Annotated in this window: 45 protein-coding genes (2 of these 45 only partly in view); 27 read left to right on the top strand and 18 right to left on the bottom strand. The window is 50.8% G+C overall.

The genetic code is table 11. The features are described from left to right. The 11 genes from uvrA to secF form a co-directional block, all read left to right on the top strand. A protein-coding gene (uvrA, locus tag BN3911_RS08620; RefSeq protein WP_066864074.1) for an excinuclease ABC subunit UvrA crosses the window boundary here: on the top strand, positions 1–1,456 show its 3' portion. It extends 1,364 nt beyond the left edge of the window; only the last 1,456 of its 2,820 coding nucleotides appear in the window; its start codon lies off the left edge, out of view; it ends in the stop codon at positions 1,454–1,456. A 61-nt stretch (positions 1,457–1,517) separates the two neighbouring features. Further along, positions 1,518–1,916 (top strand): nucleoside 2-deoxyribosyltransferase, encoded by a 399-nt coding sequence (locus tag BN3911_RS08615; RefSeq protein ID WP_066864071.1) that lies wholly within the window; start codon positions 1,518–1,520, stop codon positions 1,914–1,916. 404 nt (positions 1,917–2,320) lie between these two features. Then, positions 2,321–3,235, top strand: a complete 915-nt coding sequence (locus tag BN3911_RS08610; RefSeq protein ID WP_066864068.1) for a DUF5685 family protein — start codon at positions 2,321–2,323, stop codon at positions 3,233–3,235. A gap of 108 nt (positions 3,236–3,343) precedes the next feature. Continuing rightward, positions 3,344–3,979: a J domain-containing protein gene (locus BN3911_RS08605; protein WP_066864065.1), complete on the top strand. Its 636-nt coding sequence runs from the start codon at positions 3,344–3,346 to the stop codon at positions 3,977–3,979. 529 nt (positions 3,980–4,508) lie between these two features. After that, positions 4,509–5,048 (top strand): hypothetical protein, encoded by a 540-nt coding sequence (locus BN3911_RS08600; RefSeq protein ID WP_147578556.1) that lies wholly within the window; start codon positions 4,509–4,511, stop codon positions 5,046–5,048. A gap of 282 nt (positions 5,049–5,330) precedes the next feature. Beyond that, the gene (locus BN3911_RS08590; RefSeq protein ID WP_066864060.1) at positions 5,331–6,203 is read left to right on the top strand and encodes a MurR/RpiR family transcriptional regulator; all 873 of its coding nucleotides are present in this window, start codon (positions 5,331–5,333) and stop codon (positions 6,201–6,203) included. Positions 6,204–6,205: 2 nt separating this feature from the next. After that, positions 6,206–7,438: a BaiN/RdsA family NAD(P)/FAD-dependent oxidoreductase gene (locus tag BN3911_RS08585; RefSeq protein ID WP_256191999.1), complete on the top strand. Its 1,233-nt coding sequence runs from the start codon at positions 6,206–6,208 to the stop codon at positions 7,436–7,438. 134 nt (positions 7,439–7,572) lie between these two features. Then, the gene (gene cmk / locus BN3911_RS17750) at positions 7,573–8,691 is read left to right on the top strand and encodes a (d)CMP kinase (RefSeq protein WP_308211549.1); all 1,119 of its coding nucleotides are present in this window, start codon (positions 7,573–7,575) and stop codon (positions 8,689–8,691) included. 42 nt (positions 8,692–8,733) lie between these two features. Further along, the gene (locus tag BN3911_RS08575; RefSeq protein ID WP_066864057.1) at positions 8,734–9,417 is read left to right on the top strand and encodes a lysophospholipid acyltransferase family protein; all 684 of its coding nucleotides are present in this window, start codon (positions 8,734–8,736) and stop codon (positions 9,415–9,417) included. 43 nt (positions 9,418–9,460) lie between these two features. Further along, positions 9,461–11,482, top strand: a complete 2,022-nt coding sequence (locus BN3911_RS08570) for a bifunctional 4-hydroxy-3-methylbut-2-enyl diphosphate reductase/30S ribosomal protein S1 (RefSeq protein WP_066864054.1) — start codon at positions 9,461–9,463, stop codon at positions 11,480–11,482. A 122-nt stretch (positions 11,483–11,604) separates the two neighbouring features. Further along, positions 11,605–13,956 (top strand): protein translocase subunit SecF, encoded by a 2,352-nt coding sequence (secF, locus tag BN3911_RS08565; protein WP_066864051.1) that lies wholly within the window; start codon positions 11,605–11,607, stop codon positions 13,954–13,956. 106 nt (positions 13,957–14,062) lie between these two features. Here secF and BN3911_RS08560 read toward each other — a convergent pair whose 3' ends face one another. The 4 genes from BN3911_RS08560 to BN3911_RS08545 all read right to left on the bottom strand — a co-directional run bounded on the left by BN3911_RS08560 (position 14,063) and on the right by BN3911_RS08545 (position 20,665). Further along, on the bottom strand, positions 14,063–15,361 hold the full coding sequence (locus BN3911_RS08560; protein WP_066864048.1) for a sensor histidine kinase: 1,299 nt from the start codon (positions 15,359–15,361) through the stop codon (positions 14,063–14,065). Positions 15,362–15,967: 606 nt separating this feature from the next. Beyond that, positions 15,968–17,347 carry a TrpB-like pyridoxal phosphate-dependent enzyme gene (locus BN3911_RS08555; RefSeq protein ID WP_066864045.1) on the bottom strand — a complete coding sequence of 460 codons (1,380 nt, stop codon included), beginning with the start codon at positions 17,345–17,347 and terminating at the stop codon, positions 15,968–15,970. Positions 17,348–18,059: 712 nt separating this feature from the next. Further along, a complete protein-coding gene (locus BN3911_RS08550) occupies positions 18,060–18,830 on the bottom strand; it encodes a Fic family protein (RefSeq protein WP_066864042.1) in 771 nt (256 codons plus the stop codon). 362 nt (positions 18,831–19,192) lie between these two features. Then, on the bottom strand, positions 19,193–20,665 hold the full coding sequence (locus tag BN3911_RS08545) for a GntR family transcriptional regulator (RefSeq protein WP_082942183.1): 1,473 nt from the start codon (positions 20,663–20,665) through the stop codon (positions 19,193–19,195). Positions 20,666–21,148: 483 nt separating this feature from the next. Between BN3911_RS08545 and BN3911_RS08535 the strand changes: the two genes are divergently transcribed. Then, on the top strand, positions 21,149–23,584 hold the full coding sequence (locus BN3911_RS08535; RefSeq protein WP_066864036.1) for a response regulator: 2,436 nt from the start codon (positions 21,149–21,151) through the stop codon (positions 23,582–23,584). 102 nt (positions 23,585–23,686) lie between these two features. On the opposite strand, the gene BN3911_RS08530 is transcribed toward BN3911_RS08535, so the two are convergent. The 6 genes from BN3911_RS08530 to BN3911_RS08500 all read right to left on the bottom strand — a co-directional run bounded on the left by BN3911_RS08530 (position 23,687) and on the right by BN3911_RS08500 (position 30,730). Next, positions 23,687–24,211, bottom strand: a complete 525-nt coding sequence (locus BN3911_RS08530; protein ID WP_066864033.1) for a nitroreductase family protein — start codon at positions 24,209–24,211, stop codon at positions 23,687–23,689. A 30-nt stretch (positions 24,212–24,241) separates the two neighbouring features. Next, positions 24,242–24,610 (bottom strand): VOC family protein, encoded by a 369-nt coding sequence (locus tag BN3911_RS08525; protein ID WP_082942182.1) that lies wholly within the window; start codon positions 24,608–24,610, stop codon positions 24,242–24,244. A gap of 130 nt (positions 24,611–24,740) precedes the next feature. Beyond that, positions 24,741–26,000 (bottom strand): uroporphyrinogen decarboxylase/cobalamine-independent methonine synthase family protein, encoded by a 1,260-nt coding sequence (locus tag BN3911_RS08520; RefSeq protein ID WP_066864371.1) that lies wholly within the window; start codon positions 25,998–26,000, stop codon positions 24,741–24,743. A gap of 92 nt (positions 26,001–26,092) precedes the next feature. Next, positions 26,093–27,067 (bottom strand): uroporphyrinogen decarboxylase family protein, encoded by a 975-nt coding sequence (locus tag BN3911_RS08515; RefSeq protein WP_066864030.1) that lies wholly within the window; start codon positions 27,065–27,067, stop codon positions 26,093–26,095. A 319-nt stretch (positions 27,068–27,386) separates the two neighbouring features. Next, positions 27,387–29,780, bottom strand: coding sequence for a ribonucleoside triphosphate reductase (locus BN3911_RS08505; RefSeq protein ID WP_066864368.1), 2,394 nt, complete (start codon positions 29,778–29,780; stop codon positions 27,387–27,389). A gap of 251 nt (positions 29,781–30,031) precedes the next feature. Beyond that, positions 30,032–30,730, bottom strand: a complete 699-nt coding sequence (locus BN3911_RS08500; RefSeq protein WP_066864025.1) for an anaerobic ribonucleoside-triphosphate reductase activating protein — start codon at positions 30,728–30,730, stop codon at positions 30,032–30,034. Between the two features lie 333 nt (positions 30,731–31,063). Here BN3911_RS08500 and BN3911_RS08490 point away from each other — a divergent pair, with 333 nt between their 5' ends. Beyond that, complete coding sequence (locus BN3911_RS08490) at positions 31,064–31,756, top strand: cupin domain-containing protein (RefSeq protein WP_066864019.1); 693 nt, start codon at positions 31,064–31,066, stop codon at positions 31,754–31,756. A 121-nt stretch (positions 31,757–31,877) separates the two neighbouring features. On the opposite strand, the gene BN3911_RS08485 is transcribed toward BN3911_RS08490, so the two are convergent. After that, positions 31,878–32,819, bottom strand: a complete 942-nt coding sequence (locus BN3911_RS08485) for an ATP-grasp domain-containing protein (RefSeq protein ID WP_066864017.1) — start codon at positions 32,817–32,819, stop codon at positions 31,878–31,880. 421 nt (positions 32,820–33,240) lie between these two features. On the opposite strand from BN3911_RS08485, the gene BN3911_RS08480 reads away from it, so the two are divergent. Continuing rightward, positions 33,241–34,389 (top strand): GGDEF domain-containing protein, encoded by a 1,149-nt coding sequence (locus tag BN3911_RS08480; RefSeq protein ID WP_082942181.1) that lies wholly within the window; start codon positions 33,241–33,243, stop codon positions 34,387–34,389. Between the two features lie 302 nt (positions 34,390–34,691). Continuing rightward, a complete protein-coding gene (locus BN3911_RS08475) occupies positions 34,692–35,408 on the top strand; it encodes a hypothetical protein (RefSeq protein ID WP_066864013.1) in 717 nt (238 codons plus the stop codon). 371 nt (positions 35,409–35,779) lie between these two features. Here the strand turns inward: BN3911_RS08475 and BN3911_RS17840 are convergent, their stop codons facing one another. From BN3911_RS17840 to BN3911_RS08465, 3 genes are all read right to left on the bottom strand, one after another. Beyond that, positions 35,780–35,923, bottom strand: a complete 144-nt coding sequence (locus BN3911_RS17840; RefSeq protein ID WP_147578566.1) for a helix-turn-helix transcriptional regulator — start codon at positions 35,921–35,923, stop codon at positions 35,780–35,782. A gap of 435 nt (positions 35,924–36,358) precedes the next feature. Next, entirely contained in the window at positions 36,359–37,300 is a 942-nt protein-coding gene (locus tag BN3911_RS08470; RefSeq protein WP_066864010.1) for an MBL fold metallo-hydrolase, read from the bottom strand. Positions 37,301–37,359: 59 nt separating this feature from the next. Then, positions 37,360–38,778: an MATE family efflux transporter gene (locus BN3911_RS08465; protein WP_066864007.1), complete on the bottom strand. Its 1,419-nt coding sequence runs from the start codon at positions 38,776–38,778 to the stop codon at positions 37,360–37,362. Between the two features lie 207 nt (positions 38,779–38,985). On the opposite strand from BN3911_RS08465, the gene BN3911_RS08460 reads away from it, so the two are divergent. Continuing rightward, positions 38,986–39,942 (top strand): MBL fold metallo-hydrolase, encoded by a 957-nt coding sequence (locus BN3911_RS08460; protein WP_066864004.1) that lies wholly within the window; start codon positions 38,986–38,988, stop codon positions 39,940–39,942. A gap of 63 nt (positions 39,943–40,005) precedes the next feature. Here BN3911_RS08460 and BN3911_RS08455 read toward each other — a convergent pair whose 3' ends face one another. Together BN3911_RS08455 and BN3911_RS08450 are read right to left on the bottom strand one after the other, a co-directional pair. Beyond that, positions 40,006–40,899, bottom strand: a complete 894-nt coding sequence (locus BN3911_RS08455) for a LysR family transcriptional regulator (RefSeq protein WP_066864001.1) — start codon at positions 40,897–40,899, stop codon at positions 40,006–40,008. A gap of 8 nt (positions 40,900–40,907) precedes the next feature. Further along, positions 40,908–41,792, bottom strand: a complete 885-nt coding sequence (locus BN3911_RS08450; RefSeq protein WP_082942180.1) for a LysR family transcriptional regulator — start codon at positions 41,790–41,792, stop codon at positions 40,908–40,910. Positions 41,793–41,916: 124 nt separating this feature from the next. On the opposite strand from BN3911_RS08450, the gene BN3911_RS08445 reads away from it, so the two are divergent. The 11 genes from BN3911_RS08445 to BN3911_RS08395 all read left to right on the top strand — a co-directional run bounded on the left by BN3911_RS08445 (position 41,917) and on the right by BN3911_RS08395 (position 54,332). Then, entirely contained in the window at positions 41,917–43,524 is a 1,608-nt protein-coding gene (locus BN3911_RS08445; RefSeq protein WP_066863996.1) for an ABC transporter substrate-binding protein, read from the top strand. 96 nt (positions 43,525–43,620) lie between these two features. Further along, complete coding sequence (locus BN3911_RS08440; protein WP_066863993.1) at positions 43,621–44,589, top strand: ABC transporter permease; 969 nt, start codon at positions 43,621–43,623, stop codon at positions 44,587–44,589. Next, complete coding sequence (locus BN3911_RS08435) at positions 44,579–45,466, top strand: ABC transporter permease (protein WP_242871096.1); 888 nt, start codon at positions 44,579–44,581, stop codon at positions 45,464–45,466. The genes BN3911_RS08440 and BN3911_RS08435 overlap by 11 nt, the downstream gene beginning before the upstream one ends. Positions 45,467–45,479: 13 nt before the next feature. Then, positions 45,480–46,469 (top strand): ABC transporter ATP-binding protein, encoded by a 990-nt coding sequence (locus BN3911_RS08430; protein WP_066864363.1) that lies wholly within the window; start codon positions 45,480–45,482, stop codon positions 46,467–46,469. After that, complete coding sequence (locus BN3911_RS08425) at positions 46,466–47,446, top strand: ABC transporter ATP-binding protein (RefSeq protein WP_066863990.1); 981 nt, start codon at positions 46,466–46,468, stop codon at positions 47,444–47,446. Before BN3911_RS08430 ends, BN3911_RS08425 begins: the two co-directional genes overlap by 4 nt. Further along, the gene (locus tag BN3911_RS08420) at positions 47,443–48,666 is read left to right on the top strand and encodes an AGE family epimerase/isomerase (protein ID WP_066863987.1); all 1,224 of its coding nucleotides are present in this window, start codon (positions 47,443–47,445) and stop codon (positions 48,664–48,666) included. The genes BN3911_RS08425 and BN3911_RS08420 overlap by 4 nt, the downstream gene beginning before the upstream one ends. Then, a complete protein-coding gene (locus BN3911_RS08415; RefSeq protein ID WP_066863984.1) occupies positions 48,659–50,086 on the top strand; it encodes a hypothetical protein in 1,428 nt (475 codons plus the stop codon). Before BN3911_RS08420 ends, BN3911_RS08415 begins: the two co-directional genes overlap by 8 nt. A gap of 17 nt (positions 50,087–50,103) precedes the next feature. Next, positions 50,104–51,051, top strand: a complete 948-nt coding sequence (locus BN3911_RS08410) for an aldo/keto reductase (protein WP_066863981.1) — start codon at positions 50,104–50,106, stop codon at positions 51,049–51,051. Between the two features lie 25 nt (positions 51,052–51,076). Further along, positions 51,077–52,177 (top strand): zinc-dependent alcohol dehydrogenase, encoded by a 1,101-nt coding sequence (locus BN3911_RS08405; RefSeq protein WP_082942208.1) that lies wholly within the window; start codon positions 51,077–51,079, stop codon positions 52,175–52,177. A 139-nt stretch (positions 52,178–52,316) separates the two neighbouring features. Further along, positions 52,317–52,511 (top strand): hypothetical protein, encoded by a 195-nt coding sequence (locus BN3911_RS08400; RefSeq protein ID WP_066863978.1) that lies wholly within the window; start codon positions 52,317–52,319, stop codon positions 52,509–52,511. Between the two features lie 546 nt (positions 52,512–53,057). After that, entirely contained in the window at positions 53,058–54,332 is a 1,275-nt protein-coding gene (locus BN3911_RS08395; RefSeq protein ID WP_066863975.1) for an ATP-binding protein, read from the top strand. Between the two features lie 54 nt (positions 54,333–54,386). Here BN3911_RS08395 and BN3911_RS17375 read toward each other — a convergent pair whose 3' ends face one another. Both BN3911_RS17375 and BN3911_RS08385 read right to left on the bottom strand, forming a co-directional pair. Continuing rightward, entirely contained in the window at positions 54,387–55,400 is a 1,014-nt protein-coding gene (locus BN3911_RS17375; protein ID WP_066863973.1) for a recombinase zinc ribbon domain-containing protein, read from the bottom strand. Positions 55,401–55,900: 500 nt separating this feature from the next. Beyond that, on the bottom strand, positions 55,901–57,671 hold the 3' portion of the coding sequence (locus tag BN3911_RS08385) for a pyruvate formate lyase family protein (RefSeq protein WP_066863970.1). 431 nt of this gene lie beyond the right edge of the window; the window shows 1,771 of its 2,202 coding nt (coding positions 432–2,202); its start codon lies off the right edge, out of view; its stop codon occupies positions 55,901–55,903.

The following is a 57,671-nucleotide window of genomic DNA, read 5'->3' as shown; positions in this document are numbered from 1 at the left end:
GATTGCCGCTCCCATTTTGAAGGAGATCAAAGCACGTTTGGGCTTTCTGCAGAGCGTAGGGCTGGAATACCTGACGCTGAGCCGGTCCGCCGGAACGCTTTCCGGCGGCGAGAGCCAGCGGATCCGCCTGGCCACCCAGATTGGCTCCTCCCTGATGGGAGTGCTGTATATTCTGGATGAGCCCAGTATCGGCCTGCACCAGAGGGATAACCACAAGCTGCTGGAAACGCTGAAACATCTGCGGGACCTGGGCAATACGGTGATTGTGGTGGAGCACGATGAGGACACCATGCGCGCTGCGGACTATCTGGTGGACGTGGGGCCTGGCGCGGGAATTCATGGCGGCAATGTGGTGTACGCCGGGCCTACGGCGGGGATAGAGGCCTGTGAGGGCTCCATTACCGGCCAGTATCTCAGTGGGAAGAAAAAAGTAGAGGTTCCCGAAAAGCGCAGAAAGGGAAACGGGAAATTTCTGGAAATCCGGGGCGCCTCCCAGAATAACTTGCAGAATATCAATGTGAAAATTCCCCTGGGGGAATTTGTGTGCGTTACCGGCGTGTCCGGCTCTGGAAAATCCTCTCTGATCAATGAAATTCTCTATAAAAAGCTGGCGGCAGAGCTGAACCGGGCTCATACCCATGCCGGTAAGCATAAGGAAATCCGCGGACTGGAACATCTTGATAAGGTGATTCAGATCGATCAGTCGCCGATCGGGCGCACGCCCCGCTCCAATCCCGCAACCTATACGGGCCTGTTCAACGATATCCGCGAGCTGTTTGCCAGCACCCAGGAGGCCAAAATGCGGGGCTTTAACGCATCCCGCTTCTCTTTCAACGTGAAGGGCGGCCGGTGCGAGGCCTGCCAGGGAGACGGTATCATCTGTATCGAAATGCATTTTCTCCCCGACGTGTACGTGCCCTGTGAGGTGTGTAAGGGCCACCGTTATAACCGGGAGACATTGGAAGTAAAATATAAGGGCAAGAGCATTTACGACGTGCTGGAAATGACGGTGGAAGAGGGCCTGGAATTTTTCCGGGACATCCCGAAGCTTGCAAGGAAGCTGCAGACCATTAACGATGTGGGGCTGGGGTATGTGAAAATTGGCCAGCCTGCCACCACGCTTTCCGGCGGCGAGGCCCAGCGCGTCAAGCTGGCCACCGAGCTGTCCCGCCGTCCTACAGGGAAGACTATCTATATTTTGGACGAGCCCACTACCGGTTTGCACATTGCGGATGTGCACAAGCTGATCGAGGTGCTGCAGAAGCTGGTGGACACCGGGAATACCGTGCTGGTGATTGAACACAATCTGGATTTGATCAAAACCGCGGACCATATTATCGATCTGGGGCCGGAGGGCGGAAACCGGGGCGGCCTGGTAGTGGCCCAGGGGACCCCGGAGCAGGTGGCGAAGGCGGAGTCCTCCTATACAGGTCAATATTTGAGGCCGCTGCTGTAAAGCTGGGACAAGTTTGCGGGAAGGTCCGGAAATTACACAGTTTGGGTAGAGGAGGATACCATTGAAGTTTTATCTGTCATCAAGCCTGCGCAACAGGGCGCAAGTGAGGCGTGCGGCAAACTTCCTGAAGGAGAATGGCTGGACACATACCTGCGACTGGACAGAGTTTGAATTGTCTTCCGAGGAGGGAACGGACGGCCTGCAGAGAATCGCCGAGAGGGAATTTGAAGGAGTGAAAACTGCGGATATCGTCATCGTGCTCACGCCTCAGGGCAGGGGAACCCACATAGAACTGGGAATGGCGCTTGCCTTGGGGAAAAAGGTGTACCTATACCATGAGGATAATTCCTTTTTTCAGTGCGATGACGCCACCTGCGCGTTTTATTGGCTGCCGCAGGTGAGCAGGCTGACCGGGAAATTGGAAGAAGCCTTGACAACGGTTTTACACGAAAACCAGTAGCCTTGCGCTGCCACGGGCCTATCTGCATTTTGTACAGCAAAGGCTTGTGCCTGCTTCTTTTAGTAAGCAGGCACAAGTCTCTCTTTTTGTCTTGGGATTTGGCGTGTTGGCCCGTCGGCAGCACAAAGGTTCCCTAAGCAGGAAGATGCGATTCAAAACAGGCTGTGTATCCCATTGCTTTCCACCTTTTCGCCGGGTGGACAACCTTCGTTTCCTCCATTTGCGATAGGATTGTGATCATAGACTGTAAAAATAGTGTGACAGGCTAACATCCAGACGGAAATTTTCCGGTGGCTGGAAGCTTTTTCCTTGTGCTTTCTTAAGGTTTCGACTATAATTGTTTACAGTGTGTTCAACAACTTCCTGCCGAAATACGCTAAAATGAGCGGCGAAAGGATGAAGCTATGTTTGGTTATGTGCGCCCGTACAAGTCAGAATTGCTGGTGCGGGAGTATGAACAGTATAAATCGGTTTACTGTGAGCTGTGCCGTGAGCTGGGGAAAAGCTATGGCTGGACAGCTCGTTTTACCTTGAGCTATGACTGTACCTTTTATGCTCTTTTGAGCTTGGCCGTCACCGAGGCCAAGGTGACCCTTCATCAGGGCCGCTGTACGGTGAATCCTATGAAAAAATGCAGCTTCATCGAATCCGGCGGCGAAGATTATAAAAAAGCGGCGGCGCTCTCTGTGCTGCTGACCTACCACAAGCTCCGGGACAATGTGGCGGATGAAAACTTCTGGAAATCATTGGGCTGTAGGATGGCACTTCCCCTTCTCTCCCGGAAGGCGCGCAAGGCGGCACAGAGGTACCCCTTATTGGGGGAGGCGGCGCAGCAGGCAGTGGAAGAGCAGAAGCGGGCGGAGGATACCGGGGCAGGTGTGGACCAGTGCGCCGAGCCAACTGCAGTTATGCTTTCTACCCTGTTTCAGGAATTGGGCGGCTGCGACCGGACTTTGAGCGTGCCGCTGGAACGGTTCGGCTATTTTCTGGGCCGCTGGATTTACCTGATGGATGCGGCGGATGACCTGGAGGACGATTTACAGGAAGGCGCGTTCAACCCCTTTGTCAGCAGGTTCGGGCTTTCCGATAAAAAAGAGCTGACGGAGGAAGAGCGTACCGGAGTCTGCGAGGCGTGTAACCAGGCGCTCAATGCCACGGTGTCACAAATGCTGCCGCCGTTAAATTTGCTGACATTGCAGAATTTTGGGTCCATCATTGAGAATGTGGTGGAAAAGGGGATTCCGGAGATGCAGCGGGAGATACTATTCCTGCATGTAAACCGGAAGAAACGGGAAAAATCTTGGAAAATAAAGCAATAAGCTTTGCCAGTTCCGAAGAGCAGATTGCTTTTGCGGAGAATTCGTTCCCCTGCCGTTTTGGGCGGCAGGGCGGCGGAAAGCTTCATAAAGAAAAGAAGGAGACAGAACATGACAGATCCGTATAAGGTGCTCGGCGTATCGCCGTCCGCAACAGACGAGGAGATCAAAGAGGCATACCGGAACCTGGCCAAAAAGTATCATCCCGACCAGTATTCCGACAGCCCTCTGAAGGATTTGGCGGACGAAAAGATGAAGGAGATCAACGAGGCCTACGACACAATCACCGCGCAGCGCAAGAACGGCGGGGCAGGGCGCACGGGGCAGAGCGCTTACGCAGGCGGTTATAACCATGTCAACGGCACGGGTGGTTCCGGGTTCAACGACGTGCGCAGCTATATCGCCGCGGGCCGTATTGCTGATGCCGAACAGATCCTCAACGGAGTCCCCCCTGAGCGCCGCAACGCTGAGTGGTATTTTCTCAAGGGATCCGTATTATATCGCCGGGGCTGGCTGGAGGAGGCGAAGGACCATTTCTCCCGGGCCTGCCAGATGGATCCCGGCAATGCGGAATACAGCGCGGCCCTGAACCAGGCGATGAATCAGGGCACCGGCGTCTATGGCGGCTACAATCCCCGCGGCAACATGAATGCAGGTGGCTGCAATTCCTGTGATATGTGTTCTTCCCTGATCTGCGCGGACTGTTGCTGTGAGTGTATGGGCGGCGATTTGATTCCCTGCTGTTAAGCGGCTGCTGGCTTTGATCAGCGGCGCGGTTCAGGCATTGTGGAGCGTGGTTCCGGCCAGCGCACAGCCAAAGCCGAAATAGAAGTCTTTTGCTTCCTTTTCTTTTAGAAAGGGAAGGCCGGCGGAAAGTTTGGGCATCGTGGAGCTGGGCTCCGGCCAGTGCCCAGCCGTAGCTGGAATAGAAGTCTTTTGCTTCCTTTTCTTCAGAAAAGGAAGGCCGGCTGAAAAGTTTGGGCATCGTGGAGCGGGGTTCCGGCCTGTGCCCAGTCGAAGCCGGAATAAAAGTCTTTTGCTTCCTTTTCTTCAGAAAAGGAAGGCCGGCGGAAAGTTTGGGCATCGTGGAGCGGGGTTCCGGCCTGTGCCCAGTCGAAGCCGGAATAAAAGTCTTTTGCTTCCTTTTCTTCAGAAAAGGAAGGCCGGCGGAAAGTTTGGGCATCGTGGAGCGGGGTTCCGGCCCGTGCCCGGCCGAAGCCGGAATAAAAGTCTTTTGCTTCCTTTTCTTCAGAAAAGGAAGGAAGGAGCGATACGGTTGAAAAATTCCATGAAAGTGGCGTTCTGTGGTATTGTGGCGGCGCTTTCCGCAGTGCTGATGTTCCTGACGGGTCTGGTGCCGGTGGCGACGCTGGCGATCCCCGCCATTGCAGGTTGTCTTTTGATTCCAGTGGTGGTGGAGTCCGGTTTATCCTGGGGATTCGGCGTCTATGCTGTGTGCAGTGTGCTCTCATTCCTGCTTGCAGCTGACCGGGAAGCCGCCCTGTTTTACGTGCTGTTCTTTGGCTATTACCCCGCCCTGTATGCAGTGCTGGGACGTGTCAAAAACAAGGTACTGCGGATTCTGGCAAAGCTTCTTGTCTTCAATGCGGCAGTGGTCATAGAAACCCTTATCTCAATCTACCTCCTGGGAATTCCGTTGGAGACCATCAGTTTTCTGGGACCCTTTACCCCGGTAGTGCTGCTGGTGCTGGCCAACGCGGTATTTTTGTTGTATGATTCTGCCCTCAACGGTCTTATTTTGCTGTATGTGCACCGGATTCATGAGCAGGTCAAGCGGATGTTTCGTCTGAAATAGGTGAAGTGTGCTTTCCAAAAACTGGATGAGATGAAGCACAAAAAAAGTTTTCCTGCAAAAACCGTAAGAAATAAACAGGAAAATGTACCCTGTCACTTGATTTTTGCAGGGAGAACCCTTAAAATGAATCTGTTGATCGCCGTTGGCATGGCGCCGGCGGCGATTTTTGTTTGCCTCTGAAAAGAAGTCCGGCGCCTTTGGAAAGAGGTGCTTCCGTTCTGAGAGGTTCTATAGCCAGGGGGCTTTTGCGACAGCATTCCCGGAAAGAGAAAGGAATTTGCCATGAACAGCCAGCTTTCAGATCGAATTAAAATGAAAAGCGCTACCTTTTCCAAGGGTCAGCGCCTGATCGCCAAGTATATAGAGGAGCATTCCGATAAGGTGGCCTTTATGACTGCCTCCCGGCTGGGCGCTACGGTGGGGGTCAGTGAGTCCACCGTGGTCAGATTTGCCACAGAAATCGGGTACTCCGGATATCCCGCCTTGCAGCAAGCCATGCAGGAGATGATCCGCAGCAAGCTCACCAGCGTACAGCGGCTGGAGATGACCTCCAGCAATATTGCGCCGGAAAGGCTGCTGGACGCGGTGCTGGAGCAGGACATCGATATCCTCAGGCGGACCAAGGAGACGGTGAACCGGGAGGATTTCTACCGTGCGGCGGATGCGCTGCAGCGGGCCCAGCGGGTCTACATTTTGGGAGCCGGCAGCTCTCTGGCCCTGGCTACCTTCCTCTCCCACTATTTCCGCCTGGTCTTTGATACAGTGCATCTGGTGGAAGCTACCAGCGAGGCCACGATCCTGCAGCAGATGATCCACGCCGGGGAGGGGGACGCCATCATTGCCATCAGTTTTCCCCGGTATTCCAAAAAGGCTGCTAAGGCTCTGCAGTATGCGTCGGACCGGGGGGTCTCCACCATTGCCATCACGGACAGCCCTCTGTCCCCGTTGGCGCGGCATGCTTCCCATGTACTGCTGGCCCGCAGCGATATGGTTTCCTTTGTGGATTCCCTGGTGGGTCCCCTCAGTCTGATCAACGCACTGATTGTTACGGTTGCGATCCGGAGAAAGGGCGAGGTGGCGGATACCCTGAGGAAGATAGAGAATATCTGGGATGAATACGGAGTTTATGAAAAGGTGGATGAGGCAAACAATTGAGCGTGGGGAACAATTATGATGTCATTGTGGTAGGCGGCGGGGCTGCCGGCCTGATGGCGGCAGGCGTATGCGCCGAACGCGGCCGAAGGACCGCTGTGTTCGAGAAGAATGAGAAACTGGGCAGGAAACTGCGCATTACCGGAAAGGGAAGGTGCAACGTCACCAACAACTGTACCGTACAGGAAGTGATTGCCTGCACCCCCCGGGGCGGGAAGTTTTTATACGGCGCTTTGTCTGCCTTTCCTCCAGAGGAAACCATGCGCTTTTTTGAAAACCTGGGGATTCCGCTGAAAACAGAACGCGGCCGGCGGGTATTTCCCGTTTCCGACAGGGCGGACGATATTGCGGATGCGTTGGCCGGATTTGCGCGGGAAAACGGCGCGCAGGCGGTGCGGGAGCCGGTGCAGTCGGTTCTGGCGGAAGGTGGAAAGGTACTGGGGGTGCGCACCTCCAGAGGCGAGTATCGCGCCGGCTCGGTGCTGTTGGCCTGCGGGGGCGCCTCCTATCCAGGAACAGGCTCAAACGGGGACGGCTACCGGCTGGCAAGAGCGCTGGGACATACGGTCGGCCCTGTTGTGCCGTCCCTGGTGCCTCTGGTGGAGCAGGGCGGCGACTGCTCGCAAATGATGGGCCTATCCCTGCGCAACTGCGGCGTAAAGGTGACGAGGCAGGACAGGAAAAAGCCGGTATATGAGGATTTTGGAGAGCTGCTGTTCACCCATTTTGGGCTTTCCGGCCCGACCATCCTCAGCGCCTCCGCCCATATGCACCCCATGGAGGCGGGCTTGTACACCATACATCTTGATTTGAAGCCTGCCCTGTCGGAAATTCAGCTGGATGCCCGTCTGCTGCGGGATTTTGAGAAGAATAAAAACAGAATCTTTGCCAATTCTCTGGATGAGCTGCTGCCGCAAAAGCTGATCCCCATAGCTGTAAGACGCAGTGGAATCCCCGGGGAAACCCGCTGCCATTCCATCACCCGGGAGGAGAGGCAGGCCTTTGGCAGGCTTCTGAAGGATTTTCCCATCCGCATTTCGGGATTCCGTCCCCTGGCAGAGGCTATCGTCACCTCCGGCGGGGTCAGCCTCAAGGAGGTGGATCCCCGCACTATGGAGTCAAAGCTGGTAAAAGGCCTCTATTTTGCAGGAGAACTGCTGGACGTCGACGCCTATACCGGCGGCTACAACCTGCAGATCGCCTTTTCCACCGGACACCTGGCAGGCAGCTTTTTGTAAAATTTTTGAGGCCGCCGGGAGGTTCTGTTTGAGGTGTGGATTGTCCTGACGGATGATTACAGGATCACCGTAGACGATTATTAGGCGGAATGATGTGTCCGGCTGAACTTTACTGATCGGTTTTGGGGGCTTGTATGGAGGAAAAAAAGCTGGGGCGGGAGGATATCCTGCGCCTGATGAACGGACTGGACTTTCTCGGAAAAGAATATTGGATCACGGCGGGTGCGGGGCTGGTGCTGCATGGTGTGAAACAGGAAACTCACGATGTGGATTTCGGCTGCACCGCCGGGCTGGCCGATCTCCTCGTGGAAAAGGGATATCCCTTCCGCGTTTCGGAACAGGACGGCAAGCGTATTTTTGCCGTGGGGGAACAGGTAGAGGCGCTGGAAAATTGGTTTGCGGACGAAATTGAAGAAAAATACGGTCTGCAGGTGGCCAGCCTGGAGAGCATCCGCAGGCAGAAGGCTGACCTGGGCAGGGAAAAGGATCTGGAGGACATCCGGAGAATCGACGATTTTTTGGCGCGAAAAGAGAAAACTCAGTATATTGGAAGAGAATGCTGGAAATCAAGTGGAAAAGAGGAGACTGATATGTTTGCGGTAGCAATCGATGGCCCGGCCGGAGCGGGAAAGTCCAGCGTGGCCAAAGCGGCGGCGCAGGAACTGGGTTTCGTCTATGTGGATACAGGGGCGCTGTACCGTACAGTGGCGCTCTATTTATTGGACCATGGCGTCGATCCCGCCGACAGGGCGGCGGTGGAGGCTGAGCTGCCCAAAATTGAAGTGGGCTTGAAACACACCCCGGAGGGGCAGAAGATGTACCTGTGCGGCCGGGATGTGACTGGGGAAATCCGTACGCCGGAGGTGTCCATGGCCACTTCCACCTGTTCGGCCATTCCCGCGGTGCGTTCTTTTCTGCTGCAGTTGCAGCGGGATCTGGCGGAGAAAAACAATGTGCTTATGGACGGCAGGGACATCGGTACGGTGGTGCTGCCCCATGCTCAGCTGAAAATTTTTCTCACCGCCTCCCCGGAGGAACGGGCCCGGCGCCGGGTACGCCAGTTGGAAGAAGCCGGTCAAAAGGTAGAGTATGAAAGTATTTTAAAGGATATTCAGCAGCGTGATTATCAGGACTCCCATCGGGCTGCAGCGCCCCTTAGGCCGGCGGAGGATTCCGTTCTGTTGGACACCACCGGAGATACTTTTGAGGAATCGGTGGCGAAGTTGGAGGGGCTTGTGAGGGCCCGGCTCTGAGCAGACGTGAAATTAGTGATTTTCAGAAGGGATGGATGCGCTGTGGCGCAGAGGAAAAAAGCGAAGAAAACCGGAAAACTGTATGCATTTGGTCGGATGCTGCTGAGTTGGTTTTATCTTCCCGTATACCGGATCCACGTTCTGGGGCGGGAGAATGTTCCGGAAGAAGGGCCTGTGCTGCTGTGCAGCAACCATGTGGCCATGAAAGATCCGGTGATGCTGGGTATCGTGCAAAAGCGGCAGGTATTTTATATGGCCAAGGAGGAGCTTTTCCGCAACGGTTTTATTGGAGGCCTGCTGCGGAGGCTGGGCGCTTTTCCGGTCAGGCGGGGTACGGGCGGGACGGATGCGTTGGAGGAGGCCTATACCCTTTTGGAGGAAGACGCCGTTGTGGGCGTGTTCATCGAGGGTCACCGCTCGAAAACAGGGGAACTGCAAAAGCCGAAAACAGGCGCCGCGCTGCTGTGTTACCGCACCCAAGCGCCGGTGGTTCCGGTGTGCATCACAGCGGAGGACGGCAGGCTGCCCCGGCCTTTCCACAGAACGGTCATTCAGTTTGGAAAACCTGTCCCTGCTGAACGCCTGCAGATTCCTGACGACTCCAGCATGCAGCTCAGAAGGGCCAGCCGTACCATCATGGGTGAAATCGCCGCGCTGCGGGAAGAATCCCTGAAGTATCTGGGCAGTTCCTCTGCTCAGGCAGGGGAGACCGAGAGGAAAGCATAGGCTTGTCGCAGGCAGGCGGAAAGGAGATGAGCTTATTCAAAATTTGAAGATTGAAGTGGCCTCTTCCGCAGGCTTCTGCTTCGGCGTAAACCGGGCGGTGGATGCGGTGTATCGCTTGTTGGAAGAAGGAAAAAAAGCAGCCACCTTGGGCCCGATCATCCATAACCCGCAGATTGTTTCAGATTTAAAGGAACGGGGCGTCTGTGTGGTGGAACGGCCGGAAGATACCCCTCCCGGCGCTGTGTTGGTCATTCGCTCCCACGGTGTGCCCAAATCGGTGACGGACCGTGTCGCCGGACTGGGGCTCAGCTGTGTGGACGCCACCTGTCCCTTTGTCAAAAAACTTCACGACCTGGCCAGGTGCGCGGGGGAGGAGGGCAGGACGTTCCTGCTGTTCGGCGACTCCGGTCATCCCGAGGTGCAAGGCATTATTGGACATTGTGTTGGGGAACATTATGTGATAAAAGATGCGTTGGAGCTGCAGAATTTACTGGAAAATAATTCTTTGCTGGCAAATAAGCCGCTTACAGTGGCTGCGCAGACCACTTTTAACGCCCAGGAGTGGGAGAATACTTTAAAAACTCTGAAAAAAGTATGTACAAACGCCGTGGTTTTTGCTACAATATGTAATGCAACTGCGAAAAGGCAGAAGGAAGCGAAGGCTCTCGCTGAGCGGTCGGATGCCATGTTGGTCATCGGCGGGAGAAACAGCTCAAATACGGCGAAGCTGAGGGATATCTGCGCGCAATACTGTCCGACGTACCTCGTTGAGGGAGCGGACGAGCTGCCGGCCTTTGAGGCCGGGACCAGAATTGGCATCACTGCGGGGGCTTCCACACCCGCAAGCATTATAAAGGAGGTACTAGTTACCATGGCAGAAGTGAACAACAATGAGCTGAATTTTGAGGAGATGCTTGAGGAGTCCCTCAAAAGCTTAAATACAGACGAAAAGGTACACGGTGTGGTAGTGGGCATTTCTCCCACCGAAGTGTATGTGGACGTTGGAAGGAAGCAGGCTGGTTTTATTCCCGCAAACGAGCTTTCCAACGACCCGAGCGTCAAGCCTGAAGACGTGGTGAAAATCGGCGACGAGATGGATCTTCTCATCATGAAGACAAATGACCAGGAAGGCACCATCATGCTCTCCAAGCGCCGTGTGGACGCCATGAAGGGCTGGGACGAGATTGCCGAGGCCCAGGAGAGCGGCGAAGTGCTCGAAGGCAAAGTGATCGAGGTGGTCAAGGGCGGTGTAATCGTGCTCAAGGGTGCGATGCGCGTGTTTGTCCCCGCTTCCCAGGCGACCGCAGCCAGAGGGGAAGACCTGAACGAATTGATGGGCAAGGAAGTACGTTTCCGCATTATCGAGGTCAACCGCCAGCGCCGCAGAGCGGTAGGCTCCATCCGCAGCGTGCTTCGCGAGGAGCGCAAAGCTGCCCAGGAAAAATTCTGGGAGCAGATTGAGGAAGGCCAGCAGTACACCGGCAAGGTGAAATCCCTCACCAATTTTGGCGCCTTCGTAGACCTTGGCGGTGTGGACGGCATGATCCATATTTCCGAACTCTCCTGGAACCGGATCAAGCATCCCAGCGAAGTGCTGAGCGTGGGCGACACCGTTGACGTGTACGTCAAGGGCTTGGATCGAGAGCACGGGAAAATTTCCCTGGGCTACAAGCGTCCGGAGGACAATCCCTGGGAAAAGCTCAAGAACGAGTATCCCGCCGGGACCGTCTGCGACGCCAGGGTTGTGGGTATGACCCAGTTTGGCGCGTTTGCCAATGTTATCCCCGGAATTGACGGCCTCATTCATATTTCGCAGATTGCAGACCACAGGATTGAAAAACCTCAGGATGCGCTGAAGGTCGGGGATATCGTCAAGGTAAAGATCACGGACATCGATTTTGATAAGCACAGAGTTTCTCTCTCCATCCGTGCGCTGCTGGAAGAACAGCAGGAGGCAGATGACAAAGCGGCTGCTGAATCCACGGAGGATGCCGTAGTCTATGTGTCCCAGGAGAGCGGCGTTTCCGAAGCAGATGAAGAGGCGGCTGCCCCTTCGGAGGAATAAAAATTAAGCTCGGCCAACACACAGGGTAGTGTTCACTGCCCTGTTTTGTATGGTACCCGAATAAATAAGCCTGACCGCCTTTTGTGTGAAAGCCCAGCGGTCAAATTGGAGGAAAGACACCCATGAAGCGAGTAAAAAAACCTGTGTTTTTTGTAGTCGCTCTGTTGATTCTCGCCTTGGTGTATACGTCGCTTTTCGGCGTGTACGGCCAGCGGGGCGATTTTAAGGAGACCTACATAAAGGGCGCCGGCGATATCCGTTGGGGCATCGACATCCGCGGCGGCGTAGAGGCCACCTTCAGTCCCGCAGGGGATGTGAAGGCCACTGCTACCGAGCTGGATTCGGCCAAGGCCATCATCGAGACTCGTATGGTCTCGACAAACATCACTGACTACGAAATTTACACCGACGCGGCCAATAACCGCATTATCGTCCGTTTCCCCTGGAAAAGCGGCGAAGCGAATTTTGACCCGGAGGCGGCCATTGAAGAACTTTCCGCCACTGCTATGCTGACCTTCCGGGAGGGCATGGAATACGAGACCACGGAATATGGTTCCGACGGGAACCCGGTTTATAAAACGCCGGCGGGAACCACTGCGGAAAACATCATCCTGGAGGGCGCCGACGTAGTCAAGGCGGAACCTGTGGTGAACCAAGATACCTCCCAGTTCATGGTCTCCCTGGAGTTCTCAGAGAGCGGCAAGGAAAAGTTTGCCGAGGCCACTGAGCGGCTGAAAGGAAAGACCATCTCCATCTGGATGGATGATGTGATGATTTCCTTCCCCACGGTAAACTCCGTCATCAGCGACGGCAAGTGCGTGATTGAGGGAGACTTCACCAGCGAACAGGCCGCGGCTCTGGCTTCCAAGATTCAGGCCGGCGCGCTGCCCTTTGCCCTGGAGACCTCGAACTTCAACTCCCTGGCCCCGACGCTGGGTTCTCAGGCTCTTGACGCGATGATGCTGGCTGGAATTATTGCTTTCGCCCTGATCGCAGTGCTGATGATTCTGGTTTTCAGGCTTCCCGGCGTTGTGGCTGTGATCAGCCTTGCCGGTCAGCTGGGCATCTGCTTTGCAGCCATTTCAGGCTTCTTCACATTCTTTAATTCCTTTACCATGACGCTGCCCGGTATTGCCGGCTTGATTCTCTCCATCGGTATCGGTGTGGATGCCAACGTGATTACTGCAAGCCGCATCCGTGAGGAACTCAGAAATGGAAAGACCCTGGACGGCGCGCTGCAGCGCGGTTTCCAAAGCAGTTTCTGGGCTATTTTTGACGGCAACATTACCACTGCCATTGTGGCGATAATGCTGATGGGCGTGTTTGGCCCCAGCAATATCCTTTCTCTGATATTCGGTGAGTCCACCACCGGTTCCATCTTCTCCTTCGGCTTTACCCTGTTGGTGGGCATCATCGCCAACTTTATCATGGGTGTGCTGGCTACAAGACTGATGACCATGTCTCTTGCCGGATTCAAAGGCCTGCATAAGAAGTGGCTGTTTGGCGGAGCCAGAGAGGGTGAGGCAGCTGCGGCTCAAAAGCCCCGTTCTTTCCAGTTTTATGAAAACAAGAAAGTTTATTATGCCATTTCTGTGGCAGTGATTCTGGTGGGCATCATCGCCAGCATCATCGTGGTGCCGAAGCTGGACATCCAGTTTGCTGGCGGCGCCATGATCCGCTACTCGGTAGAGGGTGGAGAGATCACTGCGGATGAGGTGCAGAAAACCTTGAAGGACGAGTTGGGCAAGGACTGCTCCGTGGCTGTCAATGAGGGAATCAATTCCGGCTCCAAGTCGGTAACCGTTTCCTTTGCAGGCAATCAGAGTATGACGCCTGAGGAACAGAAGGAAGTGGCTTCCACGCTGACCAGCGCCTATGACGAGCTCACCTTCAACCTGCTGGAATCAAACTCGGTAGACGCCACTATGGGCGCCAGGTTCTTCCAGAAATGTTTGGTCTGCTTCGCTATTACTGCTATATTCCTGTTGGTTTATATTGCGCTCCGCTTCGGTAAGATCGGCGGTTTCTCGGCAGGTCTTACGGCAATTGTTGCACTGCTCCATGACGTGCTGATTTCCTTCTGTGTCTTTGTGGTGTTCGGCATGCCGATTAACGATATCTTCATCGCGGTAGTGCTCACCATTTTGGGTTATTCGCTGAATAGCACAATTGTCATTTATGACAGAGTGAGGGAGAACAAGCGGAAGATGGGTCCCAGGGTAAACTTTACGGATGTTATGAATTTGAGCCTTAATCAGACGCTGGGCCGCACTCTGCTCACCTCTCTTACCACATTCCTGGCTCTGCTGGTGGTGTTGATTGTGGCGGCTGCCTTTGGAATTTCGACCGTTGTCTCCTTTGCCCTGCCTATGATGGCAGGTGTTGTGGCCGGCTGTTTCTCCTCTCAGTGTATCGCCCCCAACCTTTTTGCCATGTGGCAGATTCGCAAGCGCGAAAAATTGAACGCCAAATAGGGCTGTTCCCTGTGAGGCCTGTGGTGGCAGAATAAAAAAAGAAGCTTCCTTCTCCCGGATTTCAGCCGGGGCAGGAAGCTTTTTTTGCTGTATGCGGCACAGGAAATCAGACCAGTAGCTTTAAGATGAATTCTTCTTCCTGGGTGGTACATTCCAACACGCCATGGTATTTTTGAACGAAGTTAAAGATGGAGCGGGTGCCGTAGCCATGTCCCTCCTTTTGGTTGGAGGGTAAACCTGTGGCAGGATCCAGGCGGAGGGGGCCGGAGAAAGAATTGGAGATTTCAAGCAGCAGCTGGGTCCCACAGGGCTTTCCAAAAAGGGAGACATGGGGCTCCTTTGTTTCAGTTTCCTTGTCCACAGCTGTCAGTGCGTTTTCCAAGGCGTTGGAGATGACCACGGCCAGCTCCGTAACGTCGGCCTGCAGAAATTTTGGCAGCTCCAGCACTACAATAAACCGGATTCCTGCCTGTTCCGCCCTGGCGGCGGCCTGCGTGAGCACCGTGTCGAGAATAGGGTTCCCGGTATAGCGGTGCAGGACCCCCAACCCGCCGAGAGCGGCCGTGTTTTCCTCCAACCGATCCAAAATTTCTCCGGCATGCCCCAGGTTTCCACTAGCAAGGCAGCTGCGCAGCAGCCGGATAAAGTGGCGCATGTCGTGCCGGAAGATCCTGACGCTCTGGGAGGCGGCCTCAGCCTGGGCTGCCTCCTTTTCCAGGAAACCCACTTCAGAGCGCAGGATGGCGTTGTATTTCTGGATTTCCGCCTGCTGGCGGATTGCGCGCTGGAAGCGATACAGCATCACATAGAGCAGCACCGTAGTGATACAGAGAACGAGAGTAGGAAAAACTGGGGCTCTCCTGCTTTCCGCCACCGCCGGATACACGCAGAATGCGACCAGGGAGATCCAGAGGAAAAGGGGGACCCAGACCACCTGTCCCCACTTGATCTGGTTTTCATCCAACATTTCCAGCAGAGGCTTTCTGCAGAATTTCCAAATCAGCAGGGTTTGCAGGACTGTGATCAGTACCTTCAGCAGAATCCAGAGGAAATGGTCACGCTGCACAAAAACCGTTGTCAGGGCGTCACAGATCGAGGTATCCAATCCGGCGGTAACCAGGATAAAAGCCAGACGACCGTCCCGAAGTTCGCAGCAGGCCAGAAAGGCAATGGTGCAGATGACGGGAAGAAGAGTTCCGGCAATCCAGGCAGAGATGACCGTAGGCCCCAGCAGTAAGTAGATTAACAGGCCGAGCCCAACCATGCCGCCCTCTATTTCCAGAAAAATCCGGTTCATCCGCTTAGGAGGAAACCGCCAGGTGGAGATCAGCAGGAATACAATGGGAATCACCAGCGGCAGGGTTATGGAAGTGGCGAAATAGCGCCATACAGTAATTTCAGTCACGGAAGATCCTCCTACTTTATCCGTTTTCCATCCACACCTTGGGTGCGAAATTCAAGCACCTGCGGTTGGTGGTTCGTGCAGTACAGTGACAGCTGACTTTCGGCCTTTTTCTCCGCTGAGAGAACTACGCCAGCGGTGTTAGTCTACACGGTACGGCAAAAAGTTTTAGGATTTTCCCTATGCCGGCGACTATGATACCACACCTGCGGTGGGCAAGCCGCGCATCTCAACCTCTTCGGTTCTTCGGCCCACCGCACGCGTCTCAGGTTATTTTTTATTATACCATATTTAGATCCTTTGTGCATGCAAGGATAAGCTGCCATGAAGGGAAAAGCAGTTTTCGGACGTGTGCCTCACCGCCTATTGCTCACTGTACAGAAATTTTTCTGGAAGGGAAATGGCCTCAGCCTGCGCTTATCGACGAACGTGTGGAGCTGTATCCCGTAATATGGAATGTATCTGAAAAGCCTGAACAATCTTTTATTCCTTGAGAAAGCTGCCCGTAGGGCTCTTGTTTGTATGAAAAATGCTCCCCTGAGAGACAGCGTAAAATTGCTGTCGTCTAAAGGGGAGCATTCGCCGGCGCTGGGCCTGATTTCAGTATTCTTACAGATTTACCTGAGGCAGGGTGGCAAAACTGGCCTCCAGTTCCTCGTCACTGGGGATGGTGTCGGTCATCTTGCCGTCGTTGAACCTCTCATAGGCTGTCATATCAAAGTAACCTGTGCCGGTCAGGCCGAAGACGATGGTCTTCTCCTCGCCGGTCTCCTTGCATTTTAAGGCCTCGTCGATAGCCGTGCGGATGGCATGGCTGGACTCCGGGGCGGGAAGGGTCCCTTCCACACGGGCGAACAGCTCTGCAGCCTCAAACACGGAGGTCTGTTCCACGGAGACAGCCTCCATTAGGCCGTCGGCATAGAGCTGGGAAAGGACGGAGCTCATGCCGTGGTAGCGCAGTCCGCCGGCATGGTTGGCGGAGGGAATGAAATTGGAACCCAGGGTGTACATCTTCGCCAGCGGGCACACCATGCCGGTATCGCAGAAATCGTAGGCGAACCTGCCTCTGGTTAAAGAGGGGCAGGAGGCTGGTTCTACGGCGATGAAACGGTAGTTGTCTTCCCCGCGGAGCTTTTGCCCCATGAAGGGGGCGATCAGTCCGCCCAAATTAGAGCCGCCGCCTGCGCAGCCGATAATGATATCGGGGTGGATGCCGTACTTGTCCAGAGCGGCCTTCGTCTCCAATCCGATGACGGACTGGTGCAGCAGCACCTGGTTGAGTACGGAGCCCAGCACATAGCGGTAGCCGGGAGTAGAGGTGGCCACTTCCACCGCTTCAGAAATTGCGCAGCCCAGGCTGCCGGTGGTGCCGGGATGGGCTTCCAGAATCTTCCTTCCCACCTGGGTATTTTCTGAGGGGGAGGGGGTGACGGATGCACCGTAAGTGCGCATCACCTCTCTGCGGAAGGGCTTCTGTTCATAGGAGACCTTTACCATGTAGACTTTACAATCCAGGTCGAAATAGGAGCAGGCCATGGAAAGGGCGGTTCCCCACTGGCCGGCGCCTGTCTCCGTAGTAACGCCTTTAAGGCCCTGCTTTTTTGCATAGTAGGCCTGAGCGATGGCGGAGTTGAGCTTGTGGGAACCGGAAGTGTTGTTTCCCTCGAATTTGTAATAAATCTTAGCCGGAGTATCCAGGGCCTTTTCCAAAAAGCTTGCGTGTACCAGAGGAGAGGGCCGATACATCTTATAAAACGAACGGATCTCGTCGGGGATCTCGAAGAAGGGCGTAGTGTCATCCAGCTCCTGCCGAACCAGATCGTCGCAGAATACAGGAGTGAGATCTTCGAAGGTCATGGGCTTTAGGGTGCCGGGATTCAACAGGGGGGCAGGCTTATTTTTCATATCGGCCCGCAGGTTATACCAGGCCTGGGGCATCTCGTTTTCTTCCAGATAAATTTTGTAGGGGATCTCTGCCATTGTTACCATTCCTTTCACAATTCAGTTAAATATAAAAAATGCACCTGTCCTAATGTCTTAGGACAGGTGCATAAACTATCTGCCCTAAAACCTTAGGACAGATGTTGGAACATCTGCGGTGCCACCTAAATTCGCCCGAAAGCGCGCCTCATTCGCGTACAGATCAAGATATTCGATACGCTAGCCGCTGTAACGGTCGGCCTCCGTCTCCCCTAACACTGCCGCCAGTGCTCAGTTTGCCCTCCCGGGTCCATTCCTTACCCACCGTACCGCCATGATCACACCCTTCACGGCTCTCTTTAGATACGGTTGTGGGAAAGTACTCCTCCCAGTCAACGGTTTTTCTATGTTGCAAAAACTATAACACTGCACATTTCATTTGTCAAGGGGAAATTTTTAAAAATGCAGCGTAGCTTTCCAGCAGTATCCTGTGCCCACATGAAAATAAAGCATCCGAACGGCTTCCCCTGACAACGTGACGGATACAGGCAGATGAAAAGTAATACCAAATGAGAGAACTGAATTTGGGACTCTAAAAATCGGTGAAAACGGACTGCGGTAGCAGCCGCAGCTGCGCTGCACAATCCTTATTTATAGCCCTGATTTTAGGACTGGAAATTTGGAAAAAAGGTAAGTCAGAACAAGAAAAAAACTTTAAAAATTGCGGCAAGAAAGCGAACTGCAGTGTCTAGCACCGCCTTCTTGTAAAGCAGCGCTGTCTTTAGGCGTTTTCTTGGGAGGCGCTCCTGTCAGGAAAAAATTCTTCCGCCCAGGTCTTAATGATTTCTTGCCGTAAGAATTCCGTCAGAGGAGTCAGATCATGCTCCCGGTCGTAGATTGTGAGACATTCCAGATAGCGTGCCCTGTCCTCGGAAAAGATGATGAGAGGAGGATGGTTTCTGGTAAGAAAAAAGTAATTCAGAAGAATACGTCCCGTCCGCCCATTCCCTTCGGCGAAGGGCCGTATGTTTTCAAATCTGGCATGCAGATAGGCGCCAGTGCCAAGCAGATCCGGACCGCAGTAGCCGTTTACTTCCTCCATCAGCTTGTCAAGCTGCTCCTCCACTTCGCGGGCGGGAGCCCCAACCTCATAGAGACCTGTGACATAGTCATGCTTCTTAAAGGCGCCGGGCCTCTCGCCATCTGTCGCATAGAGCGGTTCATCATATGTACCGCTGGTCAGAATCCGGTGGACGTCCAGAAGAAGACTGGTATCCATATCGTCCCGGGCCAGAATTTTTTCCCGTAAGTATTCGTAGCAGAGTTTTTGGTTTTTCTGCCAGAACAGCGTTTTTGAGCCTTCCGGAAAGGCGGCGGCCGTGCCGGTTTCAAAAATCTCCCGGGTGGTCTGATAGGTGACCTGGTCATTTTCCAATTTTCCGGAATGGTAAATAAATAGAATATTAAAGCGCTTCAGCAGGCGGTCCATCTCCGCGGATGAGACAAGCTGGAAGGATTGCCAGCGCGACATAATTTCATAGTATAGATTCATGTTTTCCGGCTCCTTGCTTCTTGATACAAATCACAGGATGATAAAGCTTCAGTATTGAATGGATTTTTATGGGGAAAAGCACTGTCCCGCCAGAGAATGCTTTAGGAGGGACAGAATGGCTACTTGTAGACATAATATTGGGGATTGTCAGTATTATACCATAGATTTCTGCACTGTGAAGAAGAAACTTTACTTTTCTGGTTTTTTTATTGTAGAATAACGGGTACGAAAAAATCAAGAGACGAGTAGCTTTTGCCAAAGTAAAAAGAGTTGAATCATTAAAAAAATGGTTCAACTCTTTTCTTTATAGCCGAAAGACAGGACGGACCCTGATTCCCCTTATTCCTGCGGGATGAGGCGAATCAGGATCCCGTGAGCAGCAGATGAATGGATGGGGAAAGCTTTATTTCTTCTGGCGGGATACCGTGACGCAGTAAGCACTGCTCTGCCAAAGGGAACTGCTGGGAAAGTAATGTGCGCACAGCTATCCCGCAGCCAGAGAAGTCATTGTCCTTCAGGCAGACAATGATGCGTTTGGTAAAGGTTAACATGCCTGCATCCTGTTCCCTGTTTTCCTGTTGGGAGGCTTTCAGGGGATATCCCCAAAGAAACAGGCTATAGATCCGGCCATAAATATCACGCAGACTTTGCAGCCTTGTGTTTTTTATCACAAAAAGGAGCCAATGCCACAAAGATAATTCCTGAATGCCAGACCGCAGGTTATGCTCAAATTGTTCGGTAAGCAGACGCACCGCTTCGGCCGGCACGGATTCAAGAACAGAACATGAGACCGGTTCACAGGTACAGAGGAGGATCTCGAAGGATTGGACAAAGTAGGAAAGGTTCCGGCGGACAGCTGGGCTTTTGAAATCCGGCTTCCTACAGGGTTCCCCAATGGAGAAGACGCGCACCCCCTTCCCATTCACCGGCTGCAGGACGCCAAGCTGATCCAGCACAGCTACCGTACGGCGGATGGTGCTGAGGGAGACGCTGTATTTCTCAGCCATTCGCTGATAGGAGGGAAGAAACGCGGAATCCCGGTATTCTCCTAGGTAAATCTCATGTAAAAGCCTGCCTGCCAGGCTGTAGCAGCACTGTGGCCGTTCCCGGTAGATACTCCAGGAGAAAGGAATCTGTTCTTCTTTCGGCAGAGGAGGCCTGGTGTCCAGCTCGGCGATAAACGGGGCGAATGTATCCCGCTGGAGTGCGGCCAGTTCCTCTATAAGAGGTTCCCATGCCTGCCGCTGGGCGAGCAGTAGGAGAGACTGCATCCGGTCCTGAAGGAAATCCCGGTGGATTGGTAAGTTTGATTTACTGTATTTGAGGAATGGCATTCCCCAGAAAACAGTAATCTCCCAATAGAGATTCATCACAAGGGGATTGTCCAGGCTCTGCAGGACGCAGCTGAAAAAATGGAGCACATCATTGATAGATGGCCGTTCAGCCAGCCTTGAGAGATAAGGGAACTTGTTTCTTTCGATACGCTGAAATCCTGCGGCCAACAGGGTGGGAAACAGCAGGCCCGCACAGTTCTGCAGGTCAAGATAAGCGTCCCTGCGCAGGATAAAGTAGTCCTGAGACAGCTGCATGGCGTTCTCCAGGGTCTGCTGGAAGATAACAGTGGTGGGGCGCCCTCTGTGCATGTCGATGTACCCCTCTTCCCGAAGGCAGCGCAGCGCAGTCTTCACTGTTTGGGGCGAAACGCCGAACTCGTTGCACAGCGTGTCAATTGGGGGAAGCTGCTCTCCGTATTGGTAAGAGCAGAAGATCAGACGGTTGAAAAAATAGTTATAAATGAGGTTTGAAATTTGGTTTCTGTCTTCCATGAAATCCATTCTCACCACCGCTGCCGATTTTATTATATGATACCATTTTCAAGCTGGGATTTCCAGAAGCCAGTTGAGTTTTTCAGAACTGCGTGATATAATAAAAAAACTAACATGAACAAGGTTGCTCCGGCTTCTGGAAAACTGTACCCAGCTGGGGAAGATGCAGATAAAATCAGACGGCCGGGCAACGGCTGAAAACAGAAGAGCCATGATGTTGGCAGGAAGCGCAGTAAAAATGATGGGGACATTTTTCCGGTATGGCTGTCAGGCTGGAACAAGGATATACTGCAGAGGCGTATGAGCTTTTGACGGGGATACGAAGAAGTACACGGATGGCGGAATGGTATGGCCTCTCTCCGAATCTGTAAAAGCAAAACAGCTGTTGAAAAAAATGATCCGTTCTATGGAACAGCGGGCGGAGTGGGGAGACAGTCCGAATCCTGAAACAGGAATGCGTGACATGAGATACCGGCGGAAGGAGCCATTGGTATGAGCGAGCAGAGACAGGAGTTAGCAGAAGAAAAGGACGGACCGCGTTTTGCACCTGCAGACTATGAATACAGCACGCTGATGGAGTTATTGGGAGTCAGTGTCAGCAAGCATCTGTTGGATGAACATTTCACCCTGATCTGGGCCAATAAATTTTATTATGAGTTTACCGGATGGTCCAAAGAGGAATATGAAGCAACTTTTCACAACCGGCCCGACCTTTACTACAGGGACGATCCCGAGGAGTGGAAGGAGCTGACGGAAGCAGTTTTGGGGGCTCTGGCCGCACATCAGAAGGGATACCGGCTGCTCTCCCGGTTTCGCCGGAAAAACGGGGATTTTATCTGGGTTCAATTCTCTACACAGTTTGCCGATGAGTATATCAATGGGTATCAAGTGGCCTATTCGGTGTTGACCAATGTTGACGGCATCGTGCAAATGCAGAGAGAGCAGTCGGTCACCTATGAGAGCCTGCCGGGCTTTGTGGCCAAATACCGGGTGGGCCAGGATCTCAGTTTGAAGCTGCTGGAAGGGAACAGGCGTTTTATAGAATATTTTGGCGATGGAGAAAATGGAGAGAACCCCCTGCACTTGAAAAATATCAAGGCCAATTGGACTTCAATTCAGGAAAATCGGGAAAAGCTTCTCTGTGGGGAGCCGGTACAGTTCGTGATGAATGTGATGAGCCGCAATGGAAAGGCCCTCTGGCTGCAGGTCAATGCCTCCTGCGTAAACTGGCAGGACGGCTGCCCTGTTTATCTGGCCATCTGTATCGACATCACCGACGTGACGGAGCTTCGGGAAATTCAGCGCAGACTGACGGAACAGGCTGAAGCTTTGAAGGATGCTCTTACAGTGGCAGAGCGGGCCAACCGGGCTAAATCGGAATTTCTTTCCCGGATGTCCCATGAGATCCGCACCCCCATGAATGCGATTATAGGCATGACCACCATTGCAGCCGCCTATATCGAGGACCGTCAGAGAGTGAAGGACTGCCTGGAAAAAATAGGGTATTCCTCCAAGCATTTGATGACCCTGATCAACGATATTTTGGATATGTCAAAAATCGACGAGGGAAAGATGAAAATTGCCCACGAGGCCTTCAATCTGGAGACTGTCGCGGAGCAGCTTACCTCTATTATATATCCCCAGGCTGTGGAAAAAGGCCTGACCTTCACCGTCCCGCTGGTGGACTTGACCGGGACGGTGCTGATCGGCGACCCGCTGCGGCTGAACCAGGTTCTTTTGAACCTCCTTACCAATGCGCTGAAGTTTACACCTGCAGGCGGTTCCATCCGCCTGGAAATCCGGCAGCTGCAGCGGAAGAGGAGCCGTGTGCGGCTGCGGTTTTCCGTAAGCGACACAGGGATTGGCATGAACAGGGAGTTTTTGGATCGGCTGTTCATCCCCTTTGAGCAGGAAAGCGCAGCCACCGGCCAGAAGTTTGGCGGCACCGGCCTTGGCATGGCGATCACGAAAAATCTGGTCACCCTGATGGGCGGCACCATCTCGGTAAAAAGCGAGATAGAGGTCGGAACCACCTTTGCCGTTGAACTGGATTTTGATGTCCCGGCGGACGGCGACGGTCAACAGCACTATCAGCAGCCAGAGCTGGAGGCGCTGAAAGTGATGGTTGCCGATGACGACCGCGACAGCTGCATCCATGCGGCCCTGCTGCTGAAGAACTTGGGAATTGTGTCTGACTGGGCGCTGACAGGTGAAGAGGGAATTGAGAAGGTCCGCCTCGCCCACCAAGTCGGGGAGGATTTTGACGTATGTCTCATCGATTGGAAGATGCCGGATATCGACGGCATCGAGGTAACCCGGCGCATACGGGAATTGGTGGGGCCCGATACCACTGTCATCATCATGACGGCGTATGACTGGAGTTCGATCGAGAAAAGCGCCAGAGAGGCGGGCGCCAACGGGTTCCTTTCCAAGCCGATTTTCGCCTCTACCCTGTACAATGCCCTACTCTCCGTCACCGGGCTCAGCAAGGTGGCTATGGCCTCTTCCCAAGGTGAGGAGAGGAATTGGCCGGAATTGGCAGGCTGTTGTGTTCTGTTGGTGGAAGACAACGTCCTGAACCGGGAAATTGCTGTGGAGTTGCTGAAAATGGCTGAAATGAACGTGGACTGCGCGGAAAACGGACGGGAGGCGTTGGAGCGCTTTTTGGCCGATGGGGATAAATACGATCTCATTTTGATGGATGTGCAGATGCCTGTGATGGACGGGTATGAGGCGACTCGGGCAATCCGGAAATCCAACCATGAAAGAGCTAAAACCATCCCCATCCTTGCGATGACTGCGGATGCCTTTCATGAAGACGTTGTGCGCGCCTATGAGGCAGGCATGAATGGGCACCTGGCAAAGCCAATTGACCCCAGATTGCTTTATCAGACTCTTGCGGAGATATGGAAGAAGGATGGAAATTGAAGAGGCTGTATTTTCGAGGGGAACAAGATCTAAATATACAGAAAAGGAAGCAGCCGAAACGGCAGCTTCCTTTTTTTGATTTTCTCCGGGGAACGAGACAGGCTAAAAATGCTCCCACACCACCAGCTCTTCCAGAGGGCGGGATTCAGTATGCCTGGGAGAGGGCTTTGCATCTTCAGCAGGGTAACCCAGCACCAGAAGGGCAGTGGGTTCCAGCTGTTCCGGAACCTCGAATTCCTCGCGGACGGCCTCCGGGTTAAAGTACATCACCCAGGTGCTCCCGATGCCAAGAGAAGCGGCTTCCAGCATCATATGCGTGGTTACGATACTGGCGTCAATGTCGCCGCTGCTTTTCTCATCATACTCCCGTTTCCAGCACTCCTCCCTGTGATAACAGACCAGCAAAGCGGCGGGGGCGTTAAAGTGGCATCTTGTGCAACGGCGTAGCTTATCCAGGGATTCCTCACTGCTGAGAACAAGAATCCGCTGGGGCTGAAGATTACAGGCTGTAGGGGCCAGATTTCCTGCACGGAGGATTAGGTCCAGTTTTTCCGGTTCCACAGGATCAGGCCTGAATTTGCGCACGGAATAACGGGCTGCGGCCAGCTTCAAAAAATCCGTATCCATTTGGGAGCCTCACTTTCTAGAATATAGTTCTCAGTTCAAATTTTCAACCAGCTGTACTTCATATCCGTCCGGATCAGAGAAAAAAGAAAAACGGATGTGGGGATGGGGCGAGATGGGGCCGCGGCGCAGCGGGTATCCATGGTCTGCCATTTTCTTTGTCGCATAGCTCAGATCACCTACCTCGAAGCCAAGGGAAATTCCGTCCCCCTGTCCCTGGAGCGGGGCGTCCGCCTCATAAAGCAGTTCAATTTTCGGACCGTCCTCCGGCCCCAGCATGGCAATGGAAGCGCCGCCGTGGGAGGAGCATTCTGCCACAGGCAGGCCAATGAGGTCGCGGTAAAACCGCAGGCTCTTGTCAAAATCAGAAACACGCAGGGTAGTCCAGCAGAACTTCATCATTAATCACACTCCTTTTCTCCATTGTAGCGTTCTTTTGGGAGAGAAGCAAGCGAAGAAGCAGGTTTTATACAAAGATTTGCAGCGGCGGACTGCCGGCAGGAACCGAAAACGGAGAGACTTCCGCACAGATTCAGCCATAATAGCGATCCAGGGTTTCCTGAACGGTCCGGGTCCATTTAATCAGGTTTTCCGGGTGTTGGGAAACCGTGCTGATATCCTTTAAAACGAACTCGTAGGGACAGCGATACCTGATACAGACACGGACGGTATCTTCAATTTCTTTCCGGACTACGTCCTCGTCGAACTCTCCGGCCACAAAGGCCGGATTGGGCTTGCGTGCATAAACATAATCGCTGCCAAGCTGCTCTGCGCAGGATTCGATATCCGCCCAAGGACTGACGCCGATTTTCCGCATATTCGGGATGGTCTTGAGCAGAGAAATCTTGTTGTCCAGCGGTTCGCAGCAGCCGTAATAAACCAGGCCGCATCGGGCCATCAGCGGGCGCATATATTCCAGCTCGAACTCGTCGTGCATGGCAGGGGAGACAGTGGAGAACATCTGCGCCATGCTGCGGAACCAAACGTTCTTCAGCCTGACGGACTCTCCGGAACCGGCCTTGGGGAGGTCGTCGGTATAAGCGGGCGTGCAGTGCAGTTCCGTCAGCTCATCCTCCAGCAGGCCCAGCTTCTCCAGCTGAGTCATCAGGCTGTCCTGATTGGCCGTGTAGCCTGCGATAATCTGATGCAGGAATTCCGGCCGGTCCATCATGTCATAGAGGATGGGCTCCACTCCCCGGAGCATGGCGATATCATCCCAGGGGGCATAGTAAATCTGCGTTCCCATCAGCCGTACCGGCATGGTGCCGCCCAGCAGCTCTTCTGCGGCCGCACGGTTTCTGCAGTCGATTTCCGGATGGGCGGTCAAGACCGGCGGATGCAGCTTTGCGAGCTTTTCCTCTGTATCCAACACGTCGTGATAGGAGTGGGAGACGATGTTGTTGTATTCGTCCGTCCTGCGCACATCTTCCTGAATTCCCAGGCCGTTTCCAGTGCTTTCGTAAGATTTTTCAATCGGATAAAAACCCTCTACCACCATGTCAGCCTGGAAATACTCCCAGCGGAACAGGATGCGCCGGAAATACTGTTCCATCTCCCTGGCAAAGGGATCCGTACAGTGCAGAACCAGTTTACCGTCGATGTCCATCTCGTGCCAGGGGATTTCATTCAGCCATACGCCGGGCCTGAGGCCGGTATGAAGATCATTGACGGCGCGAAGCCTGTCCTTCCTCTTTTGGTTGATTTCCAGAGAAGAGAGGTCCAACACCTGCCTGGCAAGTTCCTGAACGATTTCTTTGTCCCTGTTAATTGCGGTATGCTCTTGAATTGTCATAAAACAACGCTCCTCCCGCAGCCCATTCTCCAGTTTTGATACAGGGCTGCCTACTGTATTCAAAAACAGGACGACTCCGTCCGGTTTTTCTCTCAATTGCCGGTTCTGTCATAATTCCCGTACTGTTCCCAGAGGGAGAGCATCAGCTCGTAGCGGGAAAGCGGCAGGCCGGTGTAGATGCAGTTGGAGGTGGAAAAGAGATATCCTCCTCCATTCTGCATGCCCTCGTGCAGGGAACGCAGGACGTCTGCCCGGCATTCTTCGTCAGTGCCGGTCTGCAGCAGGCCGCAGTTGACGTTCCCGATCAGGGCAACGCGGTCACCATAGGTTTGCATCATTGTGCCGAGGCTGACGCCGCCCTGGGGATCCAGGGAATGCAGGGCATGGGGACCGCAATCCACCAGCAGGTCTGCTATCGGCATGATATTGCCGTCCGTGTGCTTGATGGTGTAATAACCCAGCTCCCGGTATCCGCGGATTACACTGGAAAGATAAGGGGTAATCAACTCCTCAAATTTCTCCCGGGAAAAGAAGGGATTTACATTGAAACAGTAATCAGAACAGAGGGTGAAGCCGTCCAGCAGGTGACCATGGCTATCAAGCCTGGCGGCAAGCTCCAGACAGGCCTCTGTCCGGCGTTCTGATTCTTCATTGAGCAGTTCTGGTTCTTCATACATTCTTCTGGAAAACTCCATCATGGTATTTCCATCTGGAATGGACCAGGTGGGGTCTCCGTGCATGGTGAGATAATATTCATCCCCGGATTTCTCCCGGATGGTTTCCAAAAGCCATTGGATCTCTTCAAAGGTACGGCCCGGGTTAGGATGCACGAAAATACCGCTGTGGTGAAACCGCCGGGCAGTGTCCAGATAAAGCCCAGCCATATCCTCCATATGCAGCTTTTTTTCTGTGAGGCTCATCTGATTCCACTGACCGTACTCCCGGTGGGAGGGATGTACCTTGCCGAAAGCCTCCATAGTCAGAAAAAATACCAGCTCGAAATGGGGAACCTGGCCGCCGATTTTTTCCCGCTTTAGCGTTCTGATAAACCGTTCGCGATGGGTCATTTTATATACCGCCTCCAATGTGCACTCTATCGTTTCGGAAAACGCGCCTATTTCGCCGAAACAGAGAAGTGAAGGCGGGGCTTTCCTTAAGCTTCATCATAGCTGATTCTTTGGTCAATTGCAAGGAAAATACAGTGCAAAGAAACCTCTTTTTTGTGCTGGTTTGCAGAGGACAGAAAAAAGCAGGAGCGCGCTGCAGTTTTTTACAGCGCGCTCCTGAAAGACCTCTTGTTTATCCTGTGGAAAGGTTCTGCTTTTGAAGCTTCTCCTTATGTCCTCTATGGAGTTTCACAGGAACAGGCCCCTTTGTCCTGTCATATCAGCGGGATTCCGTGAACAATTCAATTACCCGCTGCACGCCGGAGAGCCCGGGATAAATTCCGGCGGGCTTTTCTCCTTCCAGCACCAGGGTCGGCGCCTGCAGGATGTCGTACCTCTGTACCAATTCGGGCTGTTCCTCTGCGGGAACCACTGTATAGAGGACTCCCGCCCGCTGCAGCATTTCCTTTGCGGCCCTGCAGTTGGGACAGGAAGCGGTGGTGAACAGTAACACATTTTCTCCTACGGGCGCTTCGCGGGGTTCCCTTTCCTGCCGTCCGGGAGCGGCGGCCGGGGCGTTGCAGAGAGGGCCCGGCGCTGCGGAAACCTGATAGTTCTTCCGCTGCTTATATTCCTGTGCCTTTCCGTCGTTCCAGTTCTGTACCGGACGATAATACCCGGTAATCCTGCTGTAGACCTCTGTCTTCTCGTGACAGACAGGGCATTCGTATTGCTCTCCAGCCAGGTATCCGTGGTTTTTACAGATGGAATAGGTGGGGGACAGGGTATAATAAGGAAGCTTGTAGTTTTCCGCGATCTTTTTCACCAGCTTGGCTGCAGCGTGCCAGTCTCCCAGACGCTCTCCCAGAAAAGCGTGGAACACCGTTCCGGAAGTATAAAGGGTTTGCAAGCCGTCCTGAATGTCCAGGGCGGAGAACAGGTCGTCCGTATAACCTACCGGCAGATGGGAGCTGTTGGTGTAATAGGGCGTGCCGTTGTCCTCTGCGGCGGTTACAATGTCGTGGAATTTTTCCACGTCGTGCTTGGCCATGCGGTAGGCAGTAGATTCCGCAGGAGTGGCCTCCAAATTGTATAGATCTCCATACTGTTCCTGATAGTCGGAGAGACGTGTCCGCATATGGTTCAGGACATCCCGGGTAAAGGCCTGCGTGGCCTCGTGGGTCATATCTTTTTGCAGCCATTTCGCGTTCAGGCCGGCCTCGTTCATGCCAAGCAGGCCGATGGTGGAGAAATGGTGCTCAAAGGTACCCAGGTACCGTTTGGTATAGGGGTAAAGGCCCCCGTCCAGCAGTTTGGTGATGACGGTGCGTTTGATTTTCAGGGAGCGGGCGGCGAGATCCATCAGATGATCCAGCCGGCGGTAGAAATCAGCTTCGTCTTCCGCCAGATAGGCAATGTGAGGCATGTTGATGGTTACAACGCCCACGGAACCGGTGCTCTCCCCACTGCCGAAGAAACCGCCAGTCTTCTTGCGCAGTTCCCGCAGATCCAGCCGCAGGCGGCAGCACATGCTGCGGATATCGCTGGGCTCCATATCGCTGTTGATATAATTGGAAAAATAGGGGGTGCCGTATTTGGCCGTCATCTCAAACAGCAGACGGTTGTTCTCTGTTTCCGACCAGTCGAAATCCCTGGTGATGGAATAGGTGGGAATGGGATACTGGAACCCCCGGCCGTTGGCGTCTCCCTCGATCATGACCTCGATAAACGCCTTATTGACCATATCCATTTCCGCCTTGCAATCCTTGTATTTAAAAGGCATCTCCCTACCGCCCACAATGGCGTACAGCTCGGCGAGGTCGTTGGGCACGGTCCAATCCAGGGTGATGTTGGAAAACGGCGCTTGGGTTCCCCAGCGGGAAGGCGTGTTAACGCCGTAAATGAAGGATTCAATGCATTTTTTTACCTGGTCGTAGGTGAGCTGGTCCGCCTTGACGAAGGGGGCCAGATAGGTGTCGAAGGAGGAAAAGGCCTGTGCTCCGGCCCATTCGTTCTGCATAATTCCCAGAAAGTTCACCATTTGATTGCAGAGCGTAGCCAGATGCTTTGCCGGAGCGGAGGTGATTTTTCCAGGAATCCCGCCCAGCCCCTCCTGAATGAGCTGCTTGAGGGACCAGCCCGCGCAGTAGCCGGTCAGCATGGAGAGGTCGTGAATGTGGATTTCCGCGTTCCTGTGAGCGTTGGCAATTTCGTCATCGTAGATTTCCGACAGCCAGTAGTTGGCGGTGATAGCGCCGGAATTGGAGAGAATCAGCCCGCCCACCGAATAGGTGACGGTAGAGTTCTCCTTAACCCTCCAGTCGTTCACCTTAAGGTAGTTGTCTACTACCTGCTTGTAATCGAGAAGGGTTGCCTCGGTATTGCGCAATTTTTCTCTTTGGCGCCGGTACAGAATGTAGGCCTTCGCCACATCCGCATATCCGGACTGGCTCAGCACTGTCTCCACGCTGTCCTGAATATCTTCCACTGAAATACGGCCCTCTTTGATCTTGGGTTCAAAATCCGCCGTTACACGAAGCGTCAGCAGATCGATCACAGAGGAATCGTACTGCCGGTTCCTGGCACAGAAGGCTTTTTCGATGGCCGCTGAAATCTTATGCAGATCAAACGCCGTGATACTGCCGCTGCGCTTGATGACCTGGTAGTTTTTCATGATAATACGCCGCTCCCTTTCTCCGGGCAGTAAGGCTATGTAGCTCCTGCAAAGCAGAATCCGGCGCAGTTTCTGCACCGGATATTTATGACTCATCAGGCTCAAACATAGAGTGCTCTTCCTGAAAGCTGAAACCCTGCCGCCGTTCCTGTGTTCTATTGCGCCTCTATGGTAGCACAATATATTGGGCAAGTCAATGTGGTATTCTGCAATATCTTGGGAAATCTGAGTGACGGTTTCTCTCCAAAATTTCAAATTCCTCTCAGCGCAGCCTTCGGGCAGTGCTTCCTTGCAAGCTGAAGCATCTGTTGCAGCTCTCCTTCAGAAAATGCGTCCAGTCCGCCGGGAGAGAGGATGTCGCCGGAGTCCGCGTAGGACTGCAGAAAATAGGGGGAATCCCCGGCGATCCATCCAGCGATTCGCTCCACGTCTCCGGGTGTATGGAGCCCCTTCACCAAGGTGGTGCGGAATTCATAAGGTGTTTTGCCGTGCATCAGGAGGGAGACGCTTCTTTCTATCCGGGGCAGCAGCGGGGCGGCGTCTATACCCGCGGCTCTGGAGTAGCCTTCCGGGCTGTGTTTGAGGTCCATGGCGATATAATCCAGGAGGCCGGCGCGCAGCAGATCTTCCAGCCGTTGAGGGAAGCTGCCGTTGGTGTCCAGCTTGATGAGATATCCCAGGCTGCGGACCTCTTGGAGGAAGCTCTCCAGATCCGGCTGCAGCAGAGGTTCTCCGCCGGTGATCACCACACCCTCCAACAGCCCGCGGCGTTTTTTCAGGTAGGCTAGTACCTCCTCCTGGGAGACTTCCCCGGCATCCTCCCGCTGGAGGACCAGTCCTGCATTGTGGCAGTAGGGGCAGCGGAAGTTGCAGCCGGGTGTGAATACGATGCAGGCCATCTGGTCGGGAAAATCGAGCAGGGTAAGTTTCTGAAAGCCGCCGATGCGCATTTGACAGGATCCTTTCTGCTGTGGCGTCAAAATCTGACGCCTGTTTCCGTTCCATCTTAGCACAACGGAAGAGTATGGACAAGGGCAGGACATTTTTTCGTGAAACTTTAAGAATCTGCAGGAAAAAAGGGCTGTATTCTGGAAGCAGTCTCTTTCCCCTCAGCACTGTCTGTGTTATAATAACCGCAGAAGTCTGGGACTGGCCGGAAAATCGCGGGTGGTCGCCTAAAAGCCTGAGACGAGAAAACGCTTCTCTTATCTTGGGAAAAGGTACGGAGCTTCTTTTGGGAAAGATTTTTATGTGATATCGTAGCGTAAAGGGAGGAAGAAAAAATGATAGAAATCTGCCGGTTTGATCCGCTGCAGGCTAAGCCGTCTCACGAGGGGACGATTCTCGCAGACGACGTTGTGCCGCCCAGCCTGCATCCGCCGTTTGAGCACGCTTACGGATACCTGCTCAACAATCGCAGTATGCTGGGGCACCAACACCCTACTGATGAAATTTATGTTGTGACGTCGGGTACGGGTTATGTGATGGTGAACGGAAAAAATCTTGCCGTAAGGACGGGCGATGTGGTGGCTATTCCACCAGGCGTCTATCATACCATGTTGTGTACCGACAGGGATGAGGCTCCCTTTCAGTGGGCGGCCCTTTGGTGGCCTCACTTGGAAGGCGGAGAGCCCTTTGGGGAGGAAATTTCCTTCTGCCGCTTCAACGCAGAAGCGGCTCAGCACAGGCAGAGGGACGGGGCGTTTTTTACCTGTGCCGTACCGCCCCAGCTGAAAACGCCTTTCGGGCAACACTATGGCTATTTGACCAAAGAGGATGCGGTAGAGGCCCATAGCCACCAGGAAGAAGAAATGTATCTCATTCTCCGGGGCAAGGGGATGATAACCGTTGGGGAGGAGACGGCCGAGATTACCAGCGGCGACGTGGTTGCCGTTGCGCCGGACCTCCTCCACTTCCTGACAGCCGAAGGAGAGGAACTGCTTTGGGTGTCGTTCCGCTGGAGAGCAAACCAATAACAAAAACACAGGCAGGCGCCGGATGAAAATGTTTCCAGCGCCTGCCTGTGTTTTTGTTTCGTACCGGCAGAAAAGAAGATAGCATGGCCCCTCCTCTGGGAGCCAAAAACATCATTTTCTCTCAGAGGTTCAGCATCAGCAGAATAGCTTCCTCGTATATTCCCTTTGCAGCTCGATAATTATCCTCGCTGAAAAGCGCGAAGCATTCCATCATGACGCCGCTGTTAACCTCCATAACCCGATACCCGGATTCCGTATCCGCAATATCGACGGAGCAGAACCGCATGGCCAAGGCCTGTGCGGCGTTCCGGGCCAGTCCGGCCAGGATCGGATAATGGATGGAGGACATTTCCAGCACCGCCGGACGGGCGCCTTGGGCCAAATTAAACTTCCAGCTGAGCCGGCATTCTTCCCCGGCGGCCGGAATCCGGTTCAGCTCCTGTGGGGAAAATTCGAGGTTACTCACAAGGCGGTTGTTCTTCCTGTAGGCGAGCAGCAGGTCAAAGAGAGAGGATTTCCCGTCGCCGGTCACAGTCGGGAGCTGTTTCGCATAGATCAGCTTTACCTCCCCATCCAATACGACGGCTCTGTATTCTGTTTTGATTTCGAAGTAGGGGGACAGGGCCATGGCCCTGAAATGCCGGAAGATTTCCTGCGCTGCCTTTTCTAGTTCGAACTGGGTCCGGACCTTCCATACGGAATCACCCCCCGCCCCTTCGTTGGGCTTACAGACCGCGGCGCCGTACTCCTCAAGCAGGCGGTACAGCTTCTCCCAGCTTCCAGTTTGCTCGATCTGATGGGCGTCGTCCGGCGACACGAAAAGGTGATGGGGAATATGGGGGATGCGGGAGTGAGCCAAGACCTCGCTTGCAGCACATTTGTCTTTGCACAGCGCTGCAGAGGAGGAGGAATTCAGGCCGAAATTATAACCGAAGATGATCCCGCTGCGGTCATCCTTTGTAAGCTTTAGAATCCAGTTGTGTGAAAAGGAAGTGCAGTGAATATCCTTTTCGCTGCAGATTTCCTGCACAATCCTTACCAGGGCGCGTGTTTTGTTGTTCATGGTGATTCCTCCCGGTCTGCCGGTAACCTTTGCTGAATTTTGAATAGTACTTTCCCCGCAGCAATGAACAAAGGCCTCAGATACGAAACTCTTATACCGACGGAGGAATCCGTCAATCGCTCTCATACTCCTGTCCGATGATCGCACAAAACGCTTTGCGGCACACCTGTCAACCCTCTCAGGCGCCAATTTCGTATTTTCAGATACCAATTTCGTAAAACGGCCCCGCTCCGCCCGCAAAAATCTTATAATAGGGATAAATAGGCCTTGCGTTTGCAGTTCCATTTTAACGAGTCCGACCCGGTTCGTCAAGGTTTGGATGGGCATGCTAAAGGGGAAGAGGCCATGAGCGGCGCCGGCCCATGAGACATACGGAAGGGTATAAGAGGCTCGGAAAACCGCGCCGGATGGAGGAGTTTTTTTGCCTGATCTATTCGCCGTCCTGACAGATGTGACGGTTATCTTTTTTGATCTTCTCATTTATTCCATGATCTTCAAATTGAAAAGAGAGACGCTGTTATACCGCGCCTTGATGTACGGCGGTTGTGGGGTCATCCTGTTTTTTTATTTTGCAGGGGTCTATTTCTGGGAAATCCCCGCTTCTCTGGCTGCGGCCGTGTTTATGACGGTGCCGAGTTTTCTGCTGTTTTTGACGTTGTCGCGCCACAAGGGGAGCCGGTTTCTGTTGACGTTCTGCTTTGTGGACACCGTGTCGCTGATTGTTGCGTTCATCGGCCGTTACATGGGTATCCTGTTCCAGGGAGGGTCGGTCTGGACTTTTCTGGTAGTCCTCTCTCTGTTTTCGATTCTTTTTGTTATGGGCTATAAACGGATCCGTGCCTATCATGTTTTGCTGGATACGGTGGATTCCGGCTGGGGGACGATGGCGTTTTCCACCGTGCTGATCTACTTCGCGCTGATTTTTTTCGCCGCCTATCCCGTGCCAATGGTCCAGCGTCCCGAGTACGCGCCCTGCTGGCTGATCTTCGCTGCCGTGGTGCTTGCCTGCTATGTAGTATTCCTGCAGTCCATCCGCAAGACCCTGCATATTCAAAAACAGAATGAGCGGCTGGAAGGGGAAAAGCATCTGTTTCAGCTGGTGTATACGGATGCCCTGACCGGCCTTTACAACCGGGCCGCCTATGTGGAGCGTGTGAATACGCTGGAGCGGGAGCGCGGAACGCGCACGATCTGCTGCGTCATGCTGGACTGCAACCACTTCAAACAGGTCAACGACAATTTCGGGCATCACGGCGGGGATAAGGTGCTGCGGCGCGCCGCGGACGCGATCCGCACCGTCTTTTCCAATACGACAGAGTATTTGTTTCGCATCGGCGGGGATGAATTTTCCGTGATCCTGCCGGACTGTCCGCCGGAGCGTGCGGAAGCGCTGCTTGCGGATTTGACGGTGGAGCTGGAACATGTGTCGATGGAGCTGGAGATGCCGGTCTCCATGGCCGCCGGCCATGCCTGCACCCGTCCGGGAGAATCCATAGAGGATGCTTTTATCCGTGCTGACGCGAATATGTATCAAAATAAATCGGCGTTGAAATGCCGAACCCCGCACTGAGCGCAGCTTGGGAAGACTAAAAACAGATCTCACAGTGAGACGCATTGTCAGTTGTTGCACCATGGAACTCATGGGTGAGGCTGCGGAAAGATCCATAAAAACGAAATGACGGCTGCCCGCTAAGGGCAGCCGTTTTGTTTTGACATTTTAGTTCAATAGTGTTGTGGAATAAAAGTTTAGATAGATCCTAAAAAGAGTTCGTGTTAAGTCAAATTGCATCCCTTGGTTAGTGTAAATGGTAGGTGCTTCATTTTTACTGTGAGTTCTGTTATAATAAATAAAATCTATATAAGGAGCTCAATATGAAAGAACAGAGAAAGATCATTACTTGCTTATTGGCCATCCTGTATGTTTTTGGTCTGTCAGCCTGCAGCTCAGAAAAGGAGTTTAAACCTGATTATGAATCTGCGGTGGGCGTCATTGTTGTGAATGACACGGAGGAAATTGCCGCGTCCTCAAAGAACTACGCGGCCTTTGAAAATAACAGATTCACCTTCGATCTGGATGCTGCTGCAGTTTACTACTTTGATGTGGATGAGGAGGTCTCCTATGCGGGGGATCAAAATTTATCAAGTCTCCAATTTGGAGCCAATGTGGATGATGAAACGGTAGCTGCTGTAGGAACCGTCACGTATAAAAGCGGTGCGCAAGGTACTGCTTCGGCTTATTATCTGTATCGCGATGAAAGTGGTTTATACTTTGATCCGGGAGATGCGTTCCAGCAAATCGAATTTAAGGATCAGGTCACCATCGAGGGGAGCGATTATTCCTGTGTGCTGACATTTTCAGCGGGCGAACCGGCAACGTCAGTCAAACTAAAATACTATGACGGCAATAACCAGAAAATTTCCGCCAAAGCAAAAGACGAGGTTCTGGAGAAGTACTTAATCATTTATGCGCAATTCCCATACACCAGAGTTAACCTTATGAAAAACATCGTATTTTCCAAGGTATGCGGTTACGTCACTCGATTTATAACACAAATACGGGGATATCTGTTTTTACAGTTATCCCCGTAGCTTCTATCATGAAGCGTTTATCTGATATCGGTCGTTTTGTAAGGCGTCGATATTTGCCACGCACCCCTCGACGCGGAGCCATGGCCATGGCTTCGGGAATGTACCGGACGGACAATAGCTCTTGCCCTCATAGGAATCTCATCTCCGCGTGGTTCTCACCCGGCTGCCCTCATTTCTCAATGACTGGACAGAAGTTCTCTGTTCTCCCGGCATCATGGCCATCCGGCAGGTGCCGCCTGCTGGTTTAACTGTTGGTCAGTCTGATAGCTCCGCTTGGGGGAGTGATGTATCCGATACACGGTGTATTCTGTTGTCAAGGAGCTGCAGGAGATTTTGTCCCCTCACTTATATAGGCAGCAAGAAGGACCTTTCTACACCCCCTTTTGCAGAATATTTTTAATTTTTTTTAAATGCCGGTTCACGGCCTGTTGAGAGATCCCCATTTTTTCGGCCGCAAATTTCTGAGAGTTACCGAGGCAAATAAGCAGGAGAGCTTCTTTGTCTCGGGCGGTGATTCGCTTAGATAATCCGGGGAGTAGTTACTCAAGCAATGGGTCAAGATCTTTATGCAAATTGCTAAAGTATTGGTCGCCGTCTCCTGGAATTGAGACCAAATCCCAGAAAGTCTCCGGCAAATCGAATTTGGTATGGCTTGTGTATGTTCTGCTACTGCGGAATAGGTAAGCATCAACTACTGCAAAAACTGCGGATTTATTTTCAAACGCGAGTGTGAGGTGGACGCCTGCCCGGATTGCGGAAAGCAAGAGGTCAGGCCAGCACTGGAACAGGAAGTCAAAGAATTTGAGAATAATCAGTCCACAGTATAGAAAGACGTCCCTTTGAAAGAAGGGACGTCTTTCTATACTGTGGACACTTTATTGGCCCAGATTCGATTTCAATATTTTAAGATTTTTTCTGACAACAAACAGAATAATGTAGTTAGGAGAAGCCTATTCTTTAGTCTTTTCATAGCTGTAATTTCTGTCAATTCGCAAAAAATTTCTCCCTTTACGCAGAAAGGCGGTCTGTTTATGAGCGTACGGATGGTTTGACTCTGCTCCGATGTGAGTTTTGCTTAATGGCATAGGCTGGCCCCAGAAGCTGGGACATTCGCAAAAGCTTGCATTACCTTTCATGAGATCTTCCAATATTCTAATGATATTTTCAAGGCAATCATTGTCCAGCGGCATACCCAAGGCACGAAAATCATGGTGGCCATTCCAAATGCCATCGTACTTACTGCTCATGCCCTGGATGCGTTTCATTGCAAGCAGAGTAGTGTCCAAGGGAACAGAACCTATGCCCAAATTGAAATTAATAGCATCTCCAGCAAATAACATACGGTTGGTTTCATCCAAAAACACCACCTCGCCTGCGGTATGACCAGGGCATTCATAGACAGTGATAATTCGGTCTCCCAGATTGAATTGCTGTCCGTCATATAAATCTTTAACTATCGGTTTTTTTTCGTCTTTGGGATCTCTCAAATCAATCTCTATATCGTAGGGATAAAGATTGAACATGTTATATGGCGCGCCAATACTGCCTTTTTGTCGGGCAGCGATACGCTCGGTATCATAGCGTCTTCGTTCCACAGAATCTGGGATCGGCATATCTTGATCGGCAGGATGGAGCCAGATTTCCTCGAATTGTCGAGAGTTTCCTGTGTGGTCTATATGACCATGGGAGTGTACTACAATTATGGGTTTGTCGGTAATCCTCTCCACCGCACCGCGGAGATCGCCGATGCCCATCCCGGTATCAATCAGCATGGCTTTCTCTGTACCAATGAGAAGAAACAGACTTGCTACATCAAATTCATCAATTTCCCAGGTATCCTTTCTGATTTGTACAATGGGATAAAGCTTGGTAAGTGACTGTTTGTTTTCCATGGATTATTTCTCCTTTTTAGTAATGATTTATTTAATAGCGATAGCTTTGCACGGACTTTTTATAGTGCCAAGGATTCTTCGGTTGTGTCCGTAGATGTACTGATATCCTGATTCTTGACAAGTTTCAAGGTTTTCCATCTACCGCTGTAATAATAAATTACGCTGATAACAATGGGACCTAGACGAGCTAGGGCATTACCATAGAAAAAGCCGATAACTCCCATGTGGAAGCCGTAAGCCAATAGGTAACTGATGCCCAGACGGAGTACTACGCCATCCAATACACCGGAAATAAAATTAAGCTTAGCATTGCCGGAACCCACTAAAACAGCGGAATAGCTACCCTGAGGTGCAGTAAACAAAAAGATCAAAATACAGATGTGCATATAGGTTACACCGAGATCCAGGATTTCTGGTTCCGCCCCAAACAGTAGAAAAGCCTGTCGTGGAAGAAAGAAAGAGACCAGACACGATAACAGGCATACCACTCCGGAGCAAGCAAGGGTGATATAGACGGTTTTTTTTACTCTCTCAAACTTTTTTGCGCCGATGTTTTGGCCGACCATAGCACCGGCACCAGTGGTAATACTGGTAGAAAATACGGTAATCATCTTCTGAATTTTGGTGCCGATGGAGTTGACGGAAGAAGCGGCTAGGCCGAAGGTATTGATACTGGAGGTACAGATGAGTTGGGTGAAATGGATAAACGCAGATTGAGCGGTTAAGGGCAGCCCCAACTTTAAAAGGACTTTTAAATGCTCTTTGTTCATTTTTAGTCCAAACATATGTAGGTCAAATGTTTTATGTTTCCGGTAGAGGAAAATGCCAGCTGCAGCACAGGAGGCATACTGGGCCACAACAGTGGCGATAGCAGTACCAGCTGCTTTCAAAGGGATCACAGCCACCAGCAGTAAATCCAGGAGGATATTGCAAACAGCCGCTACTGTGATAAAAATCAGTGGGCGCTTACCCTCACCCATACCGCGCAACACGCCACAGATCATATTGTAGCCGAAGATGGCAGGCAGGCCGAAGTTCACAATCATCATATAGTCGTGCGCCTGAGAGAACGCTTCCTCCGGCGTGTTGAGCCAACCAAGGAAGACATCACAGAAAACAATGCAGACAACGGTAAAGACAACGGAGACAACACCCATGAAGATTAAGGATGTAGTAAGGGTTTCGCTGATGGCTTTATGATTCCTTGAACCATAAAGCTGGGATACATAGATTTGACCGGCAGAACCGAAAGCGGCAGCCATAAAGGTGATGAGGGTGGCAACTTCTCCCCCAGTGGACACCCCTACCGTACCTGTGGAACCCACATAATTGCCGATGATGGCTACGTCAACCGTATTATAGAACTGCTGAATCAAATTACTCAAGAGTAGGGGGATTACAAAAATCAGTAGTTTTGATAAGACGGGTCCCTCCGTCATGTCCAGACCAATTGTCTCTTTTTTTTTGACAACTTCCATATCATCGCTTCTTTCTTAGTTCATTTTTTAGCACGATACTATCATAACAGCACAAACAGGACAAAACCAAGCCACTTTCTGCGGTATTTATGTTGAAATGGAATAAATCCTAGCAAAAACGGTTTGCTTGCTATGCAGGTAATGTCCATAATAGTCATAGACAAAAGAAAATAAGACTGTTACTTAAAAGATGCGAGGGAAAAGCCTATGGACGCCTTACAATTTTTTGTGCACGAGAAAATTAATGATCATTTCTATCATATTACAGAAAGTTACGCCCCTTGCCGAGATCCTGGTTTCGATAATGGAAGTACTTTCAACATCTATGTGATCATCGGAGAGGAAAAGATCGCGGTCATTGACACCGGTCTGGGAGCGACAGATGGTCTGAGGAAGTACATTGAGCAGAATATCGGCCTAGACCCAAATAAACCTATGATTGCACTTTTGGGTCACTGCCATCCGGACCACTGTGGAGCGGCAACTCTGTTTGATGAGGTTCATTTCAACAGTGGTGAGCTGCAGACCTTAGATTGGGACTCCGATATCGAGCGCAGGCTCAGCGATTTGGAGCTTTTTGCAAATTACGACCAAGAAATAATCGAATTCTGCAAAAAACACTACGTAAAAGGCCGAATTACCGAAAGTTATCCTTATTATCTGGCAGAGGACGGAGATATCATCGATCTCGGCGGAGTAAAGCTTACTGTTGTGCTGTTGCCTGGGCATAGCCAAGGTTCGGTGATTTATTGGAACCAGGAGGAGCATTGGGCCTGTGGCAGCGATTCCGTGCAGATACTCAACAGCTATCGTGGCGGGTTCGACGAGTTGGAAAAGTATCGCCGTTACTTAAAACGAGCGATTAGTTTATTCCCGGAGGACATTCAAATATATAGTGGCCATGACCGCATAGTACATACGAAAGGGACACTATACCTGATGTTGGAATCTCTTGAGGACATACTTTGTGGGCGAAACCTTTCCCACGACATCCCCAAGCCGCCGCGATTTGCCATGACTAAGCCTGGCCCGACGATGTTGATCCATCGGCTTGGTCACATTCGTTCCAGCTATAGTTCTGAACTTTGGCACAATTCCCATCCAGAAAATTCCATGAGCAACGAGGAACTCATCGAGCTGCTTATTCAAGAGAAAGGTCTTTAGGGAGGAGTAGTCCCCCGCAAAAAAACCGCTCTCCAGTAAACCGGAAAGCGGTAGAAATCATATTTACATATTTTTAATGAAATGAATAAAATTCTTACATTGTTGCGTCTGGTTGTGATTAGCCATATAGAGAAGATGAACTGAAGTATCAATTTCAGGTTCAATATCAACCACACGGATATCAGTGTTTTTTCCAAAAGCACCAAGTAAGTACTCTGCTGCTATTTTTGGCATGAGACTGATTCCCGAGCCACTGGCTACCATGGAAAGCAGGTTCGCCGTGCTGGGGGGATCAAATGTCATCTTATAGGAAATATCATTTTCTTTAAGTAAATTATTGCAAAAATCCGAAAGAAAACTGTGCCGGGGACGAGGGACAAAGGTCATGCCATTCAGTTTTCCCAAACGTACTGACCTCAAACTAGATAATGGGTAATCCATTGGCACAAAAAGGGCCATATGGTCCTTGACAACGGAAAAATGAACTGTGGTTTCTCGGTATTCTTCTGGGAGAAAAGAAAAGACGAGATCCAATTTATTAACGAAAAGCATAGAACAAAGTTCTTTGGTCTCCCCTTCATACATCTCCACGGAAACCTGCGGATTGGCCAGCAAAAAAGCGGAGATCAGATCCGGAAGATGGTAAGCGGCACCTTCGACGGCGAGCGTCCCGACACGCAGCATATCCGGTTTTTTTGATTGGTAAGTATCCAAAAAATTGTAGCAACGCTCTTGGGCGTGAACGATTTCTTCCGCGAAAGGTGTAAAGGCTTTAGCCAGTTCACTCGGGACAAGCGAACGGCCTTGTGGAACAAACAGTTCAAAACCAAGGTCTTCTTCCAACTTTTTGATATGTCGGGCAAGACTGGCAGGAGAGGTATACATTTCCTCTGCTGCGTCCAGATAGTTTCCGACAGAGAGCAGCGTGAGATACTCCTGGACATAATTGATTTCCATAAATTATTTCACACTCCTATATTGGGCCTTTGCTCACGAATAAATCTAATTAGCTCCCTGACTGCGGGAGAAGCGTTCTCCTCACAGTAAAGAAGATTTAAATCTACACGAATGGTGGGTTTCATATCAAGGATGACTATACCGTTGGCCTTTCGTGGTAACTTGAGTAGAATTGAAACCCCAACATTTTTCCGAACCATTTCCAACACATTATCTTCAAATTTTGAGGCATGCACAATACGAGGTTGGAAACCGGCAAGTTGACAGCATTGCAAGGAAAGCCTGCCAATCATATAATCTTCCCGCAGCAAAATGAAGCCGGAGGAAGCTAAGTCAGATAGCGAGATGAAAGGTTGTTCAGAAAGTTCATGCAGACTCGGCAGAACGGCCGCCAATTCGTCGCTGAAGTAGGTTAAGCGAGAGAAACCATCCTCGCAGACATCTTTCTTTTCGTAAGTGATGACTAGATCAAGTCTTGAAGAATATAGCATTTCTTTTAGTTTGTCTGTTGGACCTTCGGAAAACTGGGGTGATATCCCGCTGGCAGTAGCAAACCGAAAGATCGTGTCATGGATGCTGGATTGGCTGAAAGATTCTGCCATTCCAATTTTTAGGGAGAGGCTTCCGCCTGTAGCTTTGCTATGAGCCGCTGCGTTCCTATAATTTTGATAGGTGTCGACCATTTGTTGAGCGTAGGGAAAAAATAGAGCTCCGGATGCGTTCAGTGCAACCATTCTTGTACTTCTGTCGAATAGGGAGTAACCGAGTTCTTGTTCCAGTTTTTGAATGTGACGGGTCAATATTGGTTGGGAAATGAGAAGTTTTTGTGATGCTTTGGAAAAACTCCCAGTCTCAGCTAGTATACAAAATTCCTCCAATACCTTTATTTCCACGCCATCACCTACAATTTATCATTTTACCATTCGGTTTTTTATAGTATAACACAAATTCTCTATTTGTAAATTGACAGATATTGATAAGTCTGTTGATGATAAATTTTAGAAGGGAAGAATAACCATGATGAAAAAAGTATTCGCACTGATTCTTGCCGCCGCACTGTGTCTGTCATTTGGAGCCTGCAATTCCCAGACAGACAGCACTGGAAATGGAGGGACCCCCGATGCTGGACGGGCCTCTGAGGTCGTCGTTGGTATTGCGGCAGATCCCGGAACCCTGGATCCGTTCGTGGCCAGTAATACCGGCAATATCGCCACCTATCAGACTGTCTATGAGCACTTACTCTACATCAACGGCATGGGAGGCGAACCGCAACCCAGTATTGCAAAGAGCTATGAGTTGGAAAGCGAAAGCAATGGTCAGTGGGTCTGGGCCTTTGAAATTAATGAGGGTGTTAAAGATGCAGACGGTAATACTTATACTGCCAATGATGTTAAATGGTATGTAGATACCATAAAACCACTGGGTGTGGATGCCAATATGGAATATATTGACGAGATCGAAGTTGTGGATGACACTCATTTTAAAATGCACTTAAACGCCTCCCAAATTGGCTTAGTCGAGTTGCTGGCTTCCAGTATTAAGGGCGTGGTTCGGGAGACCTATGAGAAATATGGAAACGAGTTTGCCAAGAATCCTGTTACCACAGCTCACTACCAAGTCAGCAAATATACTACTGGTTCTGAAATTGTAGCCGAAAAACGGGACGACTACTGGGGTGAGAATGTCAACAAAGCCCTGCAGGCCAAGGCTAATGTGGACAAAATTACTTTCAAGATCATCACCGATGCTACTCAAATGGACATTGCCCTGCAGAACAACGAAGTCGATATGATTCCCTCCGTCGCCAGTGCAGATCTATTTGATTTTTTGAACGAGGACGATCTGAGTGTGAAAGATGGTTTCTTCGCCGATGATTACCTTCGCGGCGCCACTTTGATTATGTTCTTCAATAATTCGGAAAATAATGCTTTTGCTAACGAAGATCTACGTAAAGCTTGTGCATACGCAGTTGATACTGGTGCCATTGTACAAAATGTTCTAGGCGGTCAGGGAACTGCGCTATGCACCGTAGGATCGGAGTGTTTCGGCGATTTTCAAATGGACTGGTATGATGACGAATACTATGGGCGCAATGGTGTGAATTTGGACAAAGCTAAAGAATTGTTGACATCCTCCGGGTTTGATACCAGCCAGGAAATTCGTATTATCACCGAGACCGACAATACTATCGTCCGCGTGGCACAGATTGTTGATTCCTACCTGCGTGAATTGGGATTGAACCCGAAAATTGAAAGCTATGAGGCAGCACTTTACGAAGAGATGTGTGCCGACCCGGATGCTTGGGATATCTTCATCGGCTATCGTGGAGCAGGGGACTATCTGGCCAATATGTGGCGATGGACTTTTGACCAGGAGATTCGAGATGGATTTACAGCCAATTTCGTTCATGATGAAGAGCTTCAGGGCTACCTAAAAGCCTGTCTTGATCCCAACAGCCATACTCCGGAGGATATGACCAAGTTCAAGAATTTGCTCAACGATAAATGTTATGCTTATGGTATCTTTGCTCAAAAAATGTATGTACTGGGCAGCAAGAAAGTTACTGAATTCGTGTTTGCCGAGAACTGGTCCATCGTACCCGGGGCCTGCTCTTACAATTTCTAAGACTGAATTGTGTAGATTGCTAGGAGAGATACCTGGTTCGCCTAGCAATCTTCCTTTCGACCGAACTTTACTAACTTGAGGAAAAGAGGGTGCTGTATGTATAAATATATCCTAAAACGCCTTCTGTGGATGATCCCTATTATTTTGGCGGTTACCATCGTAATCTTCACTATCATGTATTTCGTTCCCGGTGATATCGCCAAGATTATTCTGGGTACGAATGCCAGTGACGAGGCTTATGCCGCACTTCGAGAGCGCCTAGGTCTCAACGATCCATACTTTATCCGACTGTTGAATTACCTGAAAGATGTATTTCTGCACTTTAACTTTGGAGAATCCGTTGTAGATGGCACCTCAGTAACGTCTGCGTTAATCTCCAGATTTCCTGCGACATTGATCCTCGCATTCACGTCCATACTGATGTCGATTGCTTTTGGTATTCCGTTGGGAATTGTGGCGGCTCAGCATAACGGCAAATGGCAGGATACCACATCCATGTTCATAGCTCTTCTGGGTATTTCCATGCCGGGGTTCTGGCTGGGATTGATGCTAGTACTACTATTTTCATTGCACTTGCATTGGCTACCTTCTACCGGAATTGGGACTTGGCAGCACTGGATTTTGCCGGTGATTACCAATGGGTTCGGCGGCATTGCTGCCACAGCCCGTATGGCCCGTTCTTCGGTTCTGGAAGTTATTGAGGCCGACTATGTAACCACTGCCCGAGCCAAGGGGGTCAGTGAGCGAAATATCTTGACTCGGCACATTCTACCAAATTCCATGATTCCCGTCGTCACCTCTCTCGGAGGCAGCTTTGGGATGCAAATGGCGGGTACCATCGTCATTGAAAATCTGTTTTCTATACCAGGTATCGGTCAGTACACGGTCAACGCTATTGGCAGCCGGGACTATTATGCAGTTCAGGGCTCTGTCATAATGCTGGCTATTGTATTTAGTGTTGTTATGCTGTTGGTAGATATTATCTATGCATACATTGATCCTAGAATCAAGGCACAGTTTGAAGGTCAGTCCAAAAAAAGGAGAGTGAAATCAGGTGTCAAGTAATACAATAGTTGCCGCCCGGGATAAGGCCAAAAAGCATCAGGCTTCTTCTATGACGACGCTAAAGCGCCTCTGGGCGCATTCTGGCGCACGGATTGGAATTATCCTCTTTGCGGTTCTGGTGTTTATGGCAGTCTTTGCCGGAGTTCTTTCTCCCTATGATCCTATTAAGTTGGACATGGCCAATGCGAATGCACCCATATCACTTTCACATCTGTTGGGAACAGATGAGCTGGGGCGAGACGAACTGACGCGTATTATGTATGGTGCTAGATATTCTCTTGCTATCGGTACGTTGTCCACATTAATGGCCCTTGTGTTCGGTGTTATCACGGGAGCTATTTCTGGCTATTTTGGCGGTATGGTGGATAACTTGATAATGCGTTTTTTCGATGTGCTACAGGCTATCCCCAATTTGTTGCTATCCATTATTGTGGCCATAGTCTTGGGCAGTAACTGGTTTAACCTAATGATTGCTCTCTCAGTAGGACATATTGCAGGATACGCAAGGACGCTGCGAGCACAGATTCTATCGATCCGTAATCTAGAATATGTGGAGGCGGCAAAGGCAACCAACTGCGGTTTGTGGGAGATATTGTTCAAATACATCGTGCCGAACTCTTTTGCTCCCTTGATTGTTCAGGCAACGTCTAGCGTTCCGGGTACAATCTTGGCCACAGCCTCTTTAGCATTCATCGGCCTAGGAATTCAAGCGCCTACGCCTGAATGGGGGGCAATGCTTTCTTCAGGCAAGGATTTTATCCGTATGGATCCCAAATTAGTCATAATCCCTGGCATCTTTATCATTATTACGGTATTAAGCTTAAATTCCATCGGCGATGGCCTTCGGGATGCGCTTGACCCGAAACTGAAAAAGTGAGGTGGGGAAGATTATGAATGAGCGGGGAAGAGACTTTTTAGAAATCAAAGACCTGACGGTTGAATATACCTCCGAGGGACAGGTTGTTCATGCAGTTAATGGTGTAAGCCTGAAGCTAGATAAGGGCCAGACTCTGGGACTTGTGGGAGAGACTGGAGCGGGAAAAACTACCATTGCAAAATCCATCATGCGTATTCTGCCCCCACATTCCTCTGCAGTTAAAGGGGGAGAGATCTATTTTGAGGGAAGAAATCTACAGGAACTGAGCGAGTTGGAAATGCATGAGATTCGTGGAAAAAAAATATCTATGATCTTTCAGGATCCCATGACTGCGCTGAATCCTGTTATGCGTGTAGGTGAGCAGATTGCCGAGGGTGTAGCTCTCCACGAAAAGGTAAGTAAAAAAGAGGCTCAGGAACGGGCGGAACAAATGCTTGAAATGGTAGGAATCCCCAAAAATCGTTATAAGGAATATCCTCATCAGTTTTCAGGCGGCATGAAGCAACGTGTTGTCATTGCTATGACGTTGGCTTGTAATCCCCGACTTCTTCTAGCGGACGAGCCAACTACCGCGTTGGATGTGACCATTCAAGCACAGGTGCTGGAAATGATGCGGAATCTTGTTAAGAAGAAAGATGCTTCCATGATCCTGATTACCCATGACCTAGGGGTTGTGGCAGAAATGTGCGACTATGTGGCGGTAGTTTATGCCGGGGAGATCGTCGAACACGGAGACTTGTTTTCTGTATTCGATCACCCCAGTCATCCCTATACTAAAGGCTTATTTGGTGCCATCCCAAAATTGAACGAGGATAAAGGCCGTCTACATTCTATTGAGGGTCTGCCTCCCGATCCCACAAATCTGCCTCAGGGTTGTTATTTTTGTCCACGCTGTCCCCTCGCAGACGAAAGCTGTGTTTCTAAAAAGCCGGAACCGGTTGTAGTCGGTCGGAGTCACTACTGTAGGTGTGGTAAACTGAAAAAATGGGAGGCAAATAAATGAGCGCTCCTCTGATTGAAGCCAGACATTTAAAAAAGTATTTTGATACGCCGTCAGGTCAATTGCATGCGGTAGATGATGTCACTTTTTCCATTGACCAGGGCAGAACCATGGGTGTGGTTGGCGAATCAGGTTGTGGCAAGTCTACCTTGGGTCGTACAATGATTCATCTGTTGGAAAGTACGGAGGGCCAAATTTACTTTCAAGGAGAAGATATTACACGAATTGGAAAACGGAAATTGCGGTCTTTGCGGGAAGATATGCAGATTATTTTTCAGGATCCATACTCCTCACTGAATCCCCGTATGTCTGTCCGTCAAGTAATTATGGACCCTCTAAAACGCAGTGGACGCTTTCAGGGAAAAAGCGCTCTGGATGCAGAAACTGATCGGATTATGAATTTGGTCGGTATTGAGGAACGTTTGAAGAATTCCTATCCTCATGAGTTGGATGGCGGCCGCCGTCAGCGTGTGGGCATAGGACGGGCTTTAGCATTGAACCCTAAGTTTATTGTCTGTGACGAACCTGTCTCTGCGCTGGATGTTTCGATCCAGGCACAGGTGCTCAACCTTCTGCAGGACCTGCAGGATCAGTTAGGTTTGACTTATATGTTTATTACCCATAACCTATCCGTTGTCAAGCATATCTCGGATGATCTTTGTGTCATGTATCTTGGACAGCTCGTAGAGACTAGCCCATCTGATGAGATATTTAAGATGCCACTTCATCCATATACTAAGGCACTGTTATCAGCCATTCCCTCAACGGATGTACACAACCATCAAGAACGTATTGTAATTAAGGGCGAATTAACCTCGCCGATCGAACCCCAGCCAGGTTGCCGCTTTGTCAGCCGTTGCCCTCATGCCTGCAAGGCGTGTTTACAGCACCAGCAGTTGGAGGAGTTGCTGCCGAAACATTTTGTGGCCTGTTGTAGGGCTAAAGAGCTTTACGAACTGGAAGGCAGGGTGGTAAAATGATAAATTTGTCTGAGCTGAGAAATGAAATGACTAAAGCAGCCTTAGAACTGCTGGAGTTTTGGATGAAAAATGATCTTGACGAGGAAAATGGAGGATTCTACAACGTAAGTTGCTGGAATGAAGTTATGCCAGACAGTGAGAAATCTGCAACTCTGAACTTCCGGATCTTCTGGACTTTCTCTTATGCTTATCTGATCTATCATGACGAACGTTATCTAAGAATAGCTGATCGCGCTTATAACTATGTCTCTGAACATTTTATTGATTCCGAGTATGGCGGAATCTTCCCTATTCTGCAAAGTGACGGAACACCAATTGTTACGGAGAAACATGGATATGTCCATTCCTTTGCCATCGCAGCGTTTGCCGCTTACTACCGTGCATCACACAACCACGAAAGTTTGGCGATGGCCCAGCAGTTATTTGAAAAGGTGGAGAAGTGTGGGAAGAACCAGTACCACGGCTATCATGATGTTTGTAGCAGAGACTGGGTACCTGCGGATAAGCACACAGGAGGTACAATGGATTCTGTGAAGAGGGATAAGTCTTTGCGTCCTAATATGCATCTGCTCTGGGGATTTGATCAACTTCGACAAGCGCAGCAAACATCCGAAGTGGATGATGCCATCGAAAGACTGTCTATCTTGCTCAGCGACCGGATGGTAGACCATAGGACTTGGGCCGCAATCCAGGCTTTTACAGGAGATTGGGAGTGCGTTTCTGATTTGGAGGCTTATGGTGACAATTTCGAACTGGCATGGATTCTTTGGACAACTCTTCCCTGTATCAAGGACAGTGCCAAAGCTTCCGAAATCAGCCAGGTGTGCACTAACATTTCGAATCACAGTATTTTAAGCGGTGTGGACAGAGAGTATGGGGGTGTTTACCAGCAATTCCACCACGGAAAAATCAATACGGAAAAGGAGTGGTGGGTGCAGGCGGAGGCAATAAACGGTTTATTTAGTGCCTACTGTCACACTGGGGAAGAGCGCTATCTCGAAGAGGCGGGAGCCTGCTGGACATTCGTCAGAGACAAAATGATCCGGCCAGATGGAACTTGGATCTGGAAGACTAAACGAGCTGGAAAATGCTTCAAAGCTTGGGAAGTTAGGGGACCGCTGATGTGTCCCTATCACAGTGGTAGAATGCTGCTTCAGTCCCTGGAACTGCTGGAAACCACATTGAATAAAGAAATAAATGGAGGACACCATCATGAGTAAATACCGGTTGAAAGTAGGCGCTGCCCGAAAGGATGTCACACCGCTGCCTTCTATGTTTCCATTTAAACAGGCTGATTTAAACGGCGACGGACAATATACTTATGCTCGTCAGGCTATTCATCTGCGAGCTGTGATACTAGATAACGGTGTAAAACGCTTTTTGTTTTTGGTTAGTGAAACTGAGTGTGGCAACCTGCATTACATTAAGAAATATGCAATGGAAAAATACGGAATTACTGAGGACTATATCTCATTTAGCAACACTCACAGCCACTCTTGTCCTCTGAAAGCGGTCTATGATCCGGGTACCACCCTAGAGGAGATGAACCGTGAAGTAAAGATGGGTGAATTTGGCCCAGAATCTCCGGTACAGCAAAATGAGTGGGATTATGGTAAGTATTGTTTCGAGCAATCTATAGCTGCTATTGACGATGCGGTCGCCAATCTGAAACCCGCTAGGTTTGGACATGCAGAAGGGAAAAGCTATATAAATATAAGCCGTGATGAGCTCCTGCCTAACGGCCAGTATGCTTTCGGTACCAATCCGGAGCGTCCCAGCGATAAAACACTATCTGTATTAAAATTCGTAGATGAAAACGGCAGCATGATAGCAGGCATCATTAACTATGCCGTCCACTCTACGATGGGTTTTCGTGTCAAGGACAAGGATGGGAATATGGCTGCCTACGGTGATTTGGCTGGTGAAATCGCCAACTTTGTTGAAGAGGCCTATGCTATCCGCGGAGAAGAGACCGTTGTGGCCTGGACGATAGCAGCAGGTGCCAATCAGACTCCAGTTCACAGTTTTTTCCATACCTATCATCCTGACGGAAGTTGGGAGCCAGACGAACGATACAATCATTACTTGGGTGAGTATATGTGGAAGTTAAGCGCTCACATGGCAGCACGTCAAGGGAACGATGCACTCAAGGTTTTCGACAGTATTTCAAAGCTAAAAGAAAATATCAGAATCGATGTAGCGGAGCGTTATCTAAAACTTCCAGCCACCAAGGTGACTAACTGGGGGCTACCCCAGCTCTTTGATGATCGGGAAATCGATGACAGCAAGATGCATAATGTAGATGTCCCCAACCAATTTGTTTACATTGGATTAAAGCTCATAAAGATTGGAGATTTACCCGTCTTTTGCTACGAGGGCGAGATGATGGTGGAGATCGGCATGCGCTTAAAGGAAGCTGCACCTTTAAAGAACCTGGTAATAGTCACCTGCTACCAACCTGCTGTTGACCGTGATTTACATGATCGGTTTCACGGTTCTCACTATTATGTGGACAAGTGGGGATTTGAAAACCATACTCCTTCCTATGGTCGAAACCCGGTTAAAGACGCTATAACTGAGGAAAAAGTGACTGAAGCCATGTTTGATATGTTCGACGAAATCTTAAATCCTGATATTTGAATGAGGAGCCATATAGTATGATCTATACGGATATCAAGGCAAACGGAGATTTGCTCCATGTATCGAAACTGGCAATTGGTTCCGCCGTCCGGATGCAAGCACTCTCTAAGGAAGAGCTGTTTTCTATCTACGACTGCTATTTGGAATACGGTGGGAATTGTATTGATACTGCTCGTGCTTATGCCGGTGGCAGAGCTGAGGAATTGGTAGGCGAATATATGAAGATTCGGGGCAATCGAAACCGGATTATTGTCTCTACCAAATGTGGTCATCCTAACGAAGACGGAAAATCCCGTCTGTCCTATGAGGAAATGAAGTCGGACCTCGATACAAGTTTAAAGGCTCTAAATACTGATCATGTAGACATCTATTGGGTGCACAAGGATGATAAAAAGGAGCCAGTGGAAGGTATTATAGATGGATTAAACCGTTTGCTTAAAAGTGGCAAGATCCGCATGATCGGCGCTTCTAACTGGACAGTGGAACGCATTGCTTCAGCGAATAATTATGCTAAAGAAAGCGGACAGATAGGTTTTGGAAGCAGCCAGATTCAGTGGAGTTTTGCGGATACGCTCAGTCTCTATTTTCAACAGTACACTTCTTTGGTAATGGATGATGATTCCTATGAATGGTATAAGAAGCACGAAATGCCCGTTTTTGCATTTAGCGCTCAAGCTCAGGGATTTTTTCAAAAGGTTGCAGCCGGAGGCTTGGCCTCTTTAGATATGGAAGTCCAGCGTAATTACGGATCACCGGAAAATATGCGCCGACTGGCTCGCGCTCAAAAATATGCTAGGGAGCACGAAGTGCCATTGGCGGTACCGATCTTGGGTTATCTGATACAAAACGAGGTTACTTGTATTCCAATCATTGGATCGGATAACAAGGAAATGTTACTGGAAAGCCTGTTGGCAGGAGAAAAGCTTGTTACCCCTGAAGATGCCTGCTGGCTTGCCCGTGGTTGATGGAGGCGGACATATGATGAAAACGATGCTGCAGCAAGTGATGATATCCCCTGGCCAGATTGAATTCCACGAAGTGCCGGTACCGGATCCCAAAACGGGAGAGGTATTGATTAAAATTATGAATATTGGTATATGTGGATCGGATATCCATGTCTATCATGGGAAACATCCATTTACCAGCTATCCCGTCACTCAAGGCCATGAAGTATCTGGCTTGATCGAGAAGATTGGAGAGGGTACAACGGGGTTTACAATCGGCCAAAAAGTGACCGTACAGCCCCAAGTAGTATGCGGAGAATGCTATCCCTGCCGCCATGGTAAATATAACCTTTGCGAGAAGCTGAAGGTTATGGGATTTCAAACAACGGGGATGGCTTCTCAGTATTTTGCAGTGGATGCGAAAAGAGTCACAGCGCTTCCGGAGACAATAAGCTTGGAGGAGGGGGCCCTGATTGAGCCTTTGGCTGTTGCAGTCCATGCAGTTGGCTGCGCGGGCGATGTGAATGGGAAAAGCATATGTGTTTTAGGGGCTGGCCCTATCGGAATTTTGACTGCGCAAGTAGCTAAGGGCCTGGGAGCTCATAATGTAATGATTACTGATGTAAGTGATATCCGATTGGCTAAGGCCAAAGAGGTTGGTGTTGAGGCGTGTATCAATACCAAAACAGAGGATTTCGCCACAGAATTTATACGATATTTTGGTCCCGATAAGGCTGATGTGATTTATGATTGTGCCGGTAACAATATCACTATGAATCAGGCTATTCGTAGTGCTAGGAAGGGCAGCGTTTTAATACTAGTGGCTGTGTTTGATGGAATGGCCACAGTGGATTTGGCTGTACTCAATGACCATGAACTGAGTCTGAATACATCCATGATGTATCGGAACGAGGACTATCAAAAGGCGATCGAGCTAGTAAGCGAGCGCAAGGTACAGCTGAAGCCCTTGATTTCCAAGAAGTTTTCTTTCCAGCAATATCAGAGCGCTTATAAGTATATTGATGAAAATCGTGAAAGCACAATGAAGGTTATCGTTGATATGCAACCTGAAAAGCGGGTACAAAATAAAGATGAATTCGAAACCGTTCCTGCATCAGTAAACAGCCCCGAACTATCCACAGTCTGATCTGACTGGCGGAGATGCCCTGGGTTTTCTGGCGGAAAATTCCGGTAGGCTTGTGAATTGCAAGGCAAGAATCTCTGAGACTATTTATGGATACTGGAGAATACAGGAACTCGTGGAGGCGTTGAGAGATCAACTGAGGATGGTAAAAAAATGCTTGCCTGAGATGGTAAATGAGAAAGAATTTACAAGAGCCAAAGAGAATAGAGAGATTACAGCGGAAATGGCCATGAATTTCATCTCACTGGGGAATAAGTGTCTGGTAGCAAATTCGCTGATGTCGGCGGCCAAGCCCGAATTGAAGGTAAATAAAATCATTTCGGATGTTGTGAAATAACGAAGGACCGAGCGTATTGCTCGGTCCTTTTTTTGCCCACACTGAATACCTCACGTATCATTATCTTTTAAATTGAAGAGAAACTCAAATATAATCATCTGTATGTTTTAGTTGCTTTGGAAGCATTATTTTGGGAAATGTGATGATGAATCCCCTGATTTTCTTGCTTTTCAAGAAATGAAAACAGATCTGTCTTTTATCTTTCAATAAAAAACAGATCTGTTCTGTTGGTGGACCTGAAGAGACTCGAACTCTCGACCTCTCGGATGCGAACCGAACGCTCTCCCGAACGCGACATAACGCATCCACCGATCATGTGGAAGAGAATGGATGCGTATCGTTCAAAACCGGCACGGGATGCGTATTGTTCGGAATTTTTCATCGGACGGTGCGCACTCCTGCTCCGATTTTGAGCGGACAAGAGCGGTTAATCGGCCCTTTTCTTCGCCAACCATCGGAATAATATTTCGCCAATCTTCGGAAAACTCTTGGAATATCTGACAACACGGTGTATACTAAAGAAAAAGCGGAATCGAGGGAGTCGAAATGAAGGTCTACAGAAAACGAGTTGCTGATGACATATTGAAGCGTAAGCTGGAAGGCAAAGGCGCGGTTCTCATCGAAGGCCCCAAATGGTGCGGCAAAACCACAACCGCCGAACAGATTGCAGCCAGCATTCTGTATATGGATGATCCCGAAAAGAAAGAACAGAACCTCACCATGTCTGAACTGAATCCGAAAAGGCTCTTGAAGGGCGCCGTGCCAAGATTGATCGACGAATGGCAGCTGGCTCCCAAGCTGTGGGACGCTGTTCGTTTTGAGGTAGACCACCGCGGTGAACTTGGACAGTTCATTCTTACTGGCTCTGCTGTTCCTGCCGACACCAAAGAAATAACACACTCCGGCACAGGCCGCTTCACCTGGCTAACCATGCGGCCCATGAGTCTATATGAGTCTGGAGACTCTACAGGGGATATCAGCTTAAAGGTGCTGTTTGAGAATACGGAAGAGGTTGACGGAACTGCGAACCTCAGCTTGGATCGTCTGGCATTTCTCATATGCAGAGGCGGCTGGCCACAGGCTATCGATATGCGCGATGAAATCGCGCTGGATCAGGCGCGCGATTACTATGATGCTGTGGTGCACTCCGATATAAACCGGGCAGACCATGTTCAGAAAAATCCTGAAAGAGTCAAGCGCCTTATGCGCTCCTATGCAAGAAACCAAGGTGGGCAGGTACCGAACACCGTCATCGCACAGGATATTGCCGCAAATGACGAATCCCCTATCAGCGAGGAGACGGTAGCCTCCTATCTCGACGCTCTTCGTAAAATCTTCGTTGTAGAAGATATGCCGGCATGGAACCCGAACCTTCGGTCAAAGACTGCGATTCGCTCGTCCGACACACGATATTATATAGATCCGTCGATTGCGGCAGCGGCTCTTGGTGTTGGTCCAACCGATCTTTTAAACGATCTCAAAACCTTTGGATTTCTGTTTGAAACTCTTTGCGTGAGGGATCTGCGTGTATTTGCGGATGCTCTGAACGGGGAGGTGTATCACTACCGTGACAAGGACGGGCAGGAATGTGATGCTGTCATTCACTTGAGAAACGGGAAATACGGCTTGATTGAAATGAAACTCGGCGGCGATAAGCTTATCGAAGAAGGGGCAAAAAGTCTGAAAGCGATGCAGGAGAAAATCGACACGGAAAAAATGAAGTCCCCTTCTTTCCTTATGGTTCTGACGGGAATCGGGGATTACGCGTATCGCCGGCATGACGGCGTTTGTGTGGTTCCCATTGGATGTCTGAAAAACTAAAGTGAGCCCATGCTTTTGCATCATGGAAAGAAACCTCGTTATCATCGCGCCCCCTCACCCCATCTCCAGCCCATTCAAAAACTGCGCCTCGGAGATATTGAAGTCGACCTGGATCCCATAGCCGCGGGTTAAGGTGACCGCCTTGATCAGGTAGGACGCAATGACCTTCTTCTCCCCTATCGCGGCGGAGTCGAACAGTTCTGCCCATGTCAGAATCTGTTGATGCTCCCTCAGAAGATCGGCTGCCGCAGGCTTCATCTGACGGCTCTTCTCTTCCAGCTGCTGAACCTGGTGGGCTATCTCGTCCGCTGTTGCCTGCACATCGTCCAGCCTGGCCTTCACCTGCTCCGGCGTAAAAACACAAGTGCCATCCAGAGAGTCCAGCATCAAATCTCCCCACCTTGACAATTCCTTCATCGTCTTGGTATATTCCAGCTTTGCGGCTTTCAGCTCCTGCTGACACTGTTCCGCCGAAGCGTCGACCAGCATTTTTAAAATGGTTTTTTCATCAATCCTCTTGGCTCGTTCAAAAATCCCCCGCAGAAGATGTTCGATCACCTTATCCACCTTCTCGGCACGATAGGTGGATGGTCCGTCGCATTGTTCCTTGTGCTGCGCTCGGTTGTAGCATTTATAGATGGCGATACGCTCATTGTCCTCCGTTGGGCGATGCGTTTTTCTTGCGGTAGTTGCAAAAATGCGGCCACCGCAGTGACCGCAATACACATTGCCTGACAAGAGGGCTTTTCCTACGATCTTTCGAGGATAGGCGCGAGGCGGGCGAACGACGGTGGCTTCCGTGCCATCCTCCAGCTGCACTGTCTCGGTGGTTCCGCCGCACTTTATCGCATAATTTACGGAACGCTGCTCACGAGCCTTTGCCACACGATTAAATTGTTCCAGAGAAACAATCTGCAGCTCAGGAAACACCTCCGACTTCGTTTCTCCGCTGCGAAGAATTCCTGCATTCATAATGTTGGAAAGAATATGCTGGATTGAGGCGTAATGAAACGGCTCTCCCGTTCTCTGAGCAGAGCACTTGCGAATGATTGCACTTTCTTTTCTCATTTCAGTCTCCTTCCTTGGGACCGCAGGCTTTACTCAAACTATTGAATTTACTTTCTATATGTGTATGTGTGTCATATTTCACGGGATGTTGAAGTGTTAATTCATTTTTACACCTTATCTGGTAAAAAGGCTGGCACCGTTCCATTTGGGAAACATGCTTCCTGAATTGGTCATGTCCCCTGGCAGAACCGAAGGCTTAGAAAAGACCTCCTGGTTTTTTATTGTTGCAGTTGACCGACCGCAACTTTATTCTACCAGAAGGTCTTTTCATTATATAATTTCTTTTACTCTCCCCGTCCTAGTCGGGGGCTCTCGTTTCGCTAAAGCATATCAAAACAGGGAGGCACCGCTTGCACGATGCCTCCCTGCAGAAAGTTTACGTATCTGACCAAATGATTTCTGATATTTCTTTATGCTTCCTGCTCAGCCTGCCATTTAGGATTTATTTTCGCAATAAAACCGTGACGTAGAAAAAACAGAAGCCAAGCCAAATCATTTGTTCATCCCTGTATGAGAATACGATCCACCACCAGTTTTCTGAACTCCGGAGTCAGAGAGCAGAAGTACGCCGTAAAGCCCGTGACGCGTACCACCAGGTTGGGGTACTTGCTGGGGTCCTTGTCGGCTTCGAGAATCTGCTGACCGTTCACAATATTGATGTTCAGCAGGGTGGCCCCCTGCTCGAACAGCGTCATGATATAGTCGGCGATCTTTTGCACAGCCTCCTCACCGCGCCCCATACCAGGGTCAAGCTCCAGCTGTACCGGCGCGGTATTCCCATAGCCCGGCTGCACCGCGCAGATGGAATTGCTCATTGCGGTGAGGGCGCCGTCCTTGCGGAAGCCGGGGTGCGGGTTGGCCCCATGGTTGATCGGCTCGAAGGCGTGGCGGCCGTTGGGGGTGGCACCTACCTGCTTGCCGAGCACAATCGTATTCGACCAGCTGAACCAGCCGGGGATAAACTGGTAGCCCGGATACTTCTGGCTGACGGAGCGCACCTGGTTGGAGTATGACTCCGAAATTTTCACCGCCCACTGGTCGCTGATGGTGTTTCCGCCGCCGTAGCGGGCACTGCGGGAGAGCATCTGGCGTACAAGCTCACCGCCCTTATCCTGGAAATCTGTTTTCAGATGATGGTAAAGCGTCTCCCAGTCGATCCGCTTCTCCTCCTCCACCCGCTGCTGCAGTGCGCCAAAAGAGTCCGCCACCGTGGCAATAGCCGAGCCGTCCATGCAGAGGTTGTAGTACATGGCGCCGCCGCACGTCATATCCAGACCTTTTTCGATAGGACCATGACTGATCAGGTTCAACATCAGCTCCGGCTCGTTGTACTGTTGGTACCGCAGGTGGAACGCGATACCCTCGGCAGTTACCTCTACAGCCCGGGCCATATGTCTCTGGTACAGATCCCACAGCAGTTGTGTGGAGTATGGGCCCTTATGGCTCATCATCTCATCCATGGCAACCTCGAACACCTTAGCGCTGTTGATTTTGACGCAGTCATTCAAGCTGTACTCCATGCCGGGCAAGCTCATCCAGTGGCAGCCCACCGCGATCCTCTGCCGGGCAAGCGATTCGGGATAGCCCAAACGCATGAAGCCTCTGTTCAGGGCCTCGTCACCGGAAAAGCGCGGCCAGCCGTTCTTGTTCTTGAACAGGTAGTCCACCGCTTTGTTCAGGAACTTTCTGTCGATGTTTTCGTCCACTCTTACCGTGATGTTGCAAGCCGAATCCAGCTTATCCGCTCCCTCGAGCACCATATAGCTGAACTCGCTGAGCAGGGGATCGCCGTTTTCGTTTGTCCCTCCGATCTGGTAATAGTGCGGATCGTTGAGCAACAGACAAGCGATGTAGAAGATCGCCTCGTCCCTGGTGATCCTCCCCTCTTTCATGTCGGCATCGTAGTACTGTTTGAGCACTTCATCGAGCTGGAAACCCGCTCCGTCGCGGTTGTAGGTGCGGCTGGCCATGTTGAACCAGCAAACCCACTGACAGGCTTCCCGCATGGTTTTGGGCGCACCGTTGAGGATGTTGCGATTTACCTGCGCCATTTGAAGCAGGTTTTCCCGCAGGACCGGATGGCGCTCCACACGGGCCAGACGCTCGCTCTCCTCAATCGCGTGCGAGATCCAGTTCTGCACACCGTGCACCACAAGTTCCTCCGCGTCGTAAAACTCTGCGTGTTCGGGGTGCTTTTTGCGGTAGAAAGCCAGCTTTTCCAAGATCCCGCCCCAGCCAAGGCTCAACCCGATCCGGTAGTCGCCGCCGAAG

Origin of the sequence: Neglectibacter timonensis, from assembly GCF_900048895.1 — a bacterium.
In the GTDB taxonomy this organism is placed as follows: Bacteria; Bacillota; Clostridia; order Oscillospirales; family Acutalibacteraceae; genus Acutalibacter; species Acutalibacter timonensis.
The sequence above is the reverse complement of the archived record's forward strand: the minus strand, read 5'-3'. Positions and strand labels throughout refer to the sequence as shown.

What these genes read in the sequence shown, in the direction of transcription:
- BN3911_RS08610 (WP_066864068.1), top strand. Translation starts at nt 2,321, where the DNA reads ATGTTTGGTTATGTGCGCCCGTACAAGTCAGAATTGCTGGTGCGGGAG.
- BN3911_RS08605 (WP_066864065.1), top strand. Translation starts at nt 3,344, where the DNA reads ATGACAGATCCGTATAAGGTGCTCGGCGTATCGCCGTCCGCAACAGAC.
- BN3911_RS08590 (WP_066864060.1), top strand. Translation starts at nt 5,331, where the DNA reads ATGAACAGCCAGCTTTCAGATCGAATTAAAATGAAAAGCGCTACCTTT.
- cmk (WP_308211549.1), top strand. Translation starts at nt 7,573, where the DNA reads ATGGAGGAAAAAAAGCTGGGGCGGGAGGATATCCTGCGCCTGATGAAC.
- secF (WP_066864051.1), top strand. Translation starts at nt 11,605, where the DNA reads ATGAAGCGAGTAAAAAAACCTGTGTTTTTTGTAGTCGCTCTGTTGATT.
- BN3911_RS08555 (WP_066864045.1), bottom strand. Translation starts at nt 17,347, where the DNA reads ATGGTAACAATGGCAGAGATCCCCTACAAAATTTATCTGGAAGAAAAC.
- BN3911_RS08550 (WP_066864042.1), bottom strand. Translation starts at nt 18,830, where the DNA reads ATGAATCTATACTATGAAATTATGTCGCGCTGGCAATCCTTCCAGCTT.
- BN3911_RS08545 (WP_082942183.1), bottom strand. Translation starts at nt 20,665, where the DNA reads ATGGATTTCATGGAAGACAGAAACCAAATTTCAAACCTCATTTATAAC.
- BN3911_RS08535 (WP_066864036.1), top strand. Translation starts at nt 21,149, where the DNA reads ATGAGCGAGCAGAGACAGGAGTTAGCAGAAGAAAAGGACGGACCGCGT.
- BN3911_RS08530 (WP_066864033.1), bottom strand. Translation starts at nt 24,211, where the DNA reads ATGGATACGGATTTTTTGAAGCTGGCCGCAGCCCGTTATTCCGTGCGC.
- BN3911_RS08525 (WP_082942182.1), bottom strand. Translation starts at nt 24,610, where the DNA reads ATGATGAAGTTCTGCTGGACTACCCTGCGTGTTTCTGATTTTGACAAG.
- BN3911_RS08520 (WP_066864371.1), bottom strand. Translation starts at nt 26,000, where the DNA reads ATGACAATTCAAGAGCATACCGCAATTAACAGGGACAAAGAAATCGTT.
- BN3911_RS08515 (WP_066864030.1), bottom strand. Translation starts at nt 27,067, where the DNA reads ATGACCCATCGCGAACGGTTTATCAGAACGCTAAAGCGGGAAAAAATC.
- BN3911_RS08505 (WP_066864368.1), bottom strand. Translation starts at nt 29,780, where the DNA reads ATGAAAAACTACCAGGTCATCAAGCGCAGCGGCAGTATCACGGCGTTT.
- BN3911_RS08500 (WP_066864025.1), bottom strand. Translation starts at nt 30,730, where the DNA reads ATGCGCATCGGCGGCTTTCAGAAACTTACCCTGCTCGATTTTCCCGAC.
- BN3911_RS08490 (WP_066864019.1), top strand. Translation starts at nt 31,064, where the DNA reads ATGATAGAAATCTGCCGGTTTGATCCGCTGCAGGCTAAGCCGTCTCAC.
- BN3911_RS08485 (WP_066864017.1), bottom strand. Translation starts at nt 32,819, where the DNA reads ATGAACAACAAAACACGCGCCCTGGTAAGGATTGTGCAGGAAATCTGC.
- BN3911_RS08475 (WP_066864013.1), top strand. Translation starts at nt 34,692, where the DNA reads ATGAAAGAACAGAGAAAGATCATTACTTGCTTATTGGCCATCCTGTAT.
- BN3911_RS08470 (WP_066864010.1), bottom strand. Translation starts at nt 37,300, where the DNA reads ATGGAAAACAAACAGTCACTTACCAAGCTTTATCCCATTGTACAAATC.
- BN3911_RS08465 (WP_066864007.1), bottom strand. Translation starts at nt 38,778, where the DNA reads ATGGAAGTTGTCAAAAAAAAAGAGACAATTGGTCTGGACATGACGGAG.
- BN3911_RS08460 (WP_066864004.1), top strand. Translation starts at nt 38,986, where the DNA reads ATGGACGCCTTACAATTTTTTGTGCACGAGAAAATTAATGATCATTTC.
- BN3911_RS08455 (WP_066864001.1), bottom strand. Translation starts at nt 40,899, where the DNA reads ATGGAAATCAATTATGTCCAGGAGTATCTCACGCTGCTCTCTGTCGGA.
- BN3911_RS08445 (WP_066863996.1), top strand. Translation starts at nt 41,917, where the DNA reads ATGATGAAAAAAGTATTCGCACTGATTCTTGCCGCCGCACTGTGTCTG.
- BN3911_RS08440 (WP_066863993.1), top strand. Translation starts at nt 43,621, where the DNA reads ATGTATAAATATATCCTAAAACGCCTTCTGTGGATGATCCCTATTATT.
- BN3911_RS08430 (WP_066864363.1), top strand. Translation starts at nt 45,480, where the DNA reads ATGAATGAGCGGGGAAGAGACTTTTTAGAAATCAAAGACCTGACGGTT.
- BN3911_RS08425 (WP_066863990.1), top strand. Translation starts at nt 46,466, where the DNA reads ATGAGCGCTCCTCTGATTGAAGCCAGACATTTAAAAAAGTATTTTGAT.
- BN3911_RS08420 (WP_066863987.1), top strand. Translation starts at nt 47,443, where the DNA reads ATGATAAATTTGTCTGAGCTGAGAAATGAAATGACTAAAGCAGCCTTA.
- BN3911_RS08415 (WP_066863984.1), top strand. Translation starts at nt 48,659, where the DNA reads ATGAGTAAATACCGGTTGAAAGTAGGCGCTGCCCGAAAGGATGTCACA.
- BN3911_RS08410 (WP_066863981.1), top strand. Translation starts at nt 50,104, where the DNA reads ATGATCTATACGGATATCAAGGCAAACGGAGATTTGCTCCATGTATCG.
- BN3911_RS08405 (WP_082942208.1), top strand. Translation starts at nt 51,077, where the DNA reads ATGCTGCAGCAAGTGATGATATCCCCTGGCCAGATTGAATTCCACGAA.
- BN3911_RS08400 (WP_066863978.1), top strand. Translation starts at nt 52,317, where the DNA reads ATGGTAAAAAAATGCTTGCCTGAGATGGTAAATGAGAAAGAATTTACA.
- BN3911_RS08395 (WP_066863975.1), top strand. Translation starts at nt 53,058, where the DNA reads ATGAAGGTCTACAGAAAACGAGTTGCTGATGACATATTGAAGCGTAAG.
- BN3911_RS17375 (WP_066863973.1), bottom strand. Translation starts at nt 55,400, where the DNA reads ATGAGAAAAGAAAGTGCAATCATTCGCAAGTGCTCTGCTCAGAGAACG.